This is a genomic window from Kiritimatiellia bacterium (assembly GCA_028715905.1).
In the GTDB taxonomy this organism is placed as follows: Bacteria; Verrucomicrobiota; Kiritimatiellia; order JAAZAB01; family JAAZAB01; genus JAQUQV01.
This window is the reverse complement of sequence record JAQUQV010000020.1, coordinates 1-40,695: the sequence shown is the minus strand read 5'-3', so window position 1 is coordinate 40,695 and position 40,695 is coordinate 1. Positions and strand designations below refer to the sequence as shown.

Annotated in this window: 36 protein-coding genes; 23 read left to right on the top strand and 13 right to left on the bottom strand. The window is 55.7% G+C overall.

Annotated features, from left to right (window positions below):
* Positions 1-156: 156 nt before the first annotated feature.
* Entirely contained in the window at positions 157-888 is a 732-nt protein-coding gene (locus PHP98_05765; GenBank protein ID MDD5483142.1) for a sulfite exporter TauE/SafE family protein, read from the bottom strand.
* 296 nt (positions 889-1,184) lie between these two features.
* Between PHP98_05765 and PHP98_05760 the strand changes: the two genes are divergently transcribed.
* The 5 genes from PHP98_05760 to PHP98_05740 all read left to right on the top strand — a co-directional run bounded on the left by PHP98_05760 (position 1,185) and on the right by PHP98_05740 (position 6,823).
* The gene (locus tag PHP98_05760; GenBank protein MDD5483141.1) at positions 1,185-2,408 is read left to right on the top strand and encodes a hypothetical protein; all 1,224 of its coding nucleotides are present in this window, start codon (positions 1,185-1,187) and stop codon (positions 2,406-2,408) included.
* 85 nt (positions 2,409-2,493) lie between these two features.
* Positions 2,494-3,696, top strand: a complete 1,203-nt coding sequence (locus PHP98_05755) for an FAD-dependent oxidoreductase (protein ID MDD5483140.1) — start codon at positions 2,494-2,496, stop codon at positions 3,694-3,696.
* Positions 3,697-3,899: 203 nt separating this feature from the next.
* The gene (locus tag PHP98_05750) at positions 3,900-4,826 is read left to right on the top strand and encodes a hypothetical protein (protein ID MDD5483139.1); all 927 of its coding nucleotides are present in this window, start codon (positions 3,900-3,902) and stop codon (positions 4,824-4,826) included.
* Positions 4,827-5,109: 283 nt separating this feature from the next.
* The gene (locus PHP98_05745) at positions 5,110-5,865 is read left to right on the top strand and encodes a TlyA family RNA methyltransferase (GenBank protein ID MDD5483138.1); all 756 of its coding nucleotides are present in this window, start codon (positions 5,110-5,112) and stop codon (positions 5,863-5,865) included.
* A gap of 88 nt (positions 5,866-5,953) precedes the next feature.
* A complete protein-coding gene (locus PHP98_05740; GenBank protein ID MDD5483137.1) occupies positions 5,954-6,823 on the top strand; it encodes an NAD(+)/NADH kinase in 870 nt (289 codons plus the stop codon).
* On the opposite strand, the gene thiE is transcribed toward PHP98_05740, so the two are convergent.
* The 3 genes from thiE to PHP98_05725 all read right to left on the bottom strand — a co-directional run bounded on the left by thiE (position 6,803) and on the right by PHP98_05725 (position 9,623).
* On the bottom strand, positions 6,803-7,495 hold the full coding sequence (gene thiE / locus PHP98_05735; GenBank protein MDD5483136.1) for a thiamine phosphate synthase: 693 nt from the start codon (positions 7,493-7,495) through the stop codon (positions 6,803-6,805). The two genes, PHP98_05740 and thiE, sit on opposite strands and share 21 nt — an antisense overlap.
* A gap of 62 nt (positions 7,496-7,557) precedes the next feature.
* Positions 7,558-8,676 carry a 2-iminoacetate synthase ThiH gene (thiH, locus tag PHP98_05730; GenBank protein ID MDD5483135.1) on the bottom strand — a complete coding sequence of 373 codons (1,119 nt, stop codon included), beginning with the start codon at positions 8,674-8,676 and terminating at the stop codon, positions 7,558-7,560.
* The gene (locus PHP98_05725; GenBank protein MDD5483134.1) at positions 8,673-9,623 is read right to left on the bottom strand and encodes a magnesium transporter CorA family protein; all 951 of its coding nucleotides are present in this window, start codon (positions 9,621-9,623) and stop codon (positions 8,673-8,675) included. Before PHP98_05725 ends, thiH begins: the two co-directional genes overlap by 4 nt.
* A 160-nt stretch (positions 9,624-9,783) precedes the next feature.
* Between PHP98_05725 and PHP98_05720 the strand changes: the two genes are divergently transcribed.
* From PHP98_05720 to PHP98_05680, 9 genes are all read left to right on the top strand, one after another.
* On the top strand, positions 9,784-11,103 hold the full coding sequence (locus PHP98_05720; GenBank protein MDD5483133.1) for a nodulation protein NfeD: 1,320 nt from the start codon (positions 9,784-9,786) through the stop codon (positions 11,101-11,103).
* A gap of 44 nt (positions 11,104-11,147) precedes the next feature.
* Positions 11,148-11,903, top strand: coding sequence for a slipin family protein (locus PHP98_05715; GenBank protein MDD5483132.1), 756 nt, complete (start codon positions 11,148-11,150; stop codon positions 11,901-11,903).
* A gap of 72 nt (positions 11,904-11,975) precedes the next feature.
* Positions 11,976-12,197, top strand: a complete 222-nt coding sequence (locus PHP98_05710) for a hypothetical protein (protein MDD5483131.1) — start codon at positions 11,976-11,978, stop codon at positions 12,195-12,197.
* An 18-nt stretch (positions 12,198-12,215) separates the two neighbouring features.
* Positions 12,216-13,178: an efflux RND transporter periplasmic adaptor subunit gene (locus tag PHP98_05705; GenBank protein ID MDD5483130.1), complete on the top strand. Its 963-nt coding sequence runs from the start codon at positions 12,216-12,218 to the stop codon at positions 13,176-13,178.
* 61 nt (positions 13,179-13,239) lie between these two features.
* On the top strand, positions 13,240-14,184 hold the full coding sequence (locus PHP98_05700) for an ABC transporter ATP-binding protein (protein MDD5483129.1): 945 nt from the start codon (positions 13,240-13,242) through the stop codon (positions 14,182-14,184).
* A 64-nt stretch (positions 14,185-14,248) separates the two neighbouring features.
* Positions 14,249-15,583: a TolC family protein gene (locus PHP98_05695; GenBank protein ID MDD5483128.1), complete on the top strand. Its 1,335-nt coding sequence runs from the start codon at positions 14,249-14,251 to the stop codon at positions 15,581-15,583.
* Positions 15,570-16,643, top strand: a complete 1,074-nt coding sequence (locus PHP98_05690; protein MDD5483127.1) for an ABC transporter ATP-binding protein — start codon at positions 15,570-15,572, stop codon at positions 16,641-16,643. The genes PHP98_05695 and PHP98_05690 overlap by 14 nt, the downstream gene beginning before the upstream one ends.
* 1 nt (position 16,644) lies before the next feature.
* Entirely contained in the window at positions 16,645-17,769 is a 1,125-nt protein-coding gene (locus PHP98_05685; protein ID MDD5483126.1) for an ABC transporter permease, read from the top strand.
* Positions 17,766-18,896 carry an ABC transporter permease gene (locus PHP98_05680; GenBank protein ID MDD5483125.1) on the top strand — a complete coding sequence of 377 codons (1,131 nt, stop codon included), beginning with the start codon at positions 17,766-17,768 and terminating at the stop codon, positions 18,894-18,896. Before PHP98_05685 ends, PHP98_05680 begins: the two co-directional genes overlap by 4 nt.
* Before the next feature lie 172 nt (positions 18,897-19,068).
* Here PHP98_05680 and PHP98_05675 read toward each other — a convergent pair whose 3' ends face one another.
* From PHP98_05675 to rpsB, 4 genes are all read right to left on the bottom strand, one after another.
* A complete protein-coding gene (locus PHP98_05675; GenBank protein ID MDD5483124.1) occupies positions 19,069-21,558 on the bottom strand; it encodes a hypothetical protein in 2,490 nt (829 codons plus the stop codon).
* A 96-nt stretch (positions 21,559-21,654) separates the two neighbouring features.
* Complete coding sequence (locus PHP98_05670) at positions 21,655-21,987, bottom strand: hypothetical protein (protein MDD5483123.1); 333 nt, start codon at positions 21,985-21,987, stop codon at positions 21,655-21,657.
* Between the two features lie 3 nt (positions 21,988-21,990).
* Entirely contained in the window at positions 21,991-22,833 is an 843-nt protein-coding gene (tsf, locus tag PHP98_05665) for a translation elongation factor Ts (GenBank protein MDD5483122.1), read from the bottom strand.
* Between the two features lie 148 nt (positions 22,834-22,981).
* Positions 22,982-23,923 carry a 30S ribosomal protein S2 gene (gene rpsB, locus PHP98_05660; GenBank protein ID MDD5483121.1) on the bottom strand — a complete coding sequence of 314 codons (942 nt, stop codon included), beginning with the start codon at positions 23,921-23,923 and terminating at the stop codon, positions 22,982-22,984.
* Positions 23,924-24,177: 254 nt separating this feature from the next.
* Between rpsB and rsmI the strand changes: the two genes are divergently transcribed.
* From rsmI to PHP98_05635, 5 genes are all read left to right on the top strand, one after another.
* A complete protein-coding gene (rsmI, locus tag PHP98_05655) occupies positions 24,178-24,906 on the top strand; it encodes a 16S rRNA (cytidine(1402)-2'-O)-methyltransferase (protein ID MDD5483120.1) in 729 nt (242 codons plus the stop codon).
* A gap of 62 nt (positions 24,907-24,968) precedes the next feature.
* Entirely contained in the window at positions 24,969-25,175 is a 207-nt protein-coding gene (locus PHP98_05650; GenBank protein MDD5483119.1) for a phosphoribosyltransferase family protein, read from the top strand.
* Between the two features lie 46 nt (positions 25,176-25,221).
* Complete coding sequence (locus tag PHP98_05645) at positions 25,222-25,866, top strand: nucleotide exchange factor GrpE (protein ID MDD5483118.1); 645 nt, start codon at positions 25,222-25,224, stop codon at positions 25,864-25,866.
* Positions 25,863-27,023 carry a molecular chaperone DnaJ gene (gene dnaJ / locus PHP98_05640; GenBank protein MDD5483117.1) on the top strand — a complete coding sequence of 387 codons (1,161 nt, stop codon included), beginning with the start codon at positions 25,863-25,865 and terminating at the stop codon, positions 27,021-27,023. The genes PHP98_05645 and dnaJ overlap by 4 nt, the downstream gene beginning before the upstream one ends.
* 41 nt (positions 27,024-27,064) lie before the next feature.
* The gene (locus PHP98_05635) at positions 27,065-27,805 is read left to right on the top strand and encodes an RsmE family RNA methyltransferase (GenBank protein MDD5483116.1); all 741 of its coding nucleotides are present in this window, start codon (positions 27,065-27,067) and stop codon (positions 27,803-27,805) included.
* A gap of 95 nt (positions 27,806-27,900) precedes the next feature.
* Here PHP98_05635 and PHP98_05630 read toward each other — a convergent pair whose 3' ends face one another.
* From PHP98_05630 to PHP98_05610, 5 genes are all read right to left on the bottom strand, one after another.
* Positions 27,901-30,843: a DUF2723 domain-containing protein gene (locus PHP98_05630; protein MDD5483115.1), complete on the bottom strand. Its 2,943-nt coding sequence runs from the start codon at positions 30,841-30,843 to the stop codon at positions 27,901-27,903.
* Positions 30,844-30,898: 55 nt separating this feature from the next.
* On the bottom strand, positions 30,899-31,291 hold the full coding sequence (locus PHP98_05625; protein MDD5483114.1) for a hypothetical protein: 393 nt from the start codon (positions 31,289-31,291) through the stop codon (positions 30,899-30,901).
* 62 nt (positions 31,292-31,353) lie between these two features.
* Positions 31,354-32,124, bottom strand: coding sequence for a transporter substrate-binding domain-containing protein (locus PHP98_05620; protein ID MDD5483113.1), 771 nt, complete (start codon positions 32,122-32,124; stop codon positions 31,354-31,356).
* Between the two features lie 117 nt (positions 32,125-32,241).
* Positions 32,242-33,279, bottom strand: coding sequence for a histone deacetylase family protein (locus tag PHP98_05615; protein ID MDD5483112.1), 1,038 nt, complete (start codon positions 33,277-33,279; stop codon positions 32,242-32,244).
* A 10-nt stretch (positions 33,280-33,289) separates the two neighbouring features.
* Complete coding sequence (locus PHP98_05610) at positions 33,290-33,910, bottom strand: hypothetical protein (protein ID MDD5483111.1); 621 nt, start codon at positions 33,908-33,910, stop codon at positions 33,290-33,292.
* A gap of 95 nt (positions 33,911-34,005) precedes the next feature.
* Between PHP98_05610 and PHP98_05605 the strand changes: the two genes are divergently transcribed.
* The 4 genes from PHP98_05605 to PHP98_05590 form a co-directional block, all read left to right on the top strand.
* The gene (locus PHP98_05605; protein ID MDD5483110.1) at positions 34,006-35,175 is read left to right on the top strand and encodes an ATP-binding protein; all 1,170 of its coding nucleotides are present in this window, start codon (positions 34,006-34,008) and stop codon (positions 35,173-35,175) included.
* Positions 35,172-35,372 (top strand): hypothetical protein, encoded by a 201-nt coding sequence (locus PHP98_05600; GenBank protein ID MDD5483109.1) that lies wholly within the window; start codon positions 35,172-35,174, stop codon positions 35,370-35,372. Before PHP98_05605 ends, PHP98_05600 begins: the two co-directional genes overlap by 4 nt.
* A gap of 1,395 nt (positions 35,373-36,767) precedes the next feature.
* Positions 36,768-37,088, top strand: coding sequence for a hypothetical protein (locus PHP98_05595; GenBank protein MDD5483108.1), 321 nt, complete (start codon positions 36,768-36,770; stop codon positions 37,086-37,088).
* Positions 37,089-37,940: 852 nt separating this feature from the next.
* Positions 37,941-40,695, top strand: a 2,755-nt coding sequence (locus PHP98_05590) for an N-6 DNA methylase (GenBank protein ID MDD5483107.1), incomplete at its 3' end; no start/stop codon positions are given.

The window sequence follows — 40,695 nt, the reverse complement described above, 5'->3', positions numbered from 1 at the left end:
TGTACGAGGAATCTTCCGGCAAATGGTATATCGTGTCCCTTGACGGCATGGTGGTGGCCTGGCCGGCCCGGCACGGCGGCTACGGCTTCGCCCCCGTCAAACCCTGATTTGGCGAAATTTGTTGAATTGCGGGCTGATTTTTTCCGTCCGGAGCGGTCATATCAGGAGCCGCAGGGCCGCGATGGCGGCCAGCGAAAGGACAATATAATTAAAAGCCCGCTGCGGCACTATGCCGAGCAAAAGGCGGCCCGCAAAAGCCCCGGCCAGGACGGCGGGGATGATGAAAACATCAAATTTCAAAGTCGCCGCAGTGATCATGCCGAGGCCGGCGTAAATCGGTATTTTTACGCAGTTAAAAATCAGGAAGTACCAGGATGCCGTGCCCATAAACTCGTTTTTTTGAAATCCCCTGCTGATGAAATAAATGTTCATGACCGGCCCGGCCACGTTCCCGAGCGTGGTCGCAAACCCGGCCAGAGTGCCCATCAGAATCACGAACCAAGGTTTGTGCGGAAACTGCGTCCAGCCAAAACGCTGGCGGGCCAGTTCCAGGCCAAGCAGGGCGAGAATCAAGCCGCCCAGAAGCGGCTTTAGCTGAACGCTGTCTGTTTTCCATAGGACCGCCGTGCCCAGCGCTATGCCGCCCAGCACGCAGGGAAAGAGTTCCAGGAGTTTTTTCCACTGCGCATGCCGGTGGTAAAATGTTACCGCGCAGATATCGGCCGCAATGAGGAGCGGCAGCAGGGCGCCGACCGAGAGCTTGGCCGGGAATATCATGATCATCAGCGGCACGGCCAGGATGCCGCAGCCCGGCAGACCGGTCTTGGCCAGGCCGGTAATCAACCCGGTCATGGCGCCGATTACCCAGATTGTAATGCCGTCGTGCAAGTTAAATTGATTTCCAAGGCGGGCTACAGTCCTCAGCCCAATCATTCATGGAATGAAGGCGGCAAATCTAGCAGGCGAAGCCCGTTAAATCAAGCTTTTGCCGGGGGCGTACTGTAGCGGCGAATTGACCCAAGATAGAAGACACCTGAATAGACGGGAGGGGCTGGACAACCAGGGGAAAATGCGGTAAGAATAAACAGCCGTGAGGTTGCATTCCGCGAATGAGCCCGCCGCCCAAAAACAACCTTGGCGGGCCGCGTCATTGAAAAACAAATCATTAATCCTGTTGGAGATAGATGGAAAAAACATTCGTCGGCATCGGTTTCGGGCCGATCCAGGCCGGCCTCTTCCTTTACGAGGCATTTCTTTCCGGTAATTTTCAACGGCTGGTGGTGGCCGAAGTCATGCCGCAGGTTGTCGCGGCCGTCCGCCGCGCCGGCGGCAAATGCTGGATCAACGTGGCGGCGGAAAACGCGGTTGAGCCGCGGCTGATTTCCGGCGTGGAGATATTCAATCCGCTTGATGATAAGGACCGCGGCGCGTTGATTTCCGCCCTGGCGCGCGCCGATGAAATCGCCACGGCCCTGCCGAGCGTCTCTTTTTATGATGCCGGGGGGGAGAAATCAGCGGCGGCGTTGCTGGCGGAGGGGATACGGGCGCGTCTGGCCGGGGACGGGCAAAGCGCCGGCGTGATTTATGCCGCCGAAAACCACAATCGCGCCGCTGAAATCCTGTGGCAGGCGCTCGCGCCCAGGCTGGGGGATCTGGAGGAAAAGGCGCGGCGCCGCATTCAGTGCTTGAACACCGTCATCGGAAAGATGAGCGGGGTGGTAACCGACGAAAAACAGATCCGCGAGCAGGGGTTGAAAAAGGTGGCCGGCGAAGCCGGGCGTTGCTTTCTGGTGGAAAGTTTCAACCGCATCCTGATCTCAAAAATAGGGTTTGAAAATTTCCGGCGGGGCATAACCGTGTTTGAGGAAAAAAACAATTTACTGCCTTTTGAGGAGGCCAAGCTTTACGGCCATAACGCCACCCATGCCCTGATCGGCTATCTGGCCCGGCGCAAGGCGTATCATTTTGTTTCCGAAGTAAAAGACGATTCCGCCCTGCTTGCCATGGCAAGGGAGGCTTTTATCCATGAATCCGGCGGCGCGTTGTGCCGCAAATACGGCGGTTTGGACAACCTCTTTACCCCGGCCGGCTATGTTGAGTACGCCGATGATCTTTTGAAGCGGATGTTGAACCCTTGTTTGCGGGACACGGTTGCGCGGGTGGTGCGCGATCCGCGCCGCAAGCTGGGCTGGGATGACCGCTTGATCGGCACGATGCGGCTGGCCCTGGGCGAAGGCATTGCGCCCCGCCGTTACGCGCGCGGCGCCCGGGCCGCGCTGGAAATGATGGCCGAAACCGAAAAGGGCGACTATAATTCACTCCTTGCAAATATCTGGCGGGAAAACACGGCAAGCGAGGAAGAGAAAAACAAAGTGAAACAAATTATCAGCCAGGCTCGTTTTGATTAAAGACAACCGCCCGGATTGGCTGGCCAGGATGGCGATATCCGGCGAAAACAGTTTGGCCGTCGCGATTAAGGGATGGTAAAATCTTATGAAAATCCGTATTGCTGAGCCGCCCCGGCGGATTCCCGTTGCGGCATCCTGCGATGTGGCCGTGTGCGGCGGCGGCATCGCCGGCGCCGCGGCCGCCCTGGCGGCGGCCCGTCACGGCGCAAAAGTATGCCTGATTGAAAAGGAAAACGCGCTCGGCGGCCTTGCCACGCTCGGGAACGTTGCCCTTTACCTTCCGCTCTGCGACGGCATGGGCCGCCAGGTCATCGGCGGAATCAGCGAGGAGCTTTTAAAGCTTTCCATAGCCGATAATCCCGCCGCTTTGCCTGCCTGCTGGAAAAAGGGCGGCAACAGGCGGGAGCGCCTGAAAAAACGCTACTGCGCTTATTTCCATCCGGCTTATTTCATGCTGGAGCTGGAACGTCTGGTTCTGCGGCACCGGATCAAAATCTGGTATGATACCCGTTTCTGCGCCGTTCACAAGGCCGGCCGGTCAATAAAAGCGCTCGTGGTTGAAAACAAAAGCGGCCGGAGCGCGATCGCATGCCGGACGGTCGTGGATGCTTCCGGCGATGCCGACGTCTGCGCCGCCGCGCGGGAACGCACCGTTTCGCTCCGGACCAATGTCAAATCCGCCTGGTTTTATTATTACGACGGCCGCAAGGTCAGACTCCAGCCGCTTTCCGAAATGTATGATCAATCCGGAAAGAGCGCGCCCGGCGGCCGGCGCGGATTTGCCGGCGATTGCGCCGCGGATGTAACCGCGCAAATCACCGGCTCGCGGCGGATGATCCGGAAAACATGCCGTGCTCTGCGCCGTAAATTCGGCGCCAAATCCATCTGCCCGCTTCTGGTCCCGACAATTCCAAACCTCAGGATGACCCGGCGTTTGAAGGGGCGTTTTGACTTGATGGAAAGCCATGAAAGAAAATATTTCAAAGATGCGGCCGGGATGACCGGCGACTGGCGCAAACCGGGGCCGGTTTATTATCTGCCGCTGCGTTCTCTGACGGCAACCGCCGCCGATAACCTGATGGCGGCCGGCCGCTGTATTTCCGCAAAGGCGGGCGCCTGGGATATTGTCCGGGCGATTCCAACCTGCGCCCTGACCGGGGAAATCGCCGGCACGGCGTCCGCCCTGGCGGCGCGCAACGCCGGCGGCCGCATCGCCCGGCTCAATCCGGTGTTTCTTCAATCGGTCCTGAAACGCGGGGGCGTCATTATTGACCCGCCTTTGTTATGACAAGAAAATCAGATAAATTTCACGGTTTGCCGCGGGGCGCGCGCGGGGCGCGATTGGCCGCAGTCTGTTTTTTTTGCGCCGCAGCCGTTGTTCTTTCCCAGGAAACATCCCCCCCGGCGGCCGGCGCTCTGGGGGGACAATTAACGGAGCCGGCGTTGAAATCCGGCGGGATCCATCCATGCCCGGCCCCGGGAAACTCAAGGTTGACCGCTGAATTTCTGGCCGCCAGCCGGAAACAATATGAAGAGGCGCTGCGGAAAGCCCGCGCCTGGTTGGACCGCCTGGATGTTGATCCGCTGGAATTGCGCGCGCACGGCGTCAAGGGTAAAAAAAAACTGGCGGAAATTCTGGACGCTTATGCGCGGCTTTCCGGCGCGTCAGGCCCGCTAAACAAAGCGGACATTCTGCCGCGCGTAAAAGAGCTTTGCGTTGTGACCGGCCGGACCAACTACCATGACATGCTCGCGGTCAGCGACCTCGTCTTCAAACAGGACGCCACCTCCTATCTGCGCACGGCTTATCTCATGGAAAAGTTCGGGCTGGACACCGGATTCTATCGCGCGCAAATCAGGAAAATTCATCCGCGGTTGAATGCCCGCATGCCGGGCCGCGGCGTCAACCAGCGGATGGTTTTCCACTGGTATTATGCGCATTTCGGCCTGGCGGAGCCTTTTCCCCTGGAAAGCGCTTTTCAAACCGGCCTGATCGCGGCGCGCCGTCCGGCGGAATGGTTCCGGCGGAATTACATGGAGGCCTATAATCTGACCCACGAGGTTTTTGTGCCTTATAAATTCGGCGAGGACCTGGACGTTGATTTTTTCACGGCGGACGATAAAATCTATCTGGGCGGCATTCTGGAAGAGATGATTCCCTGGTATATCCGCAACGCGGAGATTGATCTGCTGGCGGAGTTCGTTCTGTGCGCCGCGTATCTCGGGGAGATTGATCGGCCGGTTTACCGGGACGGATTAAAGTTTCTGATGGCGTCGCAGAACGCCGACGGCTCCTGGGGGCAATACGAGCGGCACCGGCCCGCCATGGGCGATTATGTTGATCAGGGGCTTTACCTGCACACCACCATGGTGGCGCTGGATGCGCTCATCATTGCTTTTGATTTCCGCCGGCCGTGAAACCCTTCCGGGTTGCTTTGGCGTATGACCCGCCGGTTGCACGAGGATAACGCGCTGCGCCGGCGCGTAATTTGCGGAAAATATTATATTGCATTTTATCCGGAAAGAAAGAAAATTATCCGGACAAATGTAATCCCTCATTTATGAGGGGGGGGAGAGAAACCGTAGGGGCTTCGCTTGCGAAGTCCTCTTCAATAAAGACGGGCGCGCGACAAGCGCGGCCCCTACGAAGACTGGCCAATTGAATTGCCATCCACCCACATAACTGAGGGGTTACGGACAAATGGATAAACAACGGATAGACACTCTTCTGCTGGAGCGCGGGTTTGCGGAAAGCCGCGCAAAAGCCCAGGCCCTTGTCCTGGCCGGGCAGGTGCGGGTTGACGGCCAGGTCGTCGCCAAGGCAAGCCAGATGGTCGCGCCGGAAGCGGCTGTCGCCCTTGCGGAAAAAACGAGGTTTGCGAGCCGCGGCGGGGACAAGCTGGATCATGCCCTCAATTTCTTCGGCGTCAATGTCGCCGGAAAAATCTGCCTGGATACGGGCGCCTCCACCGGCGGGTTCACCGATTGTCTTCTCCAGCGGGGGGCCGCCAAAGTTTTTGCCGTGGACGTCGGAAAGGGCCAGCTGCACTGGAAGTTGCGGAACGACGCGCGGATCGTTATCATGGATAAAACCAACGCCAGATATCTAACCGCCGAACAGCTGGCCGAAAAACCGCAACTGGCGGCGCTGGACGTTTCCTTCATTTCGTTGACAAAGGTTTTGCCGGCTGTTATTAATATAGTCGCGTCCGGCGGTATGATTGTCGCGCTGGTCAAGCCGCAATTTGAAGCGGAAAGGCATGAAATCAAGCGCGGGGTGGTGCGCAGCGCGGAAGCGCGCCTGCGCGCGCTGGAAAAGATCAGACAATTCGGCGCCGAAAAAATGCATTTAACCTTCAAAGGCGCGTGCGAGTCGCCGTTGAAAGGCCCGGCCGGAAATATTGAATATTTTATCTGCTGGACCAAGACGCCGGAAACGCAAAGGGCGATAAAGTAATTCAAGGCATGGGAATTTCAATCTTGCCGCAAAAAAGCGCAAAATGTAGCCGAACCCCTGTTCGGCGATGTATGTTTTGGTGTCCGTCATGAAAACCATCGGTATTTTTGCCAATTGCCGGAAGCCGTCCGCGGAAAAAATCCTGCAAGAGGCGCTGGCGCTGGCCCGGCGGCATGGGTTGCGCCTGGCGGTCTGCGGCGAAACCGCAAAATTCGCGCCTGAAGCGGAATGCCTCTCCCCGGAAAAGTTCTCCGCTGAAATCGATCTCCTCATGGCCCTGGGCGGCGACGGCACCATGCTGAGCGCAGCCCGGATGTTGAAGGGGCGCGCCATCCCGCTGCTGGGCGTAAATCTCGGAAGCCTCGGCTTTCTCACCAGCATTTCCCAGGAAGAGCTGGAGCGCGCTTTTCTCTGCGCCGCCCGCGGCCAACTGCTCATCAGCCGGCGCGCGCTGGCCGAATGCGCGGTTCGGCGCGCGGAGCGTGAAATCTGCCGTTTTTCCGCCTTGAACGATATCGCGATTGACCGCGGAGCTTCGCTGCGCGTGGTAACCCTGAATATGGCGATTGACAGCGAGGAAGTAAGTTCTTTTGTCTGCGACGGCTTGATTGTATCCACGCCGACCGGCAGCACCGGCCATGCGCTTTCGGCCGGCGGCCCGGTGCTGCATCCCGAGTGCGCCGTTTTTGTCGTTACCCCGATCTGTCCCCATACCCTGAGCACGCGCCCCCTTGTAATTCCCGACAGCAAGCTCATCACGGTGGAGGTGGCCCGCAACGCGGGCGATCTGATGTTGTCCGTTGACGGACAAATCGGAGAACCGCTGAAAACGGCCGACCTGATTGAAATCAGGCGCAGTGAAGCTTATGTGAATTTTGCGCGCCTGCCGGATTACAGCTACTTTTCTGTCCTCCGCCACAAGCTCCACTGGCGGGGCTCAACCAATCCGGCCGATTGAAGCGCCGGTTTGTTTCCCGGCGCGGATGAGCGCCAGCATTCTTCCGGCGGCCCGCCGCGGTTTTTCCGCGGCGGTAACGGCGGTTACCAGGGCGATGGGGCCGGCGCCGGTTCCGAGCAGTTCCGGAATGTGTTCCGCCTTGATCCCGCCCATGACCGTGAAAGGGATTTTTATTTTTGCGGCAATCCGCTTCATTTTCGCGATGCCGAGGAACGGTTTGTCCCATTTTTTCGTTCTGGTCGGGAAAATCGGGCCGATGTTGACATAGGATGCCCCGGCCCGCTGGGCCGCCAATGCCTCCTTGAGCGAATGGGTGGAGGCGCCGATAATCAAATCCGGCGCGATTTTTCTGGCCCGGCACACCGGCAGATCGTCCTGCCCCAGGTGGACGCCGTCCGCCTGAACGGCCAGCGCCAGGTCCAGGCGATCGTTTATGATCAGCAACGCGCCGGCCGCGCGGGTCATGGCCCGGATTTTTTCCGCCAGCCGGAACAGGCGCGGAAACGGCATTTCTTTTTCGCGCAGCTGGATCAGGCGCACTCCCCCGGCCAGCGCCTCCTTGACGATCCGTTCGGTGGGCCGGCCGCGCGAAAGCGCCTGCGAGGTTACCAGGTAAAGCCCGGCCCGCCGGAACTTTGCCATCCGCCGCTCATGGATGATTTTGCTGTTCATCGGAAACAATTCGCGCGGTAAAAACATGCCGCCGCCGGCGCCGCCCGCATGCGTTTGCGGGATTAACGGACGCTGTAGACCGCATCCCAATTCTTAAACACCGGCTGCAGCCCCTTGCCGGCCAATGTCCTGCAAAACGACGCGACGCTGCGGGTGTCGGCCACGTCAAACTGACCTTCCCCGGCGGCCTGGTAGTCAAAATGATAGCCGCCGACGGTCGTTTTGCTGGCAATGCTCATTTTGGATATGCCGACCCCGGCGATAGCGTCGCGAAAAGCCGGTTTTTCGCGGGTTGAAAGCACGAGATGAACTTCCGGCAGACAGAGGCGGAAAGCGAAAATCATCTGCGCCAGAAAGGAATCGCCGACCGGATTGGCGGGCGCAAAACCGCCGGCCTGGGGCCGTATCCGCGGAAATGAAATTGAAAATCCGGCCTGCCAGTGTTCGCGGCGCAGATGTTCAACATGCTGAAAAAGACAGACGGCCTCCGCGGCCGGGTCGGCCAGACCGAGCAACGCCCCCAGACCGGCGAACCGCGCGCCGGCCGCCAGCGCGCGCGCGGGCGTTTCCAGCCGGTTGCTGAAATTTTTTTTGGGTCCCCAGCGGTGAACTTTTGAATAAACTTCGGGGTCATAAGTTTCCTGATAAATGGTTATTCCCGAGCATCCGGCGGCCGCCAATTCCCGGTATTCGGCGATCGTCATGGGAAATGATTCAATTGTTACCATGGCGAACCGCTCGGCCGCCAGAACAACGGCTTCGCGGACATAGTTGAAATCAGCCTGCGGCGTTCTTTCGCCGGTCAAGAGCAATATCTCCTCAAAGCCCAATTTGCGCAGGGCATCCATTTCCATCGCAATCATATCGCGTTCCAGCCGTTTCCGGGGATGTTTCCGGTCGGCGGCAAAACCGCAGTAGGCGCAGCCGCCGGAACAGTAGTTTGAAAGGTAAAGCGGCACGTAGAGCGCGATGGTGCGCCCGAAATAACGGCGGGTCAGGCTGAGGGCTTTTTGCGCCATCGGTTCAATAAAAGAAGCCGCGGCCGGGGATAACAGGGCGGCCAGTTCGCGCGGCCCGGGCGACTCCGATTCAATTGCATTGAGCACGTCGCGGTTGCCGGCCCGGCGGCTGACGGCTGTCCAGGCGGCGGGATGGAGCCAGTCTGGCGGATTGCTTTTCAAGTTTTTGCAGCTTCCCGCCGTTCAATTCTGCGCTCAATTTTTTTGCGCCAGACCCAGATGAAAATGAAAATGGACGCCGCCGCGAGAAAGATGACGAACCAGAACGCGGCCGCGTGCTGATGGCTGATCGGCAGGGCGACGTTCATTGAAAAAACGCTGACCACCAGGGTTGGCACCATGATGCTGATGGTGATGATGTTGAGCGTCTTCATCAGCAGGTTCAGGTTGTTGCCGACGATTGACGCGCGGGCGTCCATGAGGCTCGCCAGAATGGTGGAATAAATTTCAGCCTGCTTGATGCACTGGTCGTTTTCAACGATAATATCGTCAAGCAGCTCCGTGTTTTCACCGGTCATCGCCATTTTGGCCGCGTTGATTTTCAGCTTGCCGATAAGCATGGCGTTGGAATTGAGGGCGCTCAGGTAATAAACGAGGCTTTTTTCCAGGGTGAAAAGGTTGAGCAGGTACTTGTTTTCCATGGAAGTGTTGATTTTCTGCTCAAGCGAATCGGTAATCATGTTGATTACCTTCAAATGTTCCATGAAATGCGTGATGGTGCGCCCGATCAGGCGCAGCGCGACATCCAGCAGGGAGGAAACCCGCGCAAACGACTTGCCGGAAAAAATCTGAATATCATCGGTCATGACCACAATCAAGTGCTCCTTAAAGAGAAACGCGCCCGTTGACGCCACCTTGAAAAGGAAAAGATCCTTGGATGAATAATTCTTGGGGCGCTTGTAGATCATCGCCACGTGGTCCGGCTCAAATTCAAGCCGCGAAATCTCGTCGGGATCAAGCGCCGAATTGAGCGTGTGCTCGTCCAGATGATAAGCCGCCACGAGATGCTTTTTTTCCTCGTCGTCCGGATTGATATAAACGTGGATGGAGGCGGACGAGGAATCCGATTCAACGACCTTGTTGCCGGTAATCTGATATTCTTTTAACATCTTGTTCCGTTTTTAATACGGCGCAATAAACGTAATGCCAGATAATATACATCCCTTTGCGCTTGTTTTTCAAGCAAAATCACCGGGGCCGTAAACAATAAAAAAATAATCTTGATATTTGCCGCCGGAAGGCAATAATTCCAAACAAAGCTGATGATTGTTGGCAATAAGACAAACGAGCAATCCGGTGAATGTTTTTTTCAAAATAATAGCATGCGGCGCGGCGCTCTGGTTCCTCGGCGCGCCCGGCGCCATGGCCGGGCAGGCGCTGGTTGCCAGGGTTAACGGCGCCATCAGCCCGGTTACGGCAAAATTCATAACCGAAGCCATTGAAAAGGCCGAGGCCGAGCAGGCCGCCTGCCTGGTCATTGAGCTGGATACCCCCGGCGGACTGGACGACTCCATGCGCGCTATCATCAAGCGCATGCTCGCCTCAAAAGCGCCGGTTGTTGTTTACGTGGCCCCTTCCGGCTCGCGGGCCGCCTCGGCCGGCGCCTTCATTACCATCGCCGCGCACGTTGCCGCCATGGCGCCGGGCACCGCCATCGGCGCGGCCCATCCCGTCGCGTTGATGCAGTCGGCGCCCATGGATACCAACATGAGCGCCAAGGTCACGCACGATGCGGCCGCCTATATCCGTTCCATCGCCGAAAAGCGCGGACGCAACATCAGTTGGGCCGAATCGGCCGTTCGCGAAAGCGTCTCGCTTTCGGAAACGGAAGCGCTGAAAAAGAAAGTGATAGACCTGATTGCGCCTTCCACGCCGGCCCTGCTGGAAATGATTGACGGCCGGAGCGTCGTCGTCGGCGAAAATTCCGTCAAGTTGAAAACCCGGGGGGTTCAGATCACGGAGCTGACCATGAACTGGCGCGACCGGTTTCTGGAAGTGGTCGCCAACCCGAACGTCGCCTACGTCCTTTTCATGTTTGGCCTGCTGGGCCTTTATTTTGAGCTGGCCAACCCGGGCGCCATCCTGCCCGGAGTAACCGGGGCCATCTGTCTCATTCTCGCTTTTTTCGCGTTCCAGACTCTCTCGGTCAACCTGGCCGGAATACTGCTGATCGTGCTCGGCATCATTCTCCTCATCGTAGATGTCAAGGCCGGAACCCACGGCATTCTGACCGGCGGAGGACTGGTGGCCATGTTTATCGGCTCGCTTATGCTTTTTAATTACGACGATCCCGCCTTTCGCGTTTCCCTGCAGGTGATCGTGCCGGTGGTGCTGGCGGTCGGCTTATTCTTCCTGCTGGGCACATGGCTTTCCCTCCGCGCGCTGGTCCGCAGGCCGTTCAGCGGGCCGGCCGGATTGATCGGCGAAAGGGGCGAAGCGCGCACCGCTATTGACTCCGGCGGCGGCCGGGTGTTCGCCGCCGGCGCGCATTGGAACGCGGTGGCCGAAACGCCGATTTCTTCAGGCCGTAAAATTGTTGTGGAAAGCGTGGACGGCATGACGCTGCGCGTTTCCGAAGAAAGCAAATAAAAAAATGCCGCGCTAAAACGCGCGGCCAGCGAAAGGAGAATACCATGGGTCCAGGTCTGATTGTTTTTCTGGCGATAGTCGTCTTTATTCTCGCCAACAGCGTCCGCATTCTGCGGGAATACGAGCGGGGCGTCGTTTTCCGTCTCGGCCGGTTTGTCGGTGTGCGCGGTCCCGGCCTCATTATTCTTATCCCGCTCTTTGAAAAAATGGTGCGGGTAACCTTGCGGACGGTTGCCATGGATGTGCCGCCGCAGGAAGTGGTTACGCGCGACAACGTTTCGGTCAAGGTGAATGCGGTCCTCTATTTCCAGGTTTTTGAGCCCGGCAAGGCGATCATTGCGGTGGAGGATTACCTTTACGCCACTTCCCAGATGGGCCAGACCACCCTGCGCTCGGTGCTCGGCGAGCACGAACTGGACGATTTGCTTTCCAACCGCGAAAAAATAAACCAGATGCTCCAGAAAATCATGGACGAGCGCACCGATCCTTGGGGCGTGAAAGTCAGCGCGGTTGAAGTCAAGGACGTTGATCTGCCCGAAAACATGAAGCGCGCCATTGCCAAGCAGGCCGAGGCCGAACGCGAACGCCGGGCAAAAGTGATCCACGCCGACGGCGAGTTCCAGGCCTCCAGCAAGTTGAAGGACGCCGCCGACGTCATGGCCGTCCAGCCGGTGGCCGTCCAGCTGCGTTACCTGCAGACGCTCACCGAAATCGCCACGGAAAAGAATTCAACCATTGTCTTTCCCCTGCCGGTTGATTTTATCAATTATTTTCTGAAGTCAAAAAATAAAGACGTCTGAGGCGGGCGTTGGCCGTTTTAACGCGCGCCGCGCCAATCTCCTCCTGGAAAGAGATCCCGCCCCCCCTGGCCATTGGAAGGCGTCCGGCGCGGAGATTTCCGGCCATTCGCCCCCATCCAGCTCTGGTGGAATCTGCCCGGCATGTGCCTCTTTACAATCCAGGCCGAAGAAACCGCCGGCCGGCTCCGCCGGGCAAAACTCCCCTGGCGCCTGCCTTCGCTTGCCGAACGGAAAAAAGAAATCATCGCCCTCTTTTTGTCGGGAGTGTCCCTGCGCCGCAAGAATGAAAGATAAAACCGGAGGAGCAAAGGAATGAATAAAATAACGACCTTTATGGCGCTGAGTCTGGCCTTTTTTTCCGGCTGCAATTTCAACGGAATAAAACCGGATGGCTCGGGCACGATTGAATGCACGGAAGCGGATATCGCCCCGCAGGTTTCCGGACGCATCGTTGCCTTGGCGCCCGAGGAAGGCGATTTCGTCAAACCGGGCGAAATAATCGCCCGTTTGGACGCCGCCGATTACGAGTTAAAACGCCGGGAGGCCAAAGCCGCGGTTGCGGTCGCGCGCGCCCAGCTTGACCTGCTCCTGGCCGGCAGCCGGGACGAAGACATCGCGCGCGCGCGCGAACAGGCCGCGGAAGCCAGGGCGCTGGCCGCGTCGGCCGCGGCCGACCTGCGCCGCATCATTTCCGTTTATCAAACCGGCACCGCCACCCAGAAACAGATGGATGATGCCACCGCCCAGGCCGAACGCACCAAAGCCGTCCTGGCCGCCGCGGAACAAAATCTGGCTAAGCTTGAGAAAGGCAGCCGCGAGGAGGAAATCCGCCTGGCCGAAGCGCAGGTAATGCAGGCCGAGGCCCGGCTGGCGCTGACGGAAAAAGCGGTGGCGGACTGTGCGGTAACATCTTCCGTGCGCGGGGTGGTTACGGCCCGTGTGCGCGAGAATGGCGAATTCGCGCCGGCCGGGGCCCCGCTCGTCACAATCTCCCGCCTGGATGAGGTCTGGCTCGCGGTTTACATTCCCGAAACGGCCATCGGCCATGTCAAGCTTGGCCGGAAGGCCTGGGTGAAAATTGACGGCCGGCCGGATTTCTTTGAGGGCAAAGTAACTTACATTTCACCGGCGGCTGAGTTCACGCCGCGCAATGTCCAGACCCCGGACGAACGCGCCAAACTGGTGTACCGCGTAAAAATCACGCTTGAAAACAAAGAAGGCATTTTCAAGCCCGGCCTACCGGCGGACGGTTATTTGGCAAACCCCGGGCCATAGCCCGGCCGGACGCGGCCTGCTTTTCACACGGCTCCGGACATAAAAAAAACGGCAGAGAGCCATGCAAGAACATGATCGCCATCTCGCGGTGCTGACCCGGGAGCTGACAAAATCTTTCGGTTCCCTGAAAGCCGTCAGCGGTTTGAATCTCTCTGTGGAAAAGGGAAACATGTTCGGGCTCGTTGGCCCGGACGGCGCCGGTAAAAGCACGGTAATCCGCCTGCTCTGCGGAATTCTGAGTCCCTCCTCCGGCCGGGGCAGGATTGCTGGTTTTGACCTGGAAACGGAGCGCCAAATGATCAAGCGGCGGATTGGTTATCTTTCCCAGAATTTCACCCTTTACGGCGACCTTACGGTGGATGAAAATATTGAATTTTCCGCCGGAATCCACAACGTGGACGCGTTTCAGGAAAGACGCGATGAACTGCTGGAATTTACGCGGCTGACCGCGTTCCGCCGGCGCGCGGCCGGCGCGCTTTCGGGCGGCATGAAAAAAAAACTGGCGTTGGTCTGCGCCCTTATTCACACGCCGGAGATAATTTTTCTTGACGAACCCAGCGCCGGCGTTGATCCCGTCTCGCGCGGCGAACTCTGGAACATTCTCGCCTCTATCATGGACCGGGGCGTGACGATTTTCATGACCACGCCCTATCTGGATGAGGCGGAGCGCTGCGTCCGCATCAGCCTTATGCACCAGGGGCGCGCGATTATGACCGGGTCTCCGGACGAAATTAAAAGGGCCATGCCGGGCCGCGTCTACGATTTGCATTGTGCCGAAGCGCCGGCGGCTTACCGGTTATTGCGCGACCGACTCCCCGCCACCAGCCTGGTCCTGTACGGCGACCATTTGCGGCTCTGGAGCGCCAGCGCGCAAAGCGCCCGGGAAACCGCCGCCTGGCTTGGCGGCAAACAGATCGGGGACATTGTTCTTGCGGAAGCCGAACCGTCGCTGGAAGACGCTTTTGTGGCGCTGCTGGGGACGAAACCGCCGGCCGGCGCTTCATAATACCCGAATATTGCACAAATTTCGTGCAATATTCAGTTAATAAAAATTTCAGAGGAGGAAGAGCATGATAAAAAATATTTTAACGATTGTTTTTTCAGCCGTTTTCTGCCTGGTTGCCGGGGACTCTCCGGCCGAAGAAATCAGCGCCGGGCAGATTGTCAACGAGGTCCTTGAGCACAGTTATCGCTTGAAAATAGCCGGCGAGCAGGTAACGGCGGCGGAAGCGGTCAAAAAACAGGCCGCGGCCGCCGCGTTTCCATCCCTTGATCTGGATGGCCGCGCCGCCCATTACTGGGGTCTGCATGAAAACACCCTGGGCAATTTCCGGATTCCGGCCATTCCCGACCGCTACGGCGGCGGCGTCATGTTTTCCCAGCCGCTTTACACCGGCGGTAAAATTTCCGGGGGGAAACAAATGGCTGATGCAGAACGCCTTTCCGCCCGGGCGTCTTTCGCCGCCCGGCGGGCCGATATTGTTTATCAGGCGCTGGTCGCCTACTGGTCATGGGCAAAAGCTTTTTACGCGGCCGAATCTTTCCGGGCCAGCACGGCCTGGATGGAAGCGCATGAGCGCGACATGCGCAATCTGCGCGGCGCCGGCCTGGCAACCGAAAACGAGCGCCTCTCTACCAGCGTCCGGCTGGATCAGACCCGGCTGCGTCTTGAGGAGGCGCTGCGTTACACGCTTTTATGCCGCGCCGGCATTGAACGGCTCACCGGCAAAACATTGCCGGAAGCGGCTTTTCCCGTTCGCCCCTCCTGTGAAAATCAGGTTTCCGCCGGCGGCGAAGAGAACTTGATTCAAGGCGCGCTGGCCAACCGCCCCGACGTTCGCGCCATGCAATTCGCGCTTAATGCCGCCCGCAAAAATATTCAAATCCAGAGCGCCGGTTATTTTCCGCAGCTCAACGCCAATCTCCGCGGCGAAGTCGCCCGTCCCAATCCGTTAAACATACCGCCCGAAGACGAATGGCAGTTTGACGCCTTCGCCGGCATTTCGGTTTCCTGGAACATTCTGGACTGGGGGTTGACCCGGGCCAAGGCAAACGAGGCCCGGGCGCGCGCCAACCAGGCGGGTTATCAGCTTTCCCAGTTGAACGAGCAGATAGCTTTTGAAGTGCGCCAGGCGCTGATCAACCTGCAAAATGCCGTTACAAAAGCGCGCGTGTCGGCGCACGCCGAGGAAAGCGCCCAGCTTGACCTGAAAGCCGCCGCCGACCTCTGGCAAAACGGTCTGGCGCGGCATTCGGACGTGCTGGACGCCCAGGCCCGGCTGACGGACGCCGGTTTTGACCAGATCGCCGCCGCCGCCGATATCGCCCTGGCGCGCGCCGAACTGGAACACGCCTGCGGAATCGCGGAAGCCGAAGCGGTTGAAAGACAAAATGAAAGGGATTGAAAACGCCGATATGCAGAGTGAAATATCATTGCCGCGTTTTTCCTCCCCTTGTTCCGCGGACAACGTCCGGCGGGAATCCGGCCGGGACGATTGCGCCGTGGAGGCCAAAAACATGACCAAAACATTCGGGCGTTTCACGGCCGTTGACCGTCTGACTTTTTCCATTCGCCGCGGCGAGGTGTTCGGATTTCTCGGGCCGAACGGCGCCGGCAAGTCCACCGCGATCCGCATGCTTTGCGGGCTGTTGCGGCCGACGTCCGGAACGGCATTCGTAAATGGAATTGACATCCGCCGCGATCCGGAAAGCGTGCGCGCGCAAATCGGCTACATGTCGCAGAAATTCAGCCTGTATAAGGACATTTCCGTGATTGAAAATATCAATTTTTTCGGCGGCGTATACGGGCTTTGCGGGGAAAAACTGCGGGACCGCGCGGCGCGGATTATTGAGGCGAGCGGGCTGGGCGGACTTGAAAAAAACCTCACCGGCACGCTTTCCGGGGCGCTTCAGCAGCGGCTGGCGCTCGCCTGCGCCATCCTGCACGAGCCGCCGGTTCTTTTTTTGGATGAGCCCACCAGCGGTATTGACCCGATATCGCGCCGTATTTTCTGGGATATGATCCGCGCCATGGCCGCGCGCCGCATTGCCGTCCTCGTTACCACCCATTTTCTGGACGAGGCTGAACTGTGCGACCGGCTCGGATTCATTACCGCGGGAAAACTCATTGCCCTGGGAAAACCGGGGGAATTAAAGAAAATGGCGGTGGACGAAGACCTTTTTGAGCTGACCCTGGCCGCGTTCTCCTCCGCCGGGCGGATGGAGCAAACGTCTCTTTTTGAAGCGCGGGAAAAAATAAGGCAAATAGAAGGCGTTCAGGGCGTTTCCTATTTCGGCCGGAACCTGCATATATTCTGCCGGCGGGGCGTTCTGCCGGAGGACAAACTGGGGCGGGAACTCCGCCGGCAGGGATTGGCGCCGCTGGCATTGCGCGCCGTTGCTCCGCGCCTTGAGGACGCCTTTATCCGCCTGGCCGGACAGACCGCGGGAAAGGCGGACGAATGATATGAACCGCATCCGGACCATCTTCATAAAGGAAGTCCGCCAGATCCGGCGCGATCTGCTTTCGCTCGGCCTCCTCATTTTTGTGCCGGCATTCCTGCTTCTGCTTTACGGCTATGCGCTCTCGTTTGATGTCAAGCACCTCCGGGTCGCCGTGCTGGACGAAGATTTGAGCGCGGAAAGCCGTTTTTTCCAGGACAATCTCTTTCAAAACCCCTATTTTGAACGGGTCGGGATACTGGCCGCCCGCTCCGAGATTGACGACTGGCTGAAACGCGGCAGGGCGCGGATCGTGCTGGTTATTCCGCGTGATTTTGCCGAACGAATTGCGTGCGGAAAGAGAGCCGTTGTGCAGGCCTTGCTTGACGGTTCCGACGCCACCGCCGCCAATGTCGCCATCGGCTATCTGGACGCGCTTGCCGAAAAAACTTCTTCTCAGCTGTGCCGGAAAGACCGGATGGATAAAGCTGTTCCGCCGGCCGGCGGAACCGTAAAACTTGAGCCACGCATCTGGTTCAACCCCGATTTGCAAAGCGCGCATTTCCTGATTCCGGGCCTGATGGGCATGCTGCTGATGATCTCGGCCGTAATTGCCGCCTCGCTTTCCATTGTGCGGGAAAAGGAGCGGGAAACCATTGAACAGATCAACCTCTCCGCGGTCCGCCCCTTTGAGCTTATCCTGGGAAAAATCCTGCCCTATTTGTTGATCTGTCTGGTTACCACGTTGACCGTGCTCGGGGTCGGCTGGCTTGTTTTCGGGGTTGCCGTCCGCGGTTCTTTTTTTCTGCTCGCTGTTTCCATTCTTATTTTTCTTTTTGCGGCGCTTGGCATGGGGCTGTTAATCTCGGCTTCCACGCATTCCCAGCAGGAGGCCTTTCAGCTGGCCGTTGTTACCACGCTCCTGCCGTCCATTATTCTTTCCGGACTGATTTTTCCGATTGCCGCCATGCCGCGTTTGATACAGGGCATTTCACTGCTGGTGGTGCCGCGTTACTTTGTCGCCGCCATGCGGAGCATTATTCTGAAAGACGCGTCTTTTTCCATTGTCTGGCCGCAATTGGCGGCCATGATTGCGCTTGGGCTGGCCTTCAATTTTCTGGCGATGCGTTTGATGGCGAAAAACCGATGAGAGGACAGCAAATAAAGTGCATGGTCATCAAGGAGTTCGCGCAGATTCGGCGCGACCGTAATCTCGTCCGGCTCCTGATATTGGCGCCCCTGATCCAGCTGCTCATCCTGGGATTCGCGGCCACCACTGATATCCGCGAAATACGGCTGGCGGTGCGCGATAACGATCATTCCCGGCAAAGCCGTGAATTGCGCCGCGCGCTGGGAGCGTCCGGTTATTTCAAAATCGTCTCCGCCGCCGGACCGGAAAGCCGCGACGGCGAACTGCTCGTTTCCGGCCGGGCCGGTCTGGCGCTGGTGATTCCGCAGGAATTCGCAAAGCGGATGGCGCGGGACCGTTCCGCTGCGGTCCAGGTCATAGTTGACGGATCCGACAGCAATTTCGGCGTGCAGGGACTGGGTTACTTGCAGAAAGCCATCCGGACATTCGCGGCCGGCCTGGAGAAACGCCGCCAGAGCCGGGTCGGTTCCGGTCCGCCGCCGGTTATAAACATTGAAAGCCGGGTATGGTATAATCCGGGACTGGTTTCGCGCGTCTACATGGTTCCGGCCATCATGGCGCTCCTCCTGCTGGTGACAACCATGCTGATCACCAGCATGGCGCTGGTAAAAGAACGCGAAAACGGAACCATAGAGCAGTTGATAGTCACGCCCCTGCGTTCGGGCGAAATCATTGCCGGGAAACTTCTGCCGTTTGTGCTGATCGGTATGATTGAGCTTTTCTTTGCGCTGGTTATGATTACTTTTGTCTTTCAGGTTCGGATACGCGGCAGCCTTCTGTCTTTGCTGGTTATCTCTGTTTTCTTTCTTCTGACCACCCTCGGACTCGGACTTTTTATCTCCACGCTGGTCAAGACCCAGCAGCAGGCCATGCTGGCGGCCGCGTTTTTTGTGATAATGCCTTTTGTGCTTCTCTCCGGCTTTGTCTTTCCCGTTGAAAACATGCCCCGGCCGCTTCAGGCTGTTACCGGCCTGATTCCGCTCAAATATTACCTCCAGATCGTGCGCGGTATTTATCTCAAGGGCCAGGGCTGGCATGATTTCTGGCCGCAGGCGCTTGCTCTCCTGGGTTGGGGCGGCGCCATCCTCGGCACGGCCGCCGTCTGTTTCCGGAAAAGGCTGGATTAGCCCGCAAATTGCGGGCAGCGTGTTGGCGGGAATGAGCGATCTCCGTCGTAGTTCCGGGATTTTTCGCGCCGGTTGCAGGTAATTCGGGGATCAGGCGGGGATCAGGATAACTGCCAGGCAAAGCTCCGAACCCCGATGCAAGCGCGGGGCGGGATTGTTTTCCGCGGCCGCCTTAGAAATTAAGATTTGCCGTGGCGCCGAGCGAACCGCCTTCGGGATTGATCATGTAACGCGATTGACCGATGTTGCCGGACATGTTTTCCAGCCAGTCATACCGGCCGAAAACGCCGATTCCCACTCCGTCAAAAATCCGCAATCCAAGCTGCATCTGGACAAAACCGCCGAACTTGCACTCGGAATAATCCTGGCTGTCCCGCCAGGTCTGCAACACATCGGGCCGGCCGTTGTTGCCGGAGGCGGCATACAATGTTTCCTCGTAAGATGTCTGCATGTTGACCCAGTTAAAGGTCGGGCCGGCAATGCCCGCAAGCGAAAGCCGCCAGTAACTGGCCGAGAGAAGCATGCCGAGCGAAACCGTTCCGAGATTCATATCCAATGACTGTTGAATGTCATTATACGCGTTGTAACTGTAGTCGCCGGTTTTCACGGTGCCGGCGCTGCGGCGCGCGTCCGGAATATTATTAATGACGGGAGCTTCCGCCAGCGAATAAATGTCTTCGTCATACTGGACATACGTCTCCCATTGCTGACGGTCGTTAAAATTGGCGTAGCGGGCCGCGTCGGAAAACGTAACGCGTGAAAAATCAAGATGCAGTCCCGCATCAAACCACTGTTGGTTGTACAAAGACCTTTCCAATTGAATGTAGGGCGCGATTTCCCTGTCAAAATTATTGTGCGTTTCGCCCACGCTGGTCTCCCGGCTGCGGGTGTATTCGGTATAGGTGCGTCCCGCGTAACGGAAGGCAACCGAATCGCCCCGCAGTTCGCCGCCCTCCCAATCTTCCGTGCCGCCGTCCAGGTCCGTATAATCGTCTTTATGGACATGGCCGTTTTCATAGTTCCGGTCGGAATAAGAATTCAAGTCTCCGGCCGGTTCATAACGTCCGAAGCGGTCTCCGGCCCTGGCGGGCACCTGATAGTTCTGCGAATAGGAATATGTTTTGAACGTCTGGCCGTGAATCGTTCTCATGAGCACGCCGGCCGCGAGCTTCCATTTGCCGGCTTTTTCCGGATCCGCCGCCCGCTCAAAATTGCGTTTCCACCATCCGCCGGTTTCCGCCAGTTCCTCCCCGGCGGTTTTACGGGCCATGGCTTTCTGTTCGCGCGCTTCTTCCTGGGCCCGGATTTTGGCCTCTATCGCGGCTTTTCTTTCGGCTTCCTTCCTGACTTTGGCTTCGGCTTCGGCCTTCTCGTTGGCCGCGATTCTTGCCTGGCGGCTGGTTTCAAAAGATGTCCGCGCTTTTTTTGCTTCGGCTTCCAAAACCGCGGCTTTTTCCGCGGCTGCCTTGGCTTGGGTTTCCTTGTCCGTCATTTCCTCGCGCGCCTTGCGTTTCTCTTCAACCGAGGCGTTTTTGTCCAAAGTTGTTTTTTCCGAGTTTTTCACGGCCTTCGCGGCCGCCGCCGCTTTTTTATCGGCCTCGGTTCTGGCCCTGGCGGCCGTTTTTTCCAAAACTTTCGTTTCTTGCTCCGCATTGCGTTCTGCCGCGATCGCCGCCTTTTCTTCCGCCTCGGCTTTGGCCCTGGCCTTTTTATCCGCCGCTTCCTTTGCCTTCCGTTCGGCTTCAGCCTTCAAAATGACTTCTTTCCTGGCTTTTTCTTCCGCTTCGGCTTTGGCCTTGGCGGCGGCGACGGCTTCTTTGGCGGCTATTTCCCTGGCCTTTTGTTCAGCTTCGGCCTTTAACTTTGCATCCCTGGCCGCTTTTTCTTCAGCTTCTTTCTTTGCTTTTGTCTCGGCTTCGGCCTTTTGCTTGGCCGCGATTCTGGCCTGGCGGCTGGTTTCAAAAGATGTCCGCGCTTTTTTTGCTTCGGCTTCCAAAACCGCGGCTTTTTCCGCGGCCGCCTTGGCTTGGGTTTCCTTGTCCGCCATTTCCTCGCGCGCCTTGCGTTTTTCTTCAACCGATGCTTTACTCAAAGATGTCTTTTCCGCGGCTTTCACGGCCTTCGCGGCCGCCGCCGCTTTTTTATCGGCCTCGGTTCTGGCCCTGGCGGCCGTTTTTTCCAAAGCTTTCGTTTCCTGCTCCGCATTGCGTTCCGCCGCGATCGCCGCCCTTTCTTCCGCTTTGGCTTTGGCCTTGGCGGCGGCGACGGCTTCTTGCTCGGCCTTTTTTGCGGCCGCGGCCCTTAATTCTGCTTCTCTGGCCGCTTTTTCTTCAAGTTCCTTTTTGGCGCTGGCTTCCGCTCGGGCCTTTTCTTCCGCCAAAACCTTCGCTTTTTTTTCAGCTTCAGCCCTGGCTTTTGCTTCGGCGGACGCGGCTTTTTCAGCGGCTTCCTTTGCTTTTTGCCCGGCCTCGGTTTTCAGCTTGGCTTCCTTCTCGGCTTTTTTCCTGGCCGCTTTTTCCGCATCAGCCTTTATTTTTTTATCCGCATCGGCCGGCGCGGAAGTCGCCGGTTGTGTGGTTGTTGCGGCCGGTAATTGCGCAAAACTCCGCATGGCCGGGCATATCAGAAAAAACGCAACCGCAATAATGAGGTAATGTTTCATAAGCCAGGGCCTTTAATAATTATTTTATGCAATTTCCGCAGTTATTCTAATAATTACTTAATTCTAATCGCTTTCTCCTAAAAAAGCAACCTTTTTTTAAGACTTTATTTTAGAATCAACGGCAATAATATGGTCAAGGCTTTCCCGGAACAGATTCAGGCCGGTGGCGGGGATAATGATAGTGTCGCGATGTCCCCCGACATCCTCGGTAATCCGCAAAAAGCGGCCGCTGGCGTTTTCCTTGAAGTCAAAAAAGAAGTGTTTTCTTTCAATCTGCAGGCGTTCGCTTAAAATCATCTTATCCGTCCGGACTCTGTCCGGACGCATGTTTCCATACTGTTCCTGTTCTTTGCGCAAATCCTCCGGGCCTTGTTTTCCCAGGTTTCTCCTCATGGCCCTGCCCCCTTTTTTAAGTAATTTAAACAGCATGGCTTAAAGCGCCTCGCCCGTCTGGAACCTGGCAAATCTTACGATTTTTATCTCATCCGCCAGTTCTTTTTCCTTTTCCGCCAGCAAAGATGCGATCTTTTTATCCTGGTCTTTCACAAAAGGCTGTTCCAGGAGGCAGACCTGCTCATAAAACTTGCCGAGTTTGCCTTCCACGATTTTTTCCACTATTTGCGGCGGTTTGCCGGTTATCTGTTTCGCGAATATTTCCTTTTCCGCGGCGGTAACGGCGGGGGGCACGCTTGCGCGGTCCAGAAAACGCGGCTGGGAGGCGGCAACCTGCAGGCAGATATCTTTGGCCAGATCATTGAAAGCCGGTTTTGAGGCCGTATCGTTTTTAGCGCAATTCAGTTCCACGAGAACGCCGATGGCGCTGCCATGGTGGATGTAGGCGGCAATAATGCCGGGTTTTTGCAGGACAAAACGGATATTGCGGCGGACAACGATGTTTTCGCCTATTTCCGCAATCTTGGCGGTAACATCCGTTTTGGCCGCTTCGGCCAGGCTGTTGTCCATGGCCGCAGCCTTTTCCGCCAGTTTGGCGGTAAAGGAACGGAAGCCGTCGTTTTTGGCCACGAAATCTGTCTCGCAGTTGACCTCAATCAAGCTGCCCGCCTTCCCGCTTTCGGCAATAAAGGCGGCAATTACGCCCTGATTAACGGCCCGGGACGATTTTTTTTCGGCGATGGCGATGCCTCTTTCCCGCAGAATGCGAAGCGCCTTGGCCTTGTCGCCGCCCGCCTCGCCCAGGGCCCGCTTGCATTCCATCATGCCGGCGTTGGTTTCATCGCGTAATGCCTTCACTGATGCTGCTGTGATTTCCGTCATTGATTCAAACTCCTCCCTTTTTGAATTAACATCCTTTTTGCGTTCGTGGTGTGTCAGCCCGGACTGGCAAAAATCCGGGGGTTTTCATTCCGCTCCGGGAGCCCGCTGAATACCGGAGCTGGCAAAAGCCGCCTCAAAAAACGTTTCTTCAACTTTGCGGCTGGGGCTCGGGGGTAACCTTTGTTTCCGATTCTTCCGCTTTTTCAGTTTTTTCAGCGGGGGAGACGTCCGGTTCTTTCTCTTCCGGCCGGCCGCTTTTTGCCGCCGCGCCGCGGTGCGTCTTTTTTCCCCGGGGCGGCCTGGCGGCCGGCTTGTTACCGGTTTTTTCCCCTTCTTTTGTTTCCGCCGCCTGCTGCGCTTGGGCGCGCGCGAGAGCATACTCGGCGCCGGCCTTGACAATCGCGTCAGCCAGCACGTTGATTATTAATTTTATGGAACGCGTTGAATCGTCATTCGCGGGGATCGGATAATTAATTGGGTCGGGGTTGCAATTGGTATCCACCATGGCAACCACCGGAATGCCGACCCGGTTGGCCTCCCGGACGGCAATTGCTTCCCGGTTGATATCCACCACAACCATGGCCCCCGGCAATCCCGGCAGGTCGGTCAGGCCGGCAATGCCCATCAGATTGCGTTCCAGGCGCTCCAGCTCATGGCGCAGGCGCGAGGCTTCCTTCTGGGGCATGGCGTCCAGCGTACCCTTTTCCCGCATGTTCTGAATTTCTTTCATATGCCGGATGCTGTTGGCTATATTCTGATAATTGGTAAGCGTTCCGCCCAGCCAGCGGCTGATGACGTAAAACTGCCCGGAACGCGTTGCGGCATCCTTGATGATTTCCTGGCATTGCCGCTTGGTGCCGACAAACAGGATGTTTTTGCCGCCGCCGGCCGTTTTGTAAAGAAACTGTGCGGCCAGCTCAAGCTGGGCCAGGCTTTTATGCAGGTCAATGACATAAATGCCGCTGCGTTTCTCAAAAATAAAACGCTTCATTTTGGGATTCCAGCGCTTGCTCTGGTGTCCGAAATGAACGCCGGCATTGAGGAGATCGGTGGCGCTGAGGGAGACAAAAGGTTCGTTCTTTTCTGACATATTTCCTCCTTTTTGCTGATCCCTTAATTAATAAAAGGGATAATCCGCTTTGATGGTTTCCAAGGACCGGGGGAAACCATGCTCGCTTCCGTCCCGGAGCGCTCGGCGCGCGCGGGACTAATTGAAAGAAGGAGCATAACCGTCATTTTTTTTATTGCAAGTTATTTTTTTGCGATTAACTTTTGCGGGCGCCGGGAAAGTATTGTAATATTCATTGTGAAGAAAAACTTTTTGAACATTAAACGCCGTTGACGATGAAACCGGGGCTTTACATTGTCGGCACGCCGATCGGCAACCTGGAAGACGTCAGTCCCAGGGCGCTGGAGACATTGCGGCAGGCTGATTTTATTCTGGCCGAAGACACGCGGCATACCCGCATTCTGCTTGACCGCCACCGGCTCAAGGGAAATCTGGTAAGCTGTCACAAGTTCAACGAGCAATCGCGCTCCGCCTTTGTGCTGTCGCAGATCGGGGCCGGCCGCGCGGTGGCCATTGTGACCAATGCCGGCATGCCGGCGATTGCCGACCCGGGCGCGCGCATTGCGCGCGCCTGCCGTCAAAGCGCCCTTTTTGTTACGGTCATTCCCGGGCCTTCGTCTGTAACCGCGGCGGTGGCCATGAGCGGATTCGGCGGCGGCGGTTTTCTCGCCGAAGGTTTTTTGCCGCGCAAAAAGGGCGCGCGCCGCCGGCGCCTGGCCGAGTTGAAGACAATCGGCATGCCGGTCGCAATCCTGGAATCGCCCTATCGCTGCCGGCAGTTCCTTGAAGAAGTTAAAGAGATATTCCAGGAAAGGGAAATTTTTATGGGAAGGGAGTTGACCAAACTCAACGAAGAATGCATGTGGGGCGCGGCCGCGGAAATCAGCCGGCGGCTCATGGAAAAATACGGCGGTTCTCCGGAATGGAAAGTGAAAGGCGAATTGACTTTTGTCATTGCTCCCGCCTCCAAGCTGGAAATCGCAAAAAACATGATTTCTTTATGAACGTTTAACATGGCAAACGGGCTTGCCACTACCAGGGGAAGCGCAGGCAAAAACGGGTTCTTTTGAGCCAGGTTGCGGGAAAAATCAGCAGGCCGGTGTTGATAATTGACGATGTTCTGGACAGCGGCGATACTGTCCGGGCGGTCCGGAGAAAAATACGGGAAACGGACGCGCCGGTCGCAGTCATGTGCCAGAAACCATGGTCAATCATTAAGCCGGACTATTGCCTGATCAGCACGGAAAAATGGATAATATTTCCGTGGGAATAAGATGGCTATTGGCATTTCAAACATTCTTTAATATATTGTCAGTCCAATGAACAAACAAAAAGACAAGCATCATTCCGGGGATGTCTCCCTGAAAAGCCAGAGGGAGCCGCTCCAGACGGAAAAACAACCCGAAGCGGCGGCCGCGGCAACGCCGGCGGAACAAGCGGCGCAGGCGTCCGCCAAATCGTCCGAGCCTCAAAAATCCGCGCAGGAGATTGAACGCCTCAAGGATCAACTGCTCCGGCTCGGCGCCGATTTTGAAAACTACCGCAAACGTTCCCTGCGCGAAAAAAACGAGATTTATGAAAACGCCAACGAAACATTGACGCTTGAATTGTTGCCGGCGCTTGATCACCTTCAGCTTGCGCTCTCGGCCGCCGGCAAACATGAGGCTGACAAGGCCTTCCGGGAGGGGCTGCAGCTCATTGCCGATCAACTGATGACCGTGCTGGTAAAATTCGGCCTTGAAAAAATCAATTCGGAAAAACAACAGTTTGATCCGAACCTTCACGAAGCCGTCAGCTGCCTGCCGTCGGAAACCGAGCCGGAAGGAGTGATTATCGCCCAGAGCCGGCCGGGATATAAATTTAAAAACCGGCTTTTGCGACCGGCGCAGGTGGTGGTTTCCGGGGGCAAACCGCTGCCGAAAACAAATGACAAGCAATCATCCGCGGGTGACAAAAAACAGTGACAACCAAGCGCGATTATTACGAAGTGCTCAGTCTTCCCCGTTCCGCTTCGCCGGAAGAGGTCAAGAAATCCTACCGGAAGCTGGCGATGCAGTATCACCCCGACAAGAATGCCGGCAACAAGGAATCCGAGGAGCGTTTCAAGGAAATTTCGGAGGCCTATGAGATTTTAAGCGATCCCGAGAAACGGCAGCGCTACGACCGGTTCGGACACGCCGGCGTCAAATCGTCGTTCGGCCCGGGCGGTTTTGATTTCTTCCGCGATTTCACGCACGGCTCCGATTTTCAGGATATTTTCGGCGACTTCTTCGGCGGCGGCATGTTTGAGGACATGTTTGCGCGCGGTTCCGGCCGGCGCGGCGCGGCGCGCTCCGGCAAGGGCGCCGATTTGAGGTTTGACCTGGAGATAAGCTTTGAGGAATCGGTCTTTGGCGCCGAACGCGAAGTCACGCTTCCCATTTCCCAGGAATGCGCCGTGTGCCGCGGAAGCGGCTGCGAGCCCGGGCGCAAAAAAGAAACCTGCCGGCGCTGCGGCGGGCAGGGGGTCGTTATCATGTCCAGTGGCTTTTTCCGCATTCAGCAGGATTGCCCGGCCTGCGGCGGCCGCGGCGAGGTCATCACCCATCCCTGCCGCAACTGCCGCGGGAGCGGCCTGGTGAAAAGCCGGCAGAAACTCTCCATCAGAATTCCGCCGGGAGTGGAAACCGGGTCGCGCCTGCGCCTGGCCGGGAAGGGCGAAGGCGGGGTTCAGAACGGACCGCCGGGGGATTTATATGTGGTCATGCACGTCTTGCCGCATAACATCTTCCAGCGGGAGGGGGCGGACCTTTTCTGCGAGGTCCCGATCCCTTTTGAAACCGCGGCGCTGGGCGGCGAGGCGGAGGTGCCGACTTTGGAAGGATGGGCGCGGTTGAAAATTGAGCCCGGTACGGCCAACGGGAAAATCCTGCGCCTCTCGGGCAAGGGGGTCTACGACTTCAATACGAGCATCCGGGGCGACCTCCATGTCCGTTTGACGGTTGAAATTCCCAAAAACCTGTCCGGCGCCCAGAAGAAAAAACTGAAGGAATATTTTGAGCATTTCGGCGAAAGCAATTACCCGGCCCTGGAGCAGTTCCGCAAAAATGCCGAGGCTTTTTTGAAATATAAAGAAAAGTAGTCAGAATTCAGATTATTCTGACTGAATGCCGGGTTCAAGCAATGAGACGATGTTTTGTTGATCAGGACGTTTTCAGGCAGAAAATAAGCGAACTTCCGGCCGGCGAAGCCCATCATCTCTTGAACGTGCTGCGGGTGAAAAAGGGCGACGAGATTGAAGTTTTTGACGGCCGCGGGCGGACGGCGCGCGCCGCATTGCTTTCCGCGCGCAAAGATTCCGCCGTGATCAGCATTTTATCCTCAACCATCCGCCGCGCCGACCCGCCCGCTCCCGCCGTTGTCCTGATCCAGGCCCTGCCCAAACATTCCGGCCTGGACGCAATTGTTCAAAAAGCAACCGAGTTGGGCGTTCATAAAATCATTCCGGCGGTCACGGACCGGGTCATAGTCAAAATAAGCGGCCGCGCGGCCGACGAAAAGGTCGCGCGCTGGCGGAAAATAATTCTGGCGGCCGCCAAGCAGAGCCGGACGGCCTGGCTTCCGGAAATAAACCCGATTGTTTCCCTGGCGGAGGCCGTTCGGGAGGTTCCATGCGATTTGCGTATTTTCGGATCGCTCGCCCCGCAAGCGCCGCTGCTCAGGGAGGTCATGGCAAAGGTTGGCCGGCCGGGTCCGGGAAGCATTGCGTTGGCCATCGGGCCGGAAGGCGACCTGACCGATGAAGAGCAGGGGATGCTGGTCGGTGCGAATTTCAAACCGGCGAGTTTCGGAACCGAAGTGCTGCGGGTTGAAACCGCCGCTGTTTTCGGTTTGAGCGCGCTCAATTACGAATTCCGCCGGTAAAGCCGGTAAAGCCGGTAAAGGTAATAATAAAAATTGTCCCCGGGATTCGTGACGGTTTTTTTTTCCGCTTGTATTTTTCCCTTCTTCCGTCTCTCTTAAGGAGGCACAATTCCCGGGAACGGCGTAAAGCCGCGCTGCGGGGCGGGGGCGACAAGTTTCTGAAAAACAGGCGAAACGCGCAACGGTTCCAGGCGCTGGTCTTTGCGCATAACGTCTTTGATGGGCTCGCCGCCGAGGGCAACGGCCTGTTGCAGGGAATGCAGGGCATTGCTGGGCTGGCCGATCGCGGCCTGCACGCAGCCCAGTTCGTGCCAGATCCTGGGATCGGAAGGCTCGCGCGCCAGATAATGCTGATATGCTTCCGCCACCATGCCGAGGCGCTGGGGTTGGACCGACATTGCTATCTCGGCGACTTTCAGGCAGATTTGCGGCGGCAGGCTGGTATTGTTCAAGACCTGCCGGGACAAATCGGCAAACGGCTGGTCCCGGTTGGACCGCAAATACAGCATGGACAGTTCCAGGACATGGTCCAGCGTTCCACCCCCGCCGGCCAGCTCCTGCTGCAATTCATTGATCCGGTTGTGCATTTTTTCCATGTCCCTGATCTGGTTGATAAAGCCGACTATTCTGTCGTTCCGCGGGTCCCATTCAAGATTCTTTTCCATCACGCTGAGCGCATCGGCGAAACGGTTGTTCTGGAGGTAAAGATCGGCGAGGCGGAAATTGGCCTCGGGACTGCCCGGGAAAAGATTGACGGCCTGGCGGAAAGCTGCCTCGGCTTCGTTGAACAGGCGGCGGTAGGCGTAAAGCCCGGCAATAGCGCAGCGCAGTTTTGAAAAGGACTTGCGCGCCACGGTGTCCCTTTCAAATTTTTTATCGCTCAGCAGGCGGTTGGCATACCAGTTCCAGAAATCCATGTCGTTCTTGATCATTTCCGGGGTCAGAGCCGGCAGCGGTTCGGGATTGATTTTCATGATTAACCCGTGCGGTTCCAGGTAGGGATACATCCACATGATCACATAGCTTTCCTCAACATAAAAGGGATGCTTGCTCTTGTTGGCCTCAAAGATCGCCTTGCTGATGATGCCGTTGATTTCCATCACGCCCTGCACGCCCTGCACGCTCACCTTGCCGTTCTTGTCAATGCTGACGGCGGCGTTGGCCGGGATGCGTCCGGCGCGCACGTCTTCCACGTAGGATTGGAAAGCGCGGTTGGTGTCCTGGGGCGTGGGAATCCAGATCTGGTCGCCGTACAGGTCGCGCATCACGTTCATGTAGGTGTTGTCGGCCAGAGCGTTCTGCGTGATCAGGAAAACGTCCGAGCGCACCCGGGCGGAGTAAATCATGTAGGTGGGCACAAACCGTCCGGGATCGGTGCCGCCGAAGAAAATGGCGTTCGTCCCCATTTCAGGCGGATATTCAGGATTGGGGGGGGGCGTTTCGCCGGGACGCAGTTCTTCCATGATGGCGTCTATCCCGCGCAGCTGGTAATTACCGAACTGCCAGCCGAAATCATGGCCGCGTTGTTCATTGCCGCCGGTTGAATTGATGATTTTGTCGTCATAGCGGTTCTGCCAGATGAGCGAAAGCGGCAGCAACAAGGTTATCGCGATGGCGCCTATGAGCATCATCTTGCGCGAAAACACGCTTTCAAGAAAAGCCAGGGCGAAGAGCAGCCCGTACCCCAGCCAGATTGCATAAACGGAAGTTGACTGCACAAACTGCACCTCGGCGATGAAAAGCGATTGCACGTCGTGCGGTGGATTCAGAATCACCATCATGCCCGGCCCCATGAAGGCAAAAGCAATGATTGACCCCGAGAGCCAGGCCCAATTCCTCCGCCAGATATAACGGAAGTAAAAAACCGGCACAATGGCCAGGAAAGCGATCGGGAAAGGGAACTGGTCTTCAAGCTGGCTGAAGAATTCGTATGATTGCTTGATGAAATCCAGGGGCTTGAACGCCGGCGAGAGGGCCTGGTACTGTCCGCGGGTGACGGCGTGCTTGAAGCCCTCCCAGGTGCGCGGATAACCCCAGTTCATCGGCGGATTGAACTCTGAGGCAATCGGCAGGTAAACGAAGAGGCTGATCCCCAGGCCCGCGCAGAGCGCCATGGCCAGCACCCGCCGCCACTCGGTAAAAAGTTCGCGCGTAAAGACAAACATGACGCCCGGCGCAACCAGCATGAGCGCGGCGATAAAAATCCAGCGTTCCTTCGGCTCAAATGGCCGGACCGCGTACTGCGGTAAAAATATTGAAAACAGGATAAACGCGCCGACAATAATCAACCCGCCGGCCACGCAGTCGCGGCAGAGTTTCCGGTCGGTCGCAAAGAGAACCAGGATAATGGCCGGGACCAGAAGAATAACAGGCTGGCAGTTGGTAAAAGTAACCCCGAAGGTGAACGCCATCCAGTAAAGAATCCGGCTGGATTTCGGTCGCCGCATCCAGGCGTAGAGGAGGGTCATGATCAAAACGTGCAGGAAGGCGTTGAGGGTATAGACCTCGGCGATGACCGCCTGGGACCAGATGTAGGGGCAGAAAGCCAGGAGCAATCCCGCCGAAACGCCGCTGGCCCAGCTGATGATTTTTTCGTTGCCGGTGGAAGGTTGGTTTTCCTCGTGGCGCCGGAACTGCAGCATGTCCAGGCCGGAACGGCTTATCAGGAGCGCCACGTTGCCCGCAAGCAAGGCCCCGAAAAAGGCCGACATGAAATTCACGCCCCAGGCCGGATTCGGCTGGCCGTAATAGCGCATAAAGCCGAAGATTGCCTGGAAAAGCCAGGCCAGCATGGTCCAGATGGGATAACCGGGCGGGTGCGGCACGCCCAAGTAATCGGCGGCCACCACCAGCTCGCCCGAGTCTTCCAGCGTAACCGTGGGCGCCAGAGTCCAGGCGAAGACAAACAACGCTATCGCAAACGCCACGGCAAACGCCAGCCAGTCGTTGATGCGAAACAAGGGGTCCGGAGCGGCAAGATTTTGTCCCGCCGGCGGCTGATCGCCGCCGCGTTTATCCTGTTTCCCCGGGTTGTTCATATCTTCAGAAGGCCCCCGAACGGGGGCGCGGATATTCTCCATCTGCGGCCGGCGTTTATTTTTGGGTTTTTGGAGGGGGAGGGATGGCAATGTCGGCATACCGGGAATCGTTGCCCATGGCGACGAAATAATTGTTGGAAACCATCACGTTCACCATCTCCGTCAATGTTTCGCGCGTAAGTTTTGACTCGGGATAGACCATGATGGTGATGTATTGGCCGACCTTCCTCAGCGCCAGTTGTTGCGGGATGTCGGCCACTTCGTATTTTTTGCCGTCCATGATGATTTTCTGGTCGGCCGTAACGGTGGCGCTAATCTCTTTCGTGAACTCCGTTTTGTCGTTGATGGTTAACGTGGCGATCGGTTTGGGAGGAGGCGTTGACTGGCAGCCCGCCGTCCAGACGATGATAGCCGTTAAAAACAGTGCCGACACGCGCGTTATTTTCATTGCCATTCTCCTCTCAGTAATGTTTCCCGGTTACATGAATCCGGCTTCAGTTTATGCCCGCATCAATTTCGTTCGGTCGGCAGCCATTTATCCAGAATTTTCTGCAGGGTTCCGTCTTTTTTCCATGCGGCAAGCGCGCGGTTGACCGCGGCCAGCAGCTCCGTGTCGTCCTTGCGCAGTCCCCACGCGATGTCATCCCTGGTGAGCGGCAAGCGGATGGCCTGCAGGTCCGCTTCGTGTTTTGCGGCCAGCCAGATCACGCCGGGGCCGTCGTGCAGGAAAACATCAATCCGGCGGTTGACAAGGAAGAAATAGGCGTCAATCGGCTGGACGTAGGAAATTGAAGTTGAGCGGCAGCTGCGGTTGGCGAAGACGTCCGCCGTGGAACCCCTTTCAACGCCGATCCGGGCGTCGCCGTTGATGATTTTTTCCGCCGATGAGTATTTTGCCGCGTCACGCGTGCGGACCAGCGGCATGATACCGAGCTGGAGGTAAGGGTCGCTGAACGCAATCCGCACCTTGCGCGCGGCGGTGATGGTCATTCCCGACATGATGATGTCAATTCGTCCCGCGAGGAGGGTGTCAATCTGGTCGTCCCACCTGACTTGCAGGAAACGGACCGGACGGTTGAGCGCCTTGCCGAGTTCCGAAGCCAGGTCAACCTCCGCGCCGGCGATCCCGCCGTTTTGCATGAACATAAGCGGCGGGTAATTGGGCGAAACGCCGATCATCAGGGCTTTTGCCCCTGAGCCGGACAAAGATGAAATGGTTCGGCACGCCGGCAGGAACATGACGGCGGCGGCTAAACCTATGACGCACAAAAAACGTTTCATGCTGCGCTTCCCGTTGAATTCCGCGCAACGTCCGGTTATATCCGGACAATGCAACACGCAGTTAAATACATTTTTCAATAAAAAGCAAATATATTTTTGCGCCGTGCATTGAGACGTTTAAACGCCCAAGCCTTTTAGAAAATTGGAAACCAGCGTCCCGATATCGCGGACATTATATCCCCCCTCTTGCAGGACAAGGACGGGCAGGTTAATCTGCTTTATCAAACACCCGATGTCCCCGAAAACTTCCTGCGACAATTTTAGCGCCCCGACGGGATCAACCGTGTAAGTATCCACGCCGAGCGAAACGATCAACATTTCGGCTTTAAATTTGCCGATCGCCGTAAGGCCTTGTTCAATAAATGTTAAATATTCATTATCGCCCGTATCCTTGGGCACGGGCAGATTGAGGTTAAACCCAAGTCCCCGCCCCTGGCCGCGCTCATTTTTAAAACCCGTATAGTACGGATAATCAATGCGCGGGTCCGCGTGCACGGAAACATACTGAAGATCATTGCGGCGATAAAAAATCTCCTGTGTGCCGTTCCCATGATGATAATCTATGTCAAGTATTGAGACTTTTGCGGTTTTTAAAAGTAATTGTTCCGCCGCGACCGCTGCGTTGTTAAAATAACAGTAGCCTCCATAGCGGGAAGGTTCTGCATGATGTCCCGGCGGCCGGCATAGACAATACACCTTCTTCTCGCCGTTCAATATTTTCCGCGCGCCAGTGGCGGCCACCGCAGCGGAATGCAGCGCGCTCGTAAAAGTGTGCCGGCCGATGGGGGTTGTGGTATCCATGGCAAACAACGCCAGGTGGTCAATCATATGGGAGGTATTGAAGGTGCGCGTCCGCGGCGGGATCACAAATGGAGTCCGGTAATCTTCGTCGTCAATTGCCATTCTCCCGACTTTTTCTATATAACTTATATATTCCTTGGCGTGGATTCCTCGCAATATCTCCGGACCCGCGGCGTCGGGTTCGCAATATTGTAATCCGGTCATCCGCGCCAGCGCTTTTTCTATCTGCGCGATGCGCATCGGAGATTCAAAGTAAGGAATCGGCACCATGTGCGGCACGGATAATTCCTGCTTGGGAGCATGCAGGGCGTGTTTTAAATTTTTGACAACCAGCATGATTTTACCATGAGTCATACGGTTTTATTCACGCCGGGACCAGGGTGGTGTCGCTGCTTTTTATATAATTCAATAATTCTCTGGCCATGTCCGTATAAACGATAATTTTGCCGTAATCCAGCGGAACATTATTAAGGTACTGTAATATTAAAGCGTCGCCCATGTAGGTGCAAGGCAGTATGCCGGCGAAAAAGAAGCCGAGCATTTCCAGCTCGGCGGTCATAAAGCAAGTGGCCGGATCCTCAAGTTTCAAATAAAGATTTATAACGGCAATATGTTTTTTGCATAAATCATTCAGTATTTTCCTGAGTTCCTTTGCGATGTCCGCCCCGTAACTTTCTATCCATATTTCCGCGTCGCCTGTTTTCGCGTAGACCTTGGTTGCGATTTTTGATTCAGGCAGCGGTGTAATTGCCTTTTTAACGGAGACCAGGTACTTGTTCTTGTCCGCGCCGATGTTTTTATAGCATTTTTCAATTATTGACTTGTGATGCGCGGGCGCATAAATATCCAGCGCCTGCGGCGGGACTATATACCGGAAACTCAAAGCGTCTGTTATCCGCTGGTCAATATCGTCAATGCCCTTGAATTTCCAGGAAGTCGGCCCGGTGGCAAGCAGTATCCCGCAATCTTTAAACCCGTATTTCATCATTGTTTTCTGGGTAAAAGGATGGTTGGTGACGGAAAGGACAAATCGTGGGAGTTAAAGAACCATTAAAAATGCTTGCGGATATACCCGGCCAGATGCGGGATATTCTGGGAATTACGCCGGAAGTATCTTCCAAAAAACGCGACGGCAAAACGATTATTGAAATCAAGGTTGATTATTCAGCGGCCCCAATTTCATACCATGGCCGATTTTACACAAGGAGCGGAAGCACAATATCCGAACTTAAGGGCCATGAGCTTTCGGAATTTTTAATGACAAAATCAGGCAAGTCATGGGATGGTTTTTTCGAGGAAGGCGCCACGCTGAAAGACATAGATATGCCTACGATCAGGACATTCAAGAGGCTTGCCGTTAAAAGAATTCCTTTTATACAAGGCGAGAAAAACATGGCGGTTGTTCTTAGAAAGTTGAATCTTATTGAAAACGGGCGTTTAAGACGCGCGGCTATTCTGCTTTTCGGCAAAGACCCGAAACGATTTTACATAACCGCATATATTAAAATAGGCAAGTTTATCAACGATACCGATATTATCAGCACGGACAACGTTGAAGGCAACCTGTTTCAGCAGATAGAAAAAGCAATGGATATTTTAAGGATAAAATACCTCGTTTCAAACATCAGTTATGAAGGTATATATCGCAAGGACACGCTGGAATATCCGGAGGAGGCGCTACGCGAGGCGTTGATCAATGCCGTGATCCACCGGAGCTATATTGGCGCGCATACCCAATTAAAGATTTATCCTGACACCTTAAATCTCTGGAATGACGGCGGCTTGCCGGCCAGCATCCGGATAGAAGATTTGAAAAAGCTCCATACTTCCAAACCAAGGAATGAGTTCCTCGCAGATGTGTTTTTTAAGGCTGGTATGATCGAAGCATGGGGACGCGGGACGACAAAGATAGTTGACGCCTGTAAAAAAGCCGGCTTGCCGGAACCGGAATTTCGAGAGGAATTCGGCGGTTTATCGGTTACTTTCTTTAAACCTAAAGTTGAAGAAATGCCGGAGAAAACTAGGGTAGAAACTGGGGTGAAGACCAGGGTAGAAACTAGGGTGAAAATATTGTCTTTACTGCGAAAAAATCCGGCTATGTCGGCGTCGGAATTAGCCAAGACAACGGGCTTGACCATAAAAGGTATTGAATGGCATCTGACCCGATTAAGAACCGCCGGTCTAATCCGTCATGTGGGAGCCAGAAAAGGCGGATACTGGAAAGTAACTGCGGGGAAAAATAAACCATGAAGAAATTAACCGGAGCGAGAATTATCAAACTTGATTGCCCTTATGCGCGGTATGTGTCTCTGCGATCCGTGGAAGACACTTCCGTTGTGGCTCATGGTAATAATTTAGCCGCTGTGCTTGAAAAGACGGAAAAGGCCGGTGTGCGTGAACCTTTTATCGTGTTTCCTCACGACCCCTTAAAGAAATATATTTATTGATTCATGCTGTCGTATCAATAGTCCCTTTCTCCAGTTGCGAACCATGCATTTGACATGGTAACGGCAAACCGTGTCTGTCCTGCCAGCTGTTGTCTCCAAGATTGACGATCACACCCTGAATGAATTTCTTCCCCGTGATGTTTTCTTATCCCCGGCCGTTTATTTGCGAGGTGGTTTTTGTGTAACTTCAAAAGTTACAAATGTAACTTTCAAAGTAACGCCTTCTTATTAGAAGGCTATAGGCTTGTTTTGGCTGATAGCCAGGGCAAGCCCTTTTTTTTTGGCCCAAAATAGTACGGTTAAAAATTGGTCAGATTAACACGTTTGTTATCAATTAGATGTAAAGAAAAAACGGCTTAATTATGGTCATTTTGATCCTATTAGTAGAGGGCATGATGCTTGTTATCCCGGCCGTCTATTCGTGAAGCGGTGAAACGGTTGAAATTCCGGCTGAAACGATGCGCCGAAAGTGGCGCAGGTTAAAATGTTTATTATCAACGGAATATGCAAAAAAACATGAAAAAATGTCGCATTTTTCCCTATTAGTAGAGGGGGACATCATAATGTCGGCATCCAAAACCGTCTTTTCGGGAAGTAATGCGAAAGGTGAAAATATCAGTTGAAACGGTACTTCTAAAGTGGAACAGGTTAAGACGTTTATTGTCAATGGAATATGTAAAAAAATACGAAAAAATGGGACAGTTTTCCTCTTAGTAGTAGGGGGACATGATGTCCGAAAGCCAGGGACGGTTAAAGTTGAAATTAAAATTATAAAATCATGTTGAAATCATGAAGTTTGAATCCCGGAGACATTTTCGCTGAGTTTTCTTATGCGGAGATGTGCTCCTGGCATTACGTCTGGATTGTAGCGACAAGGCCGGGCTTTTGCAGTTTTTCTTGTCGTCCGGCCTGCCGGAACAGGGTATAAAATTACGGTAATCGTTTGCATTGGGTCGTCGTCGTAATTGCCGATGGAGTCGGCCCCTGATATAGGCCCCAGATTAAAAAACGTGTAAAAACGCAAAACGTGGGGTGGCAGGTTCGGTTCTGATGTTGTCCAAGTCGGTCTTTCCGCCACGGGCGGATCCGCCTTATGGCGGAGAAAGTTATCAAGGCGAATCATCGCCGCGATCATTCATGGCTGGCGATGTCAAGGACGGACAGAAACATGTGACACGTGGTCGGTCAAATCGGCTGAGCGTGAAATCAGGCTCCGGCAGGCAGGCGCGCGAAGCGCGCCGCCTGCTGGTGGCTTGAAGTATAGGTGTGTAAAAATTTAGTGAAGCTCTCTGCGAAACCCTCCGGCTTGTCCGCCGAAGTTATCCGAGCGAAGGAGGAAGCCAATCGGAGGCGAAGGAGGGTGAATTTTGGAAATACAAGGGGGAGGATTAAATTATGTTAGCGACAACGTTTGATGCCATGAAAGCAATGCTCCGGGCCGATCCATCCGTTTCACCCGGCGACCGTGCCCGCCTGCTGGTCCAGCTCCGAAATGGCCCGGCGAAACCCGATCCTGTCCATGTCGCTGCGTCGGAATCAAGGTTAATTCGCCGCAGCGAGTGCGCCCGCCGGCTGGCCGTGTCTGTCCGTTGTGTGGACGCCTGGGCGAAAAAAGGGATTCTGGAAAAGAGGATTCTACCCGGCCATACAAGGGCAAGCGGATTTTTGGAGTCGGCTGTTTCCGCGCTGATTCACGGAGAGGGGGCTGCACAATGAGCGCCTCAATTCGAGGCCCTGGCGCGGGCGAAATCGAGTTAAAACGCGCCAAACGTCTTGAGGACGTGCGACGGGATGCCCCCCGATATTTGGACACGTTTCGGCGCGCCTACGCGGGAAAGAGCCTTCGGGCCGCCGTCAACGCATTTTGCGTTGAATGCAACGGGTTCGATGCCGCCGCTATCCGGGACTGCACCGCTCCGGCCTGTCCACTTTTTTTATACAGGCCGGGATGTCTGAAGGATAATTATTCGTGCCATCAAAGGCGTGACATAATTCTTCGGAGTTGTGGAACAGCGTTAAAAGTCGGGTCTGGTTACGAAGCAATGATTGCGGAAGTTATGAAGTAATGATTGCGGAGTATGAGCAAAAGCCAAGAACAGTTTTGTTTTGCAAATCTGTTCATAGGCGTTGCGAATCTTGGGCGGTCTTTCCGATGCTAAGTAAAAGTGCTGAATAAAAGTTGGTTTCGGGGGCGAAGCAATGATTACGGAATTTACGACGTAATGATTGCGCGAGCATGAGCAAAAGCTGAAAACAGTTTCATTCTATGAATCTGTTTGTAAAGCGTTGCGAATGGAAGGTAATTTCCATAGAACTGCTTCACGCCGGCGGTAGAATTCGCGCCTGGATTAAATCATCATAGCCGCCGTCCGGAATCGTTGAACGTTGGGCATTTTTTCTGCACTGCGGCGTTTGTATCCCCCTGTTGTTGATACGTTTTGGGCGTTGACGTTTGAACAGTTTCGGCTAGCATGAACCAAGACATATCCAAGTTTTAAACAAGGCTCGGTTTATTTGGCGTCTTTGTCGGCCTTGTCCTTGTCTGATTGCTGAGGCACATTGAACATTGTGGAATTCATAGCCAAGTGGAAGAAGGCGGAATTGAAAGAGCGCTCTGCCGCGCAGGAGCATTTCATTGACCTGTGCCGCGTCTTCGCTCATCCGACACCCGCCGAGGCCGATCCAACTGGCGAAACATTCTGCTTCGAGAAGGGCGCGTCCAAGCAGGGCGGCGGCGAAGGTTTCGCCGACGTATGGAAGAAGGACTTTTTCGGCTGGGAGTACAAGGGCAAGCACAAGGACCTTGCCACCGCTTACGACCAGTTGCTTTTGTACCGCGACGCGTTGGCAAGTCCGCCGCTCCTCGTGGTCTGCGATCTTGACAGAATTATCGTTCATACGAACTTCACGAAAACGGTTTCCGTAACTCACGAAATTGCTCTTGATCAACTCGGCGAGCCACGCAGTTTAGAAATCATGCGGGCCGTATTTTTTGAGCCGGAAAAACTGCGCCCGGGCAAGACGAGCGAAGTAATCACCCGGGCCGTGGCGGAGCAGTTCGCCGGAATTGCCGAATCCATCCGCAAGCGCGGATTGGATTCAGGAAAAGTCGCGCATTTTCTTAATCGGCTTGTTTTCTGTCTTTTTGCCGAGGATATCGGCCTCTTGCCTGATATGATTTTTACGCGGATTGTGGAAAAATCCGGCGGCGACCCGCAAAGGTTCGGTTTACTCATCCGACAGTTGTTTGAGGCAATGGCGAATGGCGGGGACTTCGGCCTTGATACCATCCGCCATTTCAACGGCAATCTTTTTGACGATGCGTCCGTCATTGAAATGACCGAAGACGAAGTCAAGCAGGTTGTCGCCGCATCACGGCTGGACTGGAGCGCGGTTGACCCCTCCATCTTCGGCACGCTGTTTGAACGCGGTCTTGATCCGGCCAAGCGTTCTCAGTTGGGCGCGCACTATACCAGCCGGGAAGATATTGAGACGCTGGTTGAGCCGGTCGTTATGCAACCTCTCCGGCGCGAATGGGACGAAGCAAAAAAGATTGTGGAAACGCTCCTCATTAGCGGACAAAAGAAAGCCGATAAAAGCACGGCGAAAAAACTATCGCCCGGCGCCGAACGCAAGGCGCGCGGCGAGGCCGACAGTATCTTGCATCGCTTCCTTGCCGGTCTCCACAATGTTAAAGTCCTTGACCCGGCCTGCGGTTCCGGGAATTTCCTTTATGTGACCTTGCAGAAACTGAAGGACCTTGAAAAAGAAGTCATCCTTTATGGAATGGAAAAAGGTTTCGGCGGTTATCTGCCGATGGTTGGCCCCTGGCAACTTTACGGAATAGAAATCAATCCCTATGCCCATGACTTGGCGCAAATGACGGTCTGGATCGGGTTTTTACAGTGGACACGTGCGAACGGCTTCCAAGTGACCCAGGATCCCATCCTGCGACCCATGGCCGGGAATTTCCGTTGTATGGATGCGATTATGGATTTATCCGATCCGGCGAATCCAAAAGAGCCGGAATGGCCGAAGATTGATTTTATAGTCGGCAATCCGCCGTTCTTGGGCGGCAAGATGCTTCGCCGCGAACTCGGAGATGAATACATGGACAAACTCTTTGGAGTCTGGAAAGACCACGTGCCGCATGAGGCCGATTTATGCTGTTATTGGTTTGAGAAAGCACGTTCCCATATTGAAAAGGATAACTGTAAACGCGCCGGACTTCTCGCCACGCAGGGCATTCGCGGCGGTACAAACCGGGAAGTATTGAAACGCATTAAGAAATCCGGGGATATTTTCTGGGCTATTTCTGACAAAGACTGGATTCTCGATGGTGCAAACCTTCATGTCAGCCTGATTGCCTTCGACGGCGGTGAAGAGAAAACCCGCATCATCGACAACAGGCCGGTCGGCACGATCAATGCCAACTTGACATCCGCGGTGGATATCACGCAGGCGGACTCTTTAGCCGACAATCTGAATATCGCTTTCATGGGCACCACGAAGGGTGGAGGCTTTGACATCGAAGAGACGAAGGCAATCGCGTTTCTCCGTTCGCCAAATCCGCACGGGCGGCCCAATTCTGACGTTGTAGTGCCATGGGTCAATGGCATGGACCTGACCCAACGTCCAAAAGGGAAATGGATCATTGACTATGGCGTCGGTATGCCGAATGACGAGGCGGCCAAGTATGAGGCCGTTTTCGAATACATCAGGGTGGAGATCAAACCCGATCGCGAGAAAAATGCACGAGAATCTTACAGACGACTATGGTGGCAACATGTTGAGGCCAGACCGGCCATGCGGGAGGTCATTGCGCCGCTTTCGCGTTTCCTCTGCACATGCCGCGTTTCAAAGCACCGACTCTTTGTCTGGCTGAGGGTCCCGACTTTGCCGGACAGCGCCACATTTGCTTTCTCCCGCTCCGACGACTTCTTTTTCGGTGTCCTGCAATCCAGATTGCACGATTTGTGGGCTTTGGCCCAAGGCACAGTGCTTGGTGGAAATACACCACGTTACACGCCGACAACATGCTTTGAAACCTTTCCGATGCCGATGCCCACCCCAGAACAGGAGGCGGCCATTGCAGAAGCGGCACGGGAATTGAACGAACTGCGCGAGCGCTGGCTGAATCCGCCGGAATGGATGCGCGAGGAAATCCTTGAATTCCTCGGCACGGTCGGCGGTCCTTGGGATCGGTACATTGACAAGGCAACGGTGGACAGCAAGACCAACATCGGCCTTGTCCGCTATCCGCGAATTGTGCCGAAAGACGAGGAGAGCGCGAGCCAATTGCAGAAGCGCACGTTGACCAAGC

What these genes read in the sequence shown, in the direction of transcription:
- PHP98_05760 (MDD5483141.1), top strand. Translation starts at nt 1,185, where the DNA reads ATGGAAAAAACATTCGTCGGCATCGGTTTCGGGCCGATCCAGGCCGGC.
- PHP98_05755 (MDD5483140.1), top strand. Translation starts at nt 2,494, where the DNA reads ATGAAAATCCGTATTGCTGAGCCGCCCCGGCGGATTCCCGTTGCGGCA.
- PHP98_05745 (MDD5483138.1), top strand. Translation starts at nt 5,110, where the DNA reads ATGGATAAACAACGGATAGACACTCTTCTGCTGGAGCGCGGGTTTGCG.
- PHP98_05740 (MDD5483137.1), top strand. Translation starts at nt 5,954, where the DNA reads ATGAAAACCATCGGTATTTTTGCCAATTGCCGGAAGCCGTCCGCGGAA.
- thiE (MDD5483136.1), bottom strand. Translation starts at nt 7,495, where the DNA reads ATGAACAGCAAAATCATCCATGAGCGGCGGATGGCAAAGTTCCGGCGG.
- PHP98_05725 (MDD5483134.1), bottom strand. Translation starts at nt 9,623, where the DNA reads ATGTTAAAAGAATATCAGATTACCGGCAACAAGGTCGTTGAATCGGAT.
- PHP98_05715 (MDD5483132.1), top strand. Translation starts at nt 11,148, where the DNA reads ATGGGTCCAGGTCTGATTGTTTTTCTGGCGATAGTCGTCTTTATTCTC.
- PHP98_05705 (MDD5483130.1), top strand. Translation starts at nt 12,216, where the DNA reads ATGAATAAAATAACGACCTTTATGGCGCTGAGTCTGGCCTTTTTTTCC.
- PHP98_05700 (MDD5483129.1), top strand. Translation starts at nt 13,240, where the DNA reads ATGCAAGAACATGATCGCCATCTCGCGGTGCTGACCCGGGAGCTGACA.
- PHP98_05695 (MDD5483128.1), top strand. Translation starts at nt 14,249, where the DNA reads ATGATAAAAAATATTTTAACGATTGTTTTTTCAGCCGTTTTCTGCCTG.
- PHP98_05690 (MDD5483127.1), top strand. Translation starts at nt 15,570, where the DNA reads ATGAAAGGGATTGAAAACGCCGATATGCAGAGTGAAATATCATTGCCG.
- PHP98_05685 (MDD5483126.1), top strand. Translation starts at nt 16,645, where the DNA reads ATGAACCGCATCCGGACCATCTTCATAAAGGAAGTCCGCCAGATCCGG.
- PHP98_05680 (MDD5483125.1), top strand. Translation starts at nt 17,766, where the DNA reads ATGAGAGGACAGCAAATAAAGTGCATGGTCATCAAGGAGTTCGCGCAG.
- PHP98_05675 (MDD5483124.1), bottom strand. Translation starts at nt 21,558, where the DNA reads ATGAAACATTACCTCATTATTGCGGTTGCGTTTTTTCTGATATGCCCG.
- PHP98_05670 (MDD5483123.1), bottom strand. Translation starts at nt 21,987, where the DNA reads ATGCTGTTTAAATTACTTAAAAAAGGGGGCAGGGCCATGAGGAGAAAC.
- tsf (MDD5483122.1), bottom strand. Translation starts at nt 22,833, where the DNA reads ATGACGGAAATCACAGCAGCATCAGTGAAGGCATTACGCGATGAAACC.
- rpsB (MDD5483121.1), bottom strand. Translation starts at nt 23,923, where the DNA reads ATGTCAGAAAAGAACGAACCTTTTGTCTCCCTCAGCGCCACCGATCTC.
- rsmI (MDD5483120.1), top strand. Translation starts at nt 24,178, where the DNA reads ATGAAACCGGGGCTTTACATTGTCGGCACGCCGATCGGCAACCTGGAA.
- PHP98_05645 (MDD5483118.1), top strand. Translation starts at nt 25,222, where the DNA reads ATGAACAAACAAAAAGACAAGCATCATTCCGGGGATGTCTCCCTGAAA.
- PHP98_05635 (MDD5483116.1), top strand. Translation starts at nt 27,065, where the DNA reads ATGAGACGATGTTTTGTTGATCAGGACGTTTTCAGGCAGAAAATAAGC.
- PHP98_05630 (MDD5483115.1), bottom strand. Translation starts at nt 30,843, where the DNA reads ATGAACAACCCGGGGAAACAGGATAAACGCGGCGGCGATCAGCCGCCG.
- PHP98_05625 (MDD5483114.1), bottom strand. Translation starts at nt 31,291, where the DNA reads ATGAAAATAACGCGCGTGTCGGCACTGTTTTTAACGGCTATCATCGTC.
- PHP98_05620 (MDD5483113.1), bottom strand. Translation starts at nt 32,124, where the DNA reads ATGAAACGTTTTTTGTGCGTCATAGGTTTAGCCGCCGCCGTCATGTTC.
- PHP98_05615 (MDD5483112.1), bottom strand. Translation starts at nt 33,279, where the DNA reads ATGACTCATGGTAAAATCATGCTGGTTGTCAAAAATTTAAAACACGCC.
- PHP98_05610 (MDD5483111.1), bottom strand. Translation starts at nt 33,910, where the DNA reads ATGAAATACGGGTTTAAAGATTGCGGGATACTGCTTGCCACCGGGCCG.
- PHP98_05605 (MDD5483110.1), top strand. Translation starts at nt 34,006, where the DNA reads ATGCGGGATATTCTGGGAATTACGCCGGAAGTATCTTCCAAAAAACGC.
- PHP98_05600 (MDD5483109.1), top strand. Translation starts at nt 35,172, where the DNA reads ATGAAGAAATTAACCGGAGCGAGAATTATCAAACTTGATTGCCCTTAT.
- PHP98_05595 (MDD5483108.1), top strand. Translation starts at nt 36,768, where the DNA reads ATGTTAGCGACAACGTTTGATGCCATGAAAGCAATGCTCCGGGCCGAT.